This is a genomic window from Nonomuraea phyllanthi, from assembly GCF_006334985.2.
Classification (GTDB): Bacteria; Actinomycetota; Actinomycetes; order Streptosporangiales; family Streptosporangiaceae; genus Nonomuraea; species Nonomuraea phyllanthi.
The window spans coordinates 57,672-114,108 of sequence record NZ_VDLX02000001.1 but is presented as its reverse complement, the minus strand read 5'-3'; the positions used below and the strand labels follow the sequence as shown (position 1 = coordinate 114,108).

General features: G+C 69.7%; 57 protein-coding genes and 1 pseudogene (1 of these 58 running past the window's edge). 35 read left to right on the top strand and 23 right to left on the bottom strand.

Annotation, left to right across the window (positions count from 1 at the left end):
• Window positions 1-2: 2 nt before the first annotated feature.
• Window positions 3-1,025: a hypothetical protein gene (locus FH608_RS00515; protein WP_139627727.1), complete on the bottom strand. Its 1,023-nt coding sequence runs from the start codon at window positions 1,023-1,025 to the stop codon at window positions 3-5.
• A 36-nt stretch (window positions 1,026-1,061) separates the two neighbouring features.
• Window positions 1,062-1,511: a MarR family winged helix-turn-helix transcriptional regulator gene (locus FH608_RS00510; protein WP_139627726.1), complete on the bottom strand. Its 450-nt coding sequence runs from the start codon at window positions 1,509-1,511 to the stop codon at window positions 1,062-1,064.
• 121 nt (window positions 1,512-1,632) lie between these two features.
• Between FH608_RS00510 and FH608_RS00505 the strand changes: the two genes are divergently transcribed.
• Window positions 1,633-2,073: a MarR family winged helix-turn-helix transcriptional regulator gene (locus FH608_RS00505; RefSeq protein WP_139627725.1), complete on the top strand. Its 441-nt coding sequence runs from the start codon at window positions 1,633-1,635 to the stop codon at window positions 2,071-2,073.
• Window positions 2,074-2,126: 53 nt separating this feature from the next.
• Here the strand turns inward: FH608_RS00505 and FH608_RS00500 are convergent, their stop codons facing one another.
• The 5 genes from FH608_RS00500 to FH608_RS00480 all read right to left on the bottom strand — a co-directional run bounded on the left by FH608_RS00500 (window position 2,127) and on the right by FH608_RS00480 (window position 6,964).
• The gene (locus FH608_RS00500; RefSeq protein ID WP_317135538.1) at window positions 2,127-3,035 is read right to left on the bottom strand and encodes an alpha/beta fold hydrolase; all 909 of its coding nucleotides are present in this window, start codon (window positions 3,033-3,035) and stop codon (window positions 2,127-2,129) included.
• A gap of 503 nt (window positions 3,036-3,538) precedes the next feature.
• On the bottom strand, window positions 3,539-4,309 hold the full coding sequence (locus tag FH608_RS00495) for an ABC transporter ATP-binding protein (protein WP_193318167.1): 771 nt from the start codon (window positions 4,307-4,309) through the stop codon (window positions 3,539-3,541).
• 56 nt (window positions 4,310-4,365) lie between these two features.
• Window positions 4,366-5,157, bottom strand: coding sequence for an ABC transporter permease (locus FH608_RS00490; RefSeq protein WP_226898830.1), 792 nt, complete (start codon window positions 5,155-5,157; stop codon window positions 4,366-4,368).
• Window positions 5,154-5,969: an ABC transporter permease gene (locus FH608_RS00485; protein WP_226898829.1), complete on the bottom strand. Its 816-nt coding sequence runs from the start codon at window positions 5,967-5,969 to the stop codon at window positions 5,154-5,156. The genes FH608_RS00490 and FH608_RS00485 overlap by 4 nt, the downstream gene beginning before the upstream one ends.
• Complete coding sequence (locus tag FH608_RS00480; protein ID WP_193318166.1) at window positions 5,966-6,964, bottom strand: ABC transporter substrate-binding protein; 999 nt, start codon at window positions 6,962-6,964, stop codon at window positions 5,966-5,968. Before FH608_RS00480 ends, FH608_RS00485 begins: the two co-directional genes overlap by 4 nt.
• A gap of 620 nt (window positions 6,965-7,584) precedes the next feature.
• Between FH608_RS00480 and FH608_RS00475 the strand changes: the two genes are divergently transcribed.
• Genes FH608_RS00475 through FH608_RS00460 form a run of 4 tightly spaced genes read left to right on the top strand, consistent with a single transcriptional unit; the run spans window position 7,585 to window position 11,807 of the window.
• On the top strand, window positions 7,585-10,401 hold the full coding sequence (locus tag FH608_RS00475) for a sensor histidine kinase (RefSeq protein WP_139627723.1): 2,817 nt from the start codon (window positions 7,585-7,587) through the stop codon (window positions 10,399-10,401).
• Complete coding sequence (locus FH608_RS00470; RefSeq protein ID WP_020546542.1) at window positions 10,398-10,820, top strand: roadblock/LC7 domain-containing protein; 423 nt, start codon at window positions 10,398-10,400, stop codon at window positions 10,818-10,820. The genes FH608_RS00475 and FH608_RS00470 overlap by 4 nt, the downstream gene beginning before the upstream one ends.
• Before the next feature lie 50 nt (window positions 10,821-10,870).
• Window positions 10,871-11,239, top strand: coding sequence for a DUF742 domain-containing protein (locus FH608_RS00465; protein ID WP_139628859.1), 369 nt, complete (start codon window positions 10,871-10,873; stop codon window positions 11,237-11,239).
• Complete coding sequence (locus FH608_RS00460) at window positions 11,220-11,807, top strand: GTP-binding protein (RefSeq protein WP_139627722.1); 588 nt, start codon at window positions 11,220-11,222, stop codon at window positions 11,805-11,807. Before FH608_RS00465 ends, FH608_RS00460 begins: the two co-directional genes overlap by 20 nt.
• Before the next feature lie 26 nt (window positions 11,808-11,833).
• Here the strand turns inward: FH608_RS00460 and FH608_RS00455 are convergent, their stop codons facing one another.
• The 4 genes from FH608_RS00455 to FH608_RS00440 are packed head-to-tail and all read right to left on the bottom strand — an operon-like array spanning window position 11,834 to window position 15,403.
• Window positions 11,834-12,838, bottom strand: a complete 1,005-nt coding sequence (locus FH608_RS00455; protein WP_139627721.1) for a methyltransferase — start codon at window positions 12,836-12,838, stop codon at window positions 11,834-11,836.
• Window positions 12,839-12,855: 17 nt separating this feature from the next.
• Window positions 12,856-13,647 (bottom strand): ABC transporter permease, encoded by a 792-nt coding sequence (locus FH608_RS00450; RefSeq protein WP_226898828.1) that lies wholly within the window; start codon window positions 13,645-13,647, stop codon window positions 12,856-12,858.
• Window positions 13,644-14,420, bottom strand: a complete 777-nt coding sequence (locus tag FH608_RS00445) for an ABC transporter permease (protein ID WP_139627720.1) — start codon at window positions 14,418-14,420, stop codon at window positions 13,644-13,646. Before FH608_RS00445 ends, FH608_RS00450 begins: the two co-directional genes overlap by 4 nt.
• The gene (locus FH608_RS00440; protein ID WP_226898827.1) at window positions 14,417-15,403 is read right to left on the bottom strand and encodes an ABC transporter substrate-binding protein; all 987 of its coding nucleotides are present in this window, start codon (window positions 15,401-15,403) and stop codon (window positions 14,417-14,419) included. Before FH608_RS00440 ends, FH608_RS00445 begins: the two co-directional genes overlap by 4 nt.
• Before the next feature lie 426 nt (window positions 15,404-15,829).
• On the opposite strand from FH608_RS00440, the gene FH608_RS00435 reads away from it, so the two are divergent.
• From FH608_RS00435 to FH608_RS52370, 19 genes are all read left to right on the top strand, one after another.
• On the top strand, window positions 15,830-18,682 hold the full coding sequence (locus FH608_RS00435) for a sensor histidine kinase (RefSeq protein WP_139627719.1): 2,853 nt from the start codon (window positions 15,830-15,832) through the stop codon (window positions 18,680-18,682).
• Window positions 18,679-19,101 (top strand): roadblock/LC7 domain-containing protein, encoded by a 423-nt coding sequence (locus tag FH608_RS00430; RefSeq protein WP_103955821.1) that lies wholly within the window; start codon window positions 18,679-18,681, stop codon window positions 19,099-19,101. The genes FH608_RS00435 and FH608_RS00430 overlap by 4 nt, the downstream gene beginning before the upstream one ends.
• 146 nt (window positions 19,102-19,247) lie before the next feature.
• Window positions 19,248-19,556, top strand: a complete 309-nt coding sequence (locus tag FH608_RS00425) for a DUF742 domain-containing protein (RefSeq protein ID WP_090935922.1) — start codon at window positions 19,248-19,250, stop codon at window positions 19,554-19,556.
• A 7-nt stretch (window positions 19,557-19,563) separates the two neighbouring features.
• Entirely contained in the window at window positions 19,564-20,124 is a 561-nt protein-coding gene (locus FH608_RS00420; protein ID WP_139627718.1) for a GTP-binding protein, read from the top strand.
• A 57-nt stretch (window positions 20,125-20,181) separates the two neighbouring features.
• Entirely contained in the window at window positions 20,182-21,735 is a 1,554-nt protein-coding gene (gene ffh, locus FH608_RS00415; protein ID WP_139627717.1) for a signal recognition particle protein, read from the top strand.
• Between the two features lie 228 nt (window positions 21,736-21,963).
• Window positions 21,964-22,404 (top strand): 30S ribosomal protein S16, encoded by a 441-nt coding sequence (gene rpsP / locus FH608_RS00410; RefSeq protein ID WP_139627716.1) that lies wholly within the window; start codon window positions 21,964-21,966, stop codon window positions 22,402-22,404.
• A gap of 1 nt (window position 22,405) precedes the next feature.
• Window positions 22,406-22,651, top strand: a complete 246-nt coding sequence (locus FH608_RS00405; RefSeq protein ID WP_139627715.1) for an RNA-binding protein — start codon at window positions 22,406-22,408, stop codon at window positions 22,649-22,651.
• A 65-nt stretch (window positions 22,652-22,716) separates the two neighbouring features.
• A complete protein-coding gene (rimM, locus tag FH608_RS00400; protein ID WP_139628853.1) occupies window positions 22,717-23,217 on the top strand; it encodes a ribosome maturation factor RimM in 501 nt (166 codons plus the stop codon).
• Complete coding sequence (gene trmD / locus FH608_RS00395; protein WP_139627714.1) at window positions 23,217-23,996, top strand: tRNA (guanosine(37)-N1)-methyltransferase TrmD; 780 nt, start codon at window positions 23,217-23,219, stop codon at window positions 23,994-23,996. The genes rimM and trmD overlap by 1 nt, the downstream gene beginning before the upstream one ends.
• Window positions 23,997-24,133: 137 nt before the next feature.
• Complete coding sequence (gene rplS, locus FH608_RS00390) at window positions 24,134-24,496, top strand: 50S ribosomal protein L19 (RefSeq protein WP_139627713.1); 363 nt, start codon at window positions 24,134-24,136, stop codon at window positions 24,494-24,496.
• A gap of 141 nt (window positions 24,497-24,637) precedes the next feature.
• Window positions 24,638-25,498, top strand: coding sequence for a signal peptidase I (lepB, locus tag FH608_RS00385; RefSeq protein ID WP_139627712.1), 861 nt, complete (start codon window positions 24,638-24,640; stop codon window positions 25,496-25,498).
• Window positions 25,498-26,094 (top strand): signal peptidase I, encoded by a 597-nt coding sequence (gene lepB / locus FH608_RS00380; protein ID WP_139627711.1) that lies wholly within the window; start codon window positions 25,498-25,500, stop codon window positions 26,092-26,094. The genes lepB (FH608_RS00385) and lepB (FH608_RS00380) overlap by 1 nt, the downstream gene beginning before the upstream one ends.
• A 52-nt stretch (window positions 26,095-26,146) precedes the next feature.
• Window positions 26,147-26,815: a ribonuclease HII gene (locus FH608_RS00375; protein ID WP_139627710.1), complete on the top strand. Its 669-nt coding sequence runs from the start codon at window positions 26,147-26,149 to the stop codon at window positions 26,813-26,815.
• 39 nt (window positions 26,816-26,854) lie between these two features.
• Window positions 26,855-27,178: a DUF2469 domain-containing protein gene (locus FH608_RS00370; protein ID WP_026215037.1), complete on the top strand. Its 324-nt coding sequence runs from the start codon at window positions 26,855-26,857 to the stop codon at window positions 27,176-27,178.
• Between the two features lie 567 nt (window positions 27,179-27,745).
• Window positions 27,746-28,105 (top strand): YraN family protein, encoded by a 360-nt coding sequence (locus tag FH608_RS00365; protein ID WP_139627709.1) that lies wholly within the window; start codon window positions 27,746-27,748, stop codon window positions 28,103-28,105.
• Entirely contained in the window at window positions 28,106-29,647 is a 1,542-nt protein-coding gene (locus FH608_RS00360) for a YifB family Mg chelatase-like AAA ATPase (RefSeq protein WP_139627708.1), read from the top strand. It begins immediately after the preceding gene.
• Window positions 29,648-30,051: 404 nt separating this feature from the next.
• Window positions 30,052-31,455: a DNA-processing protein DprA gene (gene dprA, locus FH608_RS00355; protein ID WP_226898825.1), complete on the top strand. Its 1,404-nt coding sequence runs from the start codon at window positions 30,052-30,054 to the stop codon at window positions 31,453-31,455.
• An 878-nt stretch (window positions 31,456-32,333) separates the two neighbouring features.
• Window positions 32,334-33,251 (top strand): tyrosine recombinase XerC, encoded by a 918-nt coding sequence (locus FH608_RS00350; RefSeq protein ID WP_317135537.1) that lies wholly within the window; start codon window positions 32,334-32,336, stop codon window positions 33,249-33,251.
• A gap of 330 nt (window positions 33,252-33,581) precedes the next feature.
• Complete coding sequence (locus tag FH608_RS52370) at window positions 33,582-33,770, top strand: hypothetical protein (RefSeq protein WP_226899013.1); 189 nt, start codon at window positions 33,582-33,584, stop codon at window positions 33,768-33,770.
• A gap of 176 nt (window positions 33,771-33,946) precedes the next feature.
• On the opposite strand, the pseudogene FH608_RS52365 reads toward FH608_RS52370, so the two are convergent.
• Window positions 33,947-34,654, bottom strand: a pseudogene (locus FH608_RS52365) (murein hydrolase activator EnvC family protein); the annotation flags it as partial.
• Between the two features lie 430 nt (window positions 34,655-35,084).
• A complete protein-coding gene (locus FH608_RS00340) occupies window positions 35,085-36,434 on the bottom strand; it encodes an MFS transporter (protein WP_226898824.1) in 1,350 nt (449 codons plus the stop codon).
• 70 nt (window positions 36,435-36,504) lie between these two features.
• Here FH608_RS00340 and FH608_RS00335 point away from each other — a divergent pair, with 70 nt between their 5' ends.
• The 6 genes from FH608_RS00335 to FH608_RS00310 all read left to right on the top strand — a co-directional run bounded on the left by FH608_RS00335 (window position 36,505) and on the right by FH608_RS00310 (window position 42,887).
• Entirely contained in the window at window positions 36,505-37,140 is a 636-nt protein-coding gene (locus FH608_RS00335; protein ID WP_139627705.1) for a helix-turn-helix domain-containing protein, read from the top strand.
• 664 nt (window positions 37,141-37,804) lie between these two features.
• Complete coding sequence (gene rpsB, locus FH608_RS00330; protein WP_139627704.1) at window positions 37,805-38,734, top strand: 30S ribosomal protein S2; 930 nt, start codon at window positions 37,805-37,807, stop codon at window positions 38,732-38,734.
• A 922-nt stretch (window positions 38,735-39,656) separates the two neighbouring features.
• Window positions 39,657-40,490: a translation elongation factor Ts gene (tsf, locus tag FH608_RS00325; RefSeq protein ID WP_139627703.1), complete on the top strand. Its 834-nt coding sequence runs from the start codon at window positions 39,657-39,659 to the stop codon at window positions 40,488-40,490.
• A gap of 138 nt (window positions 40,491-40,628) precedes the next feature.
• On the top strand, window positions 40,629-41,327 hold the full coding sequence (pyrH, locus tag FH608_RS00320; RefSeq protein WP_226898823.1) for a UMP kinase: 699 nt from the start codon (window positions 40,629-40,631) through the stop codon (window positions 41,325-41,327).
• A gap of 43 nt (window positions 41,328-41,370) precedes the next feature.
• On the top strand, window positions 41,371-41,928 hold the full coding sequence (gene frr / locus FH608_RS00315) for a ribosome recycling factor (RefSeq protein WP_139627701.1): 558 nt from the start codon (window positions 41,371-41,373) through the stop codon (window positions 41,926-41,928).
• A gap of 119 nt (window positions 41,929-42,047) precedes the next feature.
• Window positions 42,048-42,887 (top strand): phosphatidate cytidylyltransferase, encoded by an 840-nt coding sequence (locus FH608_RS00310; RefSeq protein ID WP_193318165.1) that lies wholly within the window; start codon window positions 42,048-42,050, stop codon window positions 42,885-42,887.
• On the opposite strand, the gene FH608_RS00305 is transcribed toward FH608_RS00310, so the two are convergent.
• Window positions 42,884-43,906, bottom strand: coding sequence for a suppressor of fused domain protein (locus FH608_RS00305; RefSeq protein ID WP_139627700.1), 1,023 nt, complete (start codon window positions 43,904-43,906; stop codon window positions 42,884-42,886). The genes FH608_RS00310 and FH608_RS00305 overlap by 4 nt on opposite strands.
• Window positions 43,907-44,013: 107 nt before the next feature.
• On the opposite strand from FH608_RS00305, the gene rlmN reads away from it, so the two are divergent.
• A complete protein-coding gene (gene rlmN / locus FH608_RS00300) occupies window positions 44,014-45,114 on the top strand; it encodes a 23S rRNA (adenine(2503)-C(2))-methyltransferase RlmN (protein ID WP_139627699.1) in 1,101 nt (366 codons plus the stop codon).
• Between the two features lie 4 nt (window positions 45,115-45,118).
• Here rlmN and FH608_RS00295 read toward each other — a convergent pair whose 3' ends face one another.
• Window positions 45,119-45,793: a hypothetical protein gene (locus FH608_RS00295; protein ID WP_139627698.1), complete on the bottom strand. Its 675-nt coding sequence runs from the start codon at window positions 45,791-45,793 to the stop codon at window positions 45,119-45,121.
• A complete protein-coding gene (locus FH608_RS00290) occupies window positions 45,790-46,572 on the bottom strand; it encodes an ABC transporter ATP-binding protein (RefSeq protein ID WP_139627697.1) in 783 nt (260 codons plus the stop codon). Before FH608_RS00290 ends, FH608_RS00295 begins: the two co-directional genes overlap by 4 nt.
• 83 nt (window positions 46,573-46,655) lie before the next feature.
• On the opposite strand from FH608_RS00290, the gene FH608_RS00285 reads away from it, so the two are divergent.
• On the top strand, window positions 46,656-47,204 hold the full coding sequence (locus FH608_RS00285; RefSeq protein WP_139627696.1) for a DivIVA domain-containing protein: 549 nt from the start codon (window positions 46,656-46,658) through the stop codon (window positions 47,202-47,204).
• A 60-nt stretch (window positions 47,205-47,264) separates the two neighbouring features.
• Here FH608_RS00285 and FH608_RS00280 read toward each other — a convergent pair whose 3' ends face one another.
• Window positions 47,265-47,912: an HAD-IA family hydrolase gene (locus FH608_RS00280; RefSeq protein ID WP_139627695.1), complete on the bottom strand. Its 648-nt coding sequence runs from the start codon at window positions 47,910-47,912 to the stop codon at window positions 47,265-47,267.
• A gap of 19 nt (window positions 47,913-47,931) precedes the next feature.
• Here FH608_RS00280 and FH608_RS51180 point away from each other — a divergent pair, with 19 nt between their 5' ends.
• Window positions 47,932-48,102, top strand: a complete 171-nt coding sequence (locus FH608_RS51180; protein ID WP_193318164.1) for a hypothetical protein — start codon at window positions 47,932-47,934, stop codon at window positions 48,100-48,102.
• A 21-nt stretch (window positions 48,103-48,123) separates the two neighbouring features.
• Here the strand turns inward: FH608_RS51180 and FH608_RS00275 are convergent, their stop codons facing one another.
• Entirely contained in the window at window positions 48,124-49,665 is a 1,542-nt protein-coding gene (locus FH608_RS00275) for an FAD-dependent monooxygenase (protein ID WP_139627694.1), read from the bottom strand.
• Between the two features lie 65 nt (window positions 49,666-49,730).
• Here FH608_RS00275 and FH608_RS00270 point away from each other — a divergent pair, with 65 nt between their 5' ends.
• Window positions 49,731-50,336, top strand: coding sequence for a PadR family transcriptional regulator (locus FH608_RS00270; protein ID WP_226898822.1), 606 nt, complete (start codon window positions 49,731-49,733; stop codon window positions 50,334-50,336).
• Here FH608_RS00270 and FH608_RS00265 read toward each other — a convergent pair.
• Genes FH608_RS00265 through iolC form a run of 5 tightly spaced genes read right to left on the bottom strand, consistent with a single transcriptional unit; the run spans window position 50,278 to window position 55,969 of the window.
• Window positions 50,278-51,357, bottom strand: a complete 1,080-nt coding sequence (locus tag FH608_RS00265; RefSeq protein WP_226898821.1) for an AI-2E family transporter — start codon at window positions 51,355-51,357, stop codon at window positions 50,278-50,280. The genes FH608_RS00270 and FH608_RS00265 overlap by 59 nt on opposite strands.
• A gap of 31 nt (window positions 51,358-51,388) precedes the next feature.
• Window positions 51,389-53,239 (bottom strand): 3D-(3,5/4)-trihydroxycyclohexane-1,2-dione acylhydrolase (decyclizing), encoded by a 1,851-nt coding sequence (iolD, locus tag FH608_RS00260; protein WP_139627692.1) that lies wholly within the window; start codon window positions 53,237-53,239, stop codon window positions 51,389-51,391.
• Window positions 53,236-54,087 carry a 5-deoxy-glucuronate isomerase gene (gene iolB / locus FH608_RS00255; RefSeq protein WP_139627691.1) on the bottom strand — a complete coding sequence of 284 codons (852 nt, stop codon included), beginning with the start codon at window positions 54,085-54,087 and terminating at the stop codon, window positions 53,236-53,238. Before iolB ends, iolD begins: the two co-directional genes overlap by 4 nt.
• A complete protein-coding gene (locus FH608_RS00250; RefSeq protein WP_394367645.1) occupies window positions 54,084-54,989 on the bottom strand; it encodes a Cgl0159 family (beta/alpha)8-fold protein in 906 nt (301 codons plus the stop codon). Before FH608_RS00250 ends, iolB begins: the two co-directional genes overlap by 4 nt.
• Window positions 54,986-55,969, bottom strand: a complete 984-nt coding sequence (gene iolC, locus FH608_RS00245) for a 5-dehydro-2-deoxygluconokinase (protein ID WP_226898820.1) — start codon at window positions 55,967-55,969, stop codon at window positions 54,986-54,988. The genes FH608_RS00250 and iolC overlap by 4 nt, the downstream gene beginning before the upstream one ends.
• Before the next feature lie 267 nt (window positions 55,970-56,236).
• Between iolC and FH608_RS00240 the strand changes: the two genes are divergently transcribed.
• Window positions 56,237-56,437, top strand: partial view of an extracellular solute-binding protein gene (locus tag FH608_RS00240; protein WP_226898819.1) — the beginning only. 1,191 nt of this gene lie beyond the right edge of the window; the window shows 201 of its 1,392 coding nt (coding positions 1-201); it begins with the start codon at window positions 56,237-56,239; its stop codon lies off the right edge, out of view.

The following is a 56,437-nucleotide window of genomic DNA, read 5'->3' as shown; positions in this document are numbered from 1 at the left end:
CCCTAGTGTCCCGGCCGCGCCGACATCGTGGGGGTGGTGAACCGCTCCGGGTCGGTGGCGGATCTGGTCAGCGCGCCGACATACAGGAAGGTGTTGGTCGGGGGTTGGCCCGGTGCGGTGGTGGATCCGGCGAGGAAGCCGTTGATGTGCTGTCCGTCGTCGGTGACCAGCGCCCAGTAATACAGCGAACGGTCACCGTTCGCGGTGTGGCAGGTCTGCGTGTCGGGATCGAGTTCGGCGGTGTTGCCGCGCACGACGAGTGTCCAGTCACAGCCGTCCGGCGTGTGCGCGTTGATCTTGCCGCGATCATGGCGCGTGCCGCTGAATCGAACGGTGCCCTGCTCCGGGTAGACCGTGCCCTTGTCGGTGGAGACGACGTTGGTGAGGGTGCGGAAGTCCGCCGGGTCGTAGTCGTAGTCGCCGAGGAACCGCTGGACGAACCTGCCGTTGTGCCGGCCGCCGGTCACCTTGGTGCGGGAGCCGGAACTCATGGTGCCGATGAGATCCACCCCGTTGGGCTGATGGCTGACGGTCACGATCGACTCCGTCTCGTGGTCGCCCTTCACCTGGACGGACCACTTCGTGATGTTGCCGGGGGAGCCGACCGCCCGGTTGGTGCACTCCTGGGTCGTGGACGACAACTCCAGCCCGGTGCGCTGGACGCGGAAATTCCAGGTGCAGCCTCCATCGGTTTGTCCGTTGACCGTCCCGCCGGGGCCTGGGGAGAACACCACCCAGCCCACCTGGGGCACCTGCAGCGGCAGCGGTAGTTGCGGGTCGCACTGGCCGCCGCCGTCGGGGCAGGCCAGCACATCGATGTTGTTCAGGGTGGCGGCATCGGGCTGGTCGTAGTTCCACATGCCGTAGTACTTCGCCGCGTTCGTGCCAGTGGCCGCCGATGCGGTGGTCGATCCGTACGGCGCCGCCGTCGCGACGGCGAAGATCGCGGCAACGGCCGCCAGGAGGCCGAGCGAGGTTCGCGCAGCGATCGCGCAGGATCGTGCGAACCGAGAAAGAGGTGACATGAGCGTGTTTCCTCGTTGCGTTGGGTGGTCGCCTGGTCAGCCGAGTGCGGCGGCGGCGCGCTCTCCGGCCGCCAGCACCACCGTGAGAGCGGTGTCGAGCCCGGCTGGATCGATGCCCTCGAAGGCGGCATCCGTGACCTTGCGCGCGTGCGCGTACAGGGCCGTGAAGTGGTCCGTGCCGGCTTCGGTGAGTTCCGCCGGAGCGGCGGCGTCGTCGGGCTGGTACGTGATGTGACCAGCCGCGGCGGCGTGCTCGAGCACTCGTACGGTGTCGGGTTCGGCCAGGTCCAGGCGGCGGTTGAGCTCCTTCACCACCTCGTCGAGGGGCAGGGGAACGCCCGCCTCCCAGAGCAGGGTCAGGAGCATCCAGGTGGGGAAGTCCGAGTCGAAGTCCGCGAGGGCGCGACGGTGCAACTTGCCGATCAGGCGTGCGGTCTCGCCCAACGCGCGGCCGAGGCTGGGACGCGATTCGGGGTTCACGGTCATCCGGGTCTCCTTGTGACGGGGGTCTGGCAGCACGCCGAATTCTGTTGGTGCCACCAATGATGGTGCCACCAACCATACAGGAGATTGGTGGTGGCACCAACAATTGGCTAGCCTGAGCGAGGTGGACAGCACTACGCACCCGACACCCGCCCGGCTGCGCGCCCTGCCGAGCTGGGTGATCAATCAGACGGCGATCACGGCCAACCGGCTGACCGACCGAGCGCTGGCCGGCACGAGTTCCCGACGCCGGTTCGCGATGCTGTCGGCCCTCGACGAGTTCGGCCCATCCAGCCAGGCCGATCTGGGCAGATGCACCGGAATCGATCGCAGCGATGTGGTGACGGGGGTCAACGCGATGGTCGAGCAGGGATTCCTGCGGCAGCGTCCCGACCCGGCCGACGGCCGGCGCAACATCGTCACGCTCACCCCCGCGGGGAAAGAGCATCTGGAGAGACTCAGCGCTCTCATCGCCGACGCCCAGGAAGAGCTACTGCACGCCCTGTCCCCTTCGGAGTCGAAAATGCTCGTCGACCTGCTCACACGAGTCCTCGACAGTGGCTGACGATCCGTAGCCAGGTGTCAGCGGTCCGGCGGGGCTCCTCGGCGTCATCGTGTTCAGTGCGCCTCGGTGGCGTGATCCGCGGTGAAGGCCAGGAGAAGCGCGGCGGTCCGCTGCGGATCCTCCATGATGGGCGAGTGCCCGACACCGGGCAGCACCTCCACTTTCGCGCCGGGAACGGCGCGGTATGCGGCGGCGGAGGAGGATCGCCACCTCTGGTCGTCCTCACCGAAGATCACCAGCAACGGCTTGCCGAGTGGACTCAGCCGATCGGGGAGCGCGCGCCGCGTCACATAGTCGTCGCCCTCCTGCGATGTCGCGATGAAGGCGTGGTAGGTCATGGCGCGCGCGTCGTCCACGATCGCCTGCGGGATCTGGTAGCCGGGGCGGCTGAACGCGGTGCTCGCGGCCTGGCGGATCAGGCCGTCGGTCCGAAGCCGCCACAGCAACTGCCCGATGACGGGCTCGGTCAGCAGCCCGCCGACGAAGCCGCTTGAGACGGCGGCGTCCAGACTGGGTGCGGTGTCGATGAGCACGAGCGAGGTGACCAGGTCGGGGCGTTGCTCGGCGAGCGCGGTGGCGACCGCGCCACCCGTGGAATGGCCGACCACCACGGCGCGCTTGACCCCGAGCAGGTCCATGGCCTCACCGACCCGGCGTCCCTGCTCCGGCATCCCGTAGCCGCCGCCGGCCGGTTTGGCCGACCTGCCGTGCCCGAGCAGGTCGATGCGGATGACGCGATGCGACTCGGTCAGCAGCGGAACAAGCGCGTCCCACGAGCGGGTCGACGTGGCGAGCCCGTGGATCAGTACGAGGGCCGGGGCATCACGGGGCCCGTCCTGGCGCACGTAGATGTTCCCGCCCTTGAGGGGCAGCGTCGGACTCCCGCCGGCCTCGGCGCTCTGCCGCGTCACCACCTCCGCGTTCACGAGCAGCAACCCGGCCGCGACGGCAAGGACCGCCAAGGCGATCAGGAGGCGCCGCCGGCGCCGTGCCACCCTGTTCACATCAGCCTGCCCGTGCGGCAACGGCAGTCCGGCGTCGGCGAAGCAGCAGGGTCGAACCCCAGGAAAGTAGCGGCAGGGTCGAACCCCTGGAAAGAAGCGGCAGGGTCGAACCCCAGGAAAACAGTCATGGGGCCACAGTCGCCGCGGGTGCCCGCCGGCGTCTTGTACTAATGTCCTGGCCGTACGCCGACGCCGCCGTCGGCGGCCCGCCCGGCGTGCCGCGCACCATGCGAACGCCTCGGTACACCCCCCCCGCCCGGTTGTCACGGTGGCGAGGATGCCGTCACCCACGGCCCGCCTTCTGGCCGCCGACGTGGCAGGGCTGGTGGACCACGGAGGCGGTCAAGAGTGCGGCGTGACGGCGGCCGGCCACGTGCGGGTCAGCGGGCGTCACCCTGGAGGCGACGAGCCACGTGCGGTGGGTGGCGCCGGCCGTGCTCCGCCGTACCAGATGATGATTCTCAGACCGTGGCGTGGCCGCGGACCAGGCGGCCGACCTCCGCGCGCAGGTGGACGAAGTCGGGGTGCTCGCGGGTCGTGATCTGGTCGCGCGGCGCGGGCAGGTCGACCTTGAGGTCCCCGACCACGTGCGCGGGCGCCTTGGAGAGGATCACGACGCGGTCGCCGACGTAGACGCTCTCGTCGATGTCGTGCGTGATGAGCACGATCGTCATCTGGTGGTGGCTCCTGACCTTGAGGACGAGGTCCTCCAGGTCCTCGCGGGTCTGGGCGTCGACCGATCCGAACGGCTCGTCCATGAGCATCAGCGTCGGCCGGTACGCCAGCGCCCGCGCGATCGCCACCCGCTGCTGCATGCCCCCCGACAGCTGGAACGGGTATTTGCGCCCGGCGCCCGAGAGGCCGACCGACTCCAGGGCCTCGTGGGCGGCCTCGCGACGCTGCCGCTTGTCCATGTTCTTGCGGCGCAGCGGCAGTGCCACGTTGTCGGCGACCGACATCCACGGGAAGAGGGAGCGGCTGTAGTCCTGGAAGACGACGGCGAGGTTGTCGGGGGTCTGGCGTACGACCTGTCCCTCCACCTTGACCTGCCCGCCGGTCGGCGTGATGAGCCCGGCGATCGAGCGCAGCAGGGTGGATTTGCCGCATCCGGACGGCCCCACGATGCACAGCAGCTCGCCCTCGGCGACGCTGAGGTTGAGGGCTTCGATGGCGTGGTGCGCGTTGGGGCCGCCACCGCCGTACACGTGGGAGAGGTTGTCTATCTCGAGCAATGGATGTCCTCGGGGGGCGAGATCATGGACAACGGATCCGCGAAACACTTTAGACCCTAATGGGCGGCTTGGTGCCAGGCGAGCAGCCGGCGTTCGGCGATCAGGTACAGCTCGTTGAGCACGTAGCCGAGTACGCCGAGCAGCACGATCCCGCCCCACATGGCGGGCAGGTCGAAGCTCTGGTACGCGACCGTGAGCTGGAACCCGATGCCGTTCACGGTGCCGGGCAGCAGTTCGGAGAAGACCATGACGATCAGGGTGAGCGGTACGGCGAGCCGCAGCCCGGCGCACATCTTCGGCAGCGCGGAGGGCACGATCACCCGCAGCAGCCGTTCGGTTCTGGACAGGCGGAACACCTGGCTGGTCTGCAGGTGCAGCGGTTCGATGGAGCGGGCGCCGTCGGCGGTGTTGAGCAGCACCGGCCACAGGATGCTGAACATGATGAACGCCAGCTGCATCCGCAGCCCGAACCCGAACACCACCAGGAAGACGGTCACCAGGGCGGGCGGCGGGATGGCGCGCAGGAACTGCAGCACCCCGTCGAGATAGTCGTACACCCGCGCGGACAGCCCCACCGCCAGCCCCAGCACGACACCCGCGAAGGCGCCGCCCGCGAAGGAGACGGCCATCCTGCCGAGGCTCGGCAGGATGTTGGCGATGGCGTCCTCGGTCAGGAAGAGCGTGCTCGGCGGCCCGGAGAACCACATCGCGTGCATCCTGACCACGATGGTGCTGGGCGGCGGGAAGAACGTGTTGCCCGCCGCCCGTGCCGCCGCCTCCCAGGCGAGGACGAGCACGACCAGCACGAGCGTCCGGAACGCCGCCGCCCGCATGCGCCTGGTTCTCATGGCGTCTCTCCCATCCGGGCGTGGTGCCAGCGGAAGGCCCGCCGTTCGGCGGCCACGAGCACCGCGTTCACCAGCACGCCGAACAGCCCCACCCACAGCACCGCGGCGAGGATGTCGGTCATCCGCGCGGGTACGGCGATGCCGGCGTAGAACATGAACACGCCGATGCCCTCGCCCCGCCCGGCCACGATCTCGGTGCTGACGACGAGGATGAGCGCCACCGCGGCGGCCAGCCGGATCCCGGTGGTGATGAAGGGCGCCGACGAGGGGAACGACACGCGCCGCAGCATGGCGAGGGGTCCGAAGCCGTACGAGCGCAGCGACTCCTTGGCCAGCGGATCGACCAGGCGCAGGCCGTACATCGTGTTGTAGAGGATGGGCCAGAGGGAGGCGTAGACCGCGAGGGTGATGCGCACCTGCGTCCCGGTGCCGATCAGGAGCGACACCAGCGGGATCAGCGCCACGGACGGGATCGGCCGCAGGAACTCCACGACCGAGCGGGTGGCGGCGTCGACGATCGGCACGCTGCCGAGCAGGAGGCCGAGCGGTACGGCGATGACCACCGCGAGCCCGAGCCCGGCCGCCCAGGCGATCAGGCTCGTCAGGGCGTGCGCGAGGAACTCGGGGTCGGCCGTCAGCGCCGCGGCCCGCGCGAGGATCTCCGTCGCGGGCGGCAGGAACTGCGGGTCCACCAGTCCCGTCCGGCTGACCAGTTCGATGAGGGCGGCGAAGGCGAGGGCCCCGGCCGCCCGGCGTGACCAGCGGATGGCGGTGGACGCCGGGCGGGGACGGGCCAGGGTCTGCGCGCTCACCCTGAGGTGGTCGGCGACATCAGCGTCTTGACGTCGATCGCCTTGGAGAGCCACTTGGCCTCCAGCATCCAGTCGGCGACCCGCTGGAGCCGGACCGGGTTGTCGCTGCTGGAGAAGTACGGGAACGTGACGGTGGCCGCGGTGGCCGAGTTGATCTGCGTGAAGTTCGGCAGCACCTTGGCCACGACCTCGCGGTTGTTCTCCATGAGCTTGGCCGCGTTGTGGATGGCCCGCTGGAACGCCGCCGCGGTCCTGGGGTTCTTGTCGTACCACTCCTGCGTGCTGACGTACCCCGAGATGGGGAACTCGGCGGCGGGGCCGGACGCCGGGTCGAGGATCTTGCGGGCGCCCATCGACGAGGTGGCCGCCGTGACCATGGGCTCGCCCAGGTACGCGGCGTCGATCTGGCCGCCCTTCCACGAGGGCATGATGTTCTGGAACGTCACCTGGACGTACTTGATCTTGGCGGGGTCGACGTTGCTGGCCTTGAGCACCTGCGTCAGAGCCAGCTCCTGGAAGTTGTGCAGGACGTTCACGTTGATCGTCTTGCCTTCGAGGTCCTTCGGCGACTTGATGGGCGAGTTCGGCAGCGCCATGATGCTGAGCGAGTCGGGCGAGGCCCGCGTCCCCTCGGCCAGGATGCGCAGCTTCAGCGCCTGCTTGTCGTGCGCCTGGAACATCGACACGTAGTTGCCGAACATGGCGTCGATCTCGCCCTTGACCAGCATGGGGATGGCCTCCGGCGAGGCCTGGACGACCTGCGCGGTGACGTCCAGACCTTCCTTCTCGAAGAGCTTCTGGTCGATGGCGACGTAGATGGCGGCGCTGTCGATGGCGGGCAGGGTGGCGACCTTGAGCTTGGTCTTCTCAAGTCCGCCGGCGGCCGCGGACGGCGGCGCGCTGGCGCTCGTGGAGCCGCCCGAGCCGCACGCGACGGCGCCGAGTGTCAAAGCTAACCCGATGATGGCGGCCCTGGCGGGTCGGCCAAGCCTCATGTCAGGGACTCCCTTCGATGGAGCCAGGGGGGAACCGGGTGGCTTCTGCTCCCGGGGGCTGTGTGCCTGACGCACGACAGGGATCGACCGTAGCACCAAATTGGCGACCATTATCGCAAAACTAACACTTGTCGTTGCAATGTCCGATTGCAGCTCTATCGTGAAAAGTTGAAGGACGTACGAAACGGTTTGTCGCTTTTGGGGAAGGTGGTGACTGGCGAGACAACTGTTACTGATGGGGTGTGTCAGTCGAATTTACTCCACGAGTCCGCAGGTGGCGCGCGGAGCGGCTTTCCACTGCCTGTTTCAGCAGATAGAAGACGATGTTCAGTGATTCTCTCGAATTTTTGGACATCGGGGGATAAACGCCCCAACGGGGCACTAGTGGTGGTTGGCCCCTGCCAACCGCTGTGCTCAAATGGCGCTTATCTGGACGTACATATTGCCCCACCTGCATTTACCTGCTTGGTCACCGAGAATTCCCCTCCAGGGGCGAGAGGTTGCGAAGGCAAGTGAGAACGCAGAGCGCTGAAGCTTCCGCTGACCGCGAGCCGCACGGGCATCAGAAGCGACGGTTGGCCGGCCCTCCCTCCCGGAGGTTCGGGCTGGGCAACTGGCACGTGCGATCGCGCCTTGTCGCGCTGATCGTCGTCCCCACGGCCGTGGCCGTGGGCCTGGGCGGACTGAACGTGATCACCTCGCTCAGTGACGCCCACACCTACCAGACCCTCAGGGAGGTCGCCGAGCTCAGCGAGCAGGTCGGGGCCGTCTCCCACGAGCTGGGCTTCGAACGCGACGAGACCGCCCTCTACATCGCCCAGGGCCGGCCGGACACCCGCGAGGCGCAGCTCCGCACGACCTACAGCAGCGTGAACACCCTCATCGACGAGGCCAAGCGGCGCGCCCAGGTGATCGCGGACACCCACGGGGAGGCCGTACGGCCGGTGCTGCGGCGCCTGGAGGAGATCCCGACCCTGCGCGAGACGGCCGTCGAGGGGAAGATCCAGCCGCTCCCGGTGATCAGGAAGTACTCGGAGATCATCGCGGCCCTGCTGCAGTTCCACGACCAGGTCGGCCAGGTCGCGGTGGACGACGAGGTCTCGCACAGCGCAGGATCGATGGCGGCCATCGCCCGCGCCAAGGAGCAGGCCTCCAAGCAGCGCGGCATCCTGGCCAGCGCGCTGGACAGGAAGGGGTTCGACAGCGGCGAGCTCGACGCGCTCACCGACGCCAAGTCGCGTGAGGAGAGCGAGGAGACGCTGTACGCCACCCTGGCCAACCTCGAGCAGCTCGAGCTCTACCGCAACACGGTCGTGGGCCATGACGTCGACCAGACCGACCTGTTCAGGCTGCGGGCCATGGCACAGTCCTCCGAGGGCAAGCCGCTGAGCATCGGCGTGCAGCCGGACAAGGACGTGTCCACCTGGTTCGAGGTGAGCACCGGCAAGATCGACGCCCTGCGCAGCGTGGAGAAGGAGCTGTCCTCCTCGCTCATCCTGCGGGCCCGCGCCCTGGAGGAGGGCGCCAACCGCTCGGCGCTGATCTCCGGCGTGCTCATCCTGATCCTGCTCATCGTGGTGATCGCGATCATCTCGCTCATCGCCCGCTCGCTCATCAGGCCGCTGCGCAAGCTGCGCGGCGAGGCCCTGGACATCGCCGGCCAGCGCCTGCCCGAGACCGTGCAGCAGCTGCGGGAGAGCGGCGAGGGCGCGGCCGGGCCGGTCCTGCCCATCGGCGTGGACACGCACGACGAGATCGGCGAGGTGGCGCGGGCGTTCGACGAGGTGCACCGCGAGGCCGTACGGCTGGCCGGTGAGGAGGCGCGGCTGCGCAGCAACGTCAACGCGATGTTCGTGAACCTGTCGCGCCGCAGCCAGACGCTGGTGGAGCGGCAGATCACCCTGATCGACGGGCTGGAGCAGGGCGAGCAGGACGAGCAGCGGCTCGGGAACTTGTTCAAGCTGGACCACCTGGCCACCCGCATGCGCCGCAACAGCGAGAACCTGCTGGTGCTGGCCGGCCAGGACCCGCCGCGCCGCTGGAGCCAGCCGGTGAAGCTGGTCGACGTGGCCCGCGCCTCGCTGTCGGAGGTGGAGAACTACGAGCGCGTGGTGCTCCAGGTGCCCGACGGCGTGTCGGTGGCCGGTCAGGCGGTCAACGACGTCATCCACCTGCTCGCGGAGCTGGTCGAGAACGCGCTGTCGTTCTCCCCGCGCGAGACCAGGGTGACGGTGTCGGGCAGCAGGATCGACGGTGGCGGCGTGATGCTGTCGATCACCGACTCGGGCATCGGGATGACGCAGGAGGAGCTGGCCCAGGCCAACGACCGGCTCATCGAGGCTCCCACCGTGGACGTGTCGGTGTCGCGGCGCATGGGCCTGTTCGTGGTCGCGAGGCTGGCACACCGCCACGGCATCCGCGTGCAGCTGCGCCCGCACAGCTCCGGCGGGCTCACCGCGATGGTGCTCATCCCGGAGAACATGCTCGGCCCCCAGGCCGCGAACTTCGGGGCGAACCCGTCCTACTCCGGCAACCAGCCTCCCGCCTTCGCGGGCGCGGTGAGCGGCGGATCGGGCGACGAGCCGTACTCCGGGCCGCACCCCGCGCCTCCCGCCACGGACTGGCCGAAGCCCACGTACCAAATGGGCGCCGGTCAGTTGGGACCCAGCCAGATGGGACCCAGCCAGATGGGACCCAGCCAGATGGGGCCGGGGCAGATGGGGCCCGGACACCCGTCCTTCCCGTCCAACCCGGAGCTGGGCGGCAACTGGCCGCCCACGCAGCAGTGGCAGCCGGAGCCCGGCGGGTGGCCGGCGGAGCCCCGCGTCGGCGGCTACGACAGCTCCGACGTGTGGACCCCGCCCCGCGGCCCCGCCTGGAACGGCGAGCACCTGCCAAGACGGCCCGTGCCCGAGCCGCCGCCGGGTGGCTGGGGACGCGACACCATGCCGCCGCAGCGGCCGGGATTCGAGTTCTCCGAGAAGGAGTCCGGCGAGACCGGCCCCATCCCGGCCGTCCCGCCGGCCTCGGCGGGCGACGACTACCTGCCGATCTTCGCCGCGGTGGAGTCGGCCTGGTTCGGCCGCAACAACGGCGCGAGCTGGGGCTCTTCCAAGGCGGACGAGGGGTGGAGCGCGGCGGAGGCGGCGATGGAGCCGGCACGTGGTGGCCAGACACCGGCGGGCCTGCCCAAGCGGGTGCCGAAGGCGAATCTGGTGCCCGGCTCGGCCGATTCCTCGGCGGCGCCGAAGGGCGTGACACCGATGCCGTCGGTGTCTCCCGACCGGATCCGCAACCGGCTGTCGAGCTTCCAGCAGGGCTTCCGGGCGGCGCGCGACGACATCACCGAGGGCAGGGCGTTCCAACCCGGCGCCGGCCCCGCCGGCTCCTCTGGCTCCTCTGGCGCGCGGAACAACGAAAGGGAGGAGGGAGCATGAACGATTTGAGCCACGCGGCACGCGGCGTCGACTGGCTGATCACGGACTTTGTCAGCACCGTGCCGGGGGTTGCGCACGCGGTGGTGGTTTCGTCTGATGGGTTGCCGTTGGCGGCTTCGTCGGGGTTTCCGGCTGATCGGGCTGATCAGTTGGCGGCGATTGCGTCGGGTTTGGTGAGTCTGACGCAGGGTGCGGCGAGGGTGTTCGAGGGTGGTGCGGTCAATCAGACGATTGTGGAGATGCAGCGTGGGCTGATGCTGATCATGTCGATCAGTGATGGTTCGTGTCTGGCGGTGCTGGCGGCTCCGGATTGTGACATGGGGTTGGTGGCGTACCAGATGACGCTGATGGTCGATCGCGCCGGTCAGGTACTGACTCCGGCTGTGCGTGCCGAGTTGCGCGCCAGCCAGACCAGGTGATGTAGGTGACCGACCCCAGATGGAACAGCGGCGGTTGGGCGCCCCCGCCTGTGCCCCAGTCCCAGTCGCAGCTGAATCCCGACCCCGCCTCGCCCGTCCGCCCGTACGCGGTGACAGGTGGACGGACGGCGCCGCGGGTCAAGCTGGCGATGGAGGCCCTGGTGTCCTCGGCGACCGCCGAGAACCGGGAGTTCTCGCACATCACGCCGGAGTACCAGGCGATCAGCCAACTGTGCCGGCAGGTCAGGTCCGTGGCAGAGGTGTCGGCCCTGCTGCGGATCCCCCTCGGCGTGGTCAGGGTGCTGATCGCTGACATGGCCGCCGAGGGTCTGGTCCGCGTGCACCAGCCGCAACTCGACGCCGGCAGGCCGGACGTAAATCTGCTCGAAAGGGTGCTCAGTGGACTTCGCAGGCTCTAGCCCCGGCCTCACCTCGACGAAGATCGTGGTGGCTGGAGGTTTCGGGGTGGGCAAGACGACCTTCGTCGGCGCGGTGTCGGAGATCATGCCGCTGACCACGGAGGCCGTCATGACCGACGCTTCCGCGGGCATCGACGACCTGGGCATGACGCCGCTGAAGTCGACCACGACCGTGGCCATGGACTTCGGCCGGGTCTCCCTGGACCGTGACCTGATCCTGTACCTGTTCGGCACGCCCGGGCAGCACCGGTTCTGGTTCATGTGGGACGACCTCGTACGCGGCGCCATCGGGGCCGTCGTGCTCGTGGACACGCGCCGTCTGTCCGACAGCTTCCCGGCGATCGACTATTTCGAGGAGGCCCAGCTGCCGTTCGTGGTGGGCGTCAACGGCTGGGACGGCCAGTATCCCCACAGTGACGCCGAGGTGCGGGACGCGCTGACACTCGCCCCGCACATCCCGCTCGTACGGCTGGACGCCAGGTCGAAGGACTCCGTCAAGGCCGCGCTGATCAACCTGGTGGAACACGCGCTCTCGGTACGCATGGCCGTGCCCGGCTGGGGTGGGTGACCCCGGCGCGCCCGAGCCGCCGATCGTCAGCTCGGGACGGCCTCGATGAGACTGGCGCCGGAGCCCAGCTCGACGACCTCGCCGAGTGCCAGCCCGGCCTGGGCGAACAGGGCCGCGTACTCGTCGCGGCTGCGCTCGGCGCCGCCGTTGAAGATGGCCAGCATCCGCAGATCCAGATCCTTGCCCAGGTGCGGCACCGTGTCGTCGGGCAGCACCACCTCCAGCACCAGGACGCGGCCGCCGGGGTTCATGGCCTCGCGGACGTTGCGCAGGATCTTGACGGCGTCGTCGTCGTCCCAGTTGTGCAGGACGCTGGCCAGCAGATAGACGTCGCCGCCGCCCGGGACCCCGGCGAAGAAGTCGCCGGCGACGACCTCCGCCCTGTCGGACAGCCCCTCCGCGGCCAGCGTCGCGGTGGCGTGCGCGGTCACGTGCTCCAGATCGACCAGGATGCCGCGCATCTCCGGGTTGGCGTGCAGGACCGTGGCCAGGATGTGGCCCTTGCCGCCGGCCACGTCCACCATGGTCGCGGTGGGCGGGAAGGTGTAGCGCTGGACCAGGCCCTGCGTGAGCGGGATGGCGCGGCGCTTCATGTAGTCGTCGAACAGCCTGCTCGACGTGGGGTTCTTGGCCAGGTAGTCGTAGAGGTGGCCGTACCGCTTCGCGAAGGCGGACCCGCCGTCCCGCACCGTGGCGGGGAGCATGCCCAGGGCGTACCAGAAGCCCTCCTCGCCGAGCATCCGGATGGAGGCGCGGACCGAGTCGGTGGCGTCGGAGCGCAGGGCGCCGCCCTTCTCGGTGAGCTCGTGGACGTCGGGGGCCACGGGACGGAGCAGGTCCATGGCCGCCAGCTCGCGCAGCACCCGGCGCAGCGCCGGGGCGTGCGCGCCGGCTCGTTCGGCCAGCTCATCCGTGCTGAGCGGGCCGGACGCCAGGTGGTCGGCCAGGCCCAGCTCGGCCATGGTCAGCAGGGCGGCGAAGCGGGAGAGATCTCCTACGGCTCCCCAGAGGAGGTCGTCGGAATACGTCATATGTCCTTCCAGGGAAGTCACGCGTTGCGGGTGGCCTGCCGGTGCCAGACGAGCAGGCGCCGCTCGGCCAGGACGAAGAGGCCGTTCACGAGATAGCCGAGCACGCCCAGCAGGGCGATCGTGGCCCAGACCCCGGCGCCGTCGAAGCTGCGCTGCGCCTGCAGCAGCTGGTACCCGATGCCGTCGGTGCTGCCGAACAGCTCCGAGATCACCATGAGGATCAGCGCCAGCGACAGGCTCAGCCGCAGCCCGGCGAAGATCTTCGGCGAGGCGGCGGGAAGGAGGACGACGCGCAGGTACTGCCCCTTCGACAGGTTGAAGGCCGTCGCCGTGTCCGTGTACGTGCGATCCACCGCCCGCACGCCGTCGATCGAGTTGAGCAGCACGGGCCAGATCACGCCGAACGCGATCGTGGCCAGCTGCATGGCCAGCCCGGCCCGGAACAGCACGAGGAACAGGGGCAGCAGCAGCGGCGGGGGAACGGCCCGGCCGAACTCGATCAGCGGGTCCACGTAGTCGGTCGCCGTGCGCGAGCGCCCGAGCAGCACTCCCAGCACGACGCCGAGCACGGCGGCCAGGATCCACCCGCTGAACATGCGGCCGAGGCTCGGCAGCAGGTTCTCCACCGCGTCGTCGGTCAGGAAGACCCGCGAGAGCGGCCCCGAGAACCACAGCTCGTACATGCGGGCGACGATCGTCGTGGGCGGGGGGAAGTCGGTGTCCTCCACCCCGCGGGCGACGAACTCCCAGGCGACGAGCACCACCGGGATGATCCAGTATCGCGCGCCGACATTCATCAGGGCTTTCACGATTCCTGCGCCCCCGTCCGCATGCGGTGCCAGTGGAACATCCGGCGCTCGCCGGCCAGCAGGACCAGGTTCGCGATCACGCCCAGCATCCCGGCCCAGAACGTGGCCGCCATCATGAGGTCCATCCGGTTGCCGCTGCCGGCCTGGATCACGTACACGCCGATGCCGGCGGTGCCGCCGGCCAGCAGTTCGGCGCTGACGGCGAGGATCAGCCCGATCCCGGCGGCGATCCTGACGCCCGTCGCGACGAACGGGGCGGCGCTGGGCAGGCTCACCCTGACCAGCACGGCCAGGGGGCCGAACCCGAAGCTGCGCAGCGACTCCTTGGCCACCGGGTCCACGTCGTGCATGCCGTAGAGGGTGTTGAGCAGGATCGGCCACAGGGAGGCGTACACGATGACCGAGACCTTCATCAGCTCGTCCACCGGGATCAGGAGGATGGCGAGCGGGATGATGGCGACGGACGGGATCGGGCGCATGAACTCCAGCACGGGCCTGATGGCCCGTTCCACCGGCGGCAGCGCGCCCAGCAGCACGCCCAGGGGTACGGCGATCCCGATCGCGATCAGCATGCCGAGCGCCCAGTTGGCGAGGGTCGTGCCGAGTCCTTCCAGGAAGTCGGCGTCGACCAGCAGGAGCGCGGCCTCGTACAGGATGGTTGAAGGAGCGGGGAACACCACGTCGTCGCCGACGCCGAAGCGGAGTACCAGCTCACCGATGACCAGCAGCCCCGCGGCGCCGGCGGCGCCGCGGAGCAGTCGAGCACCGATCATCCGCTCAAGGGGGTGGCGATGACGGACTTCACGTCGATCGAGTTCTTGAGATACCCGTACTCGAGCATGAGGTCGGCCACCTTCTGCAGGCGGTTCGCGTTCAGCTCGCTGGGATAGGTGCCCAGCGTGATCACCGACGCGGTCTTGGCGTCGATCTTCGTGTACGTCGGCAGCATCTTCTCGATCTCCTTGCGGTCGCTCGAGGCGGCCTGCTGCGCCTTGGAGATCGCCCGGTTGAACGCGGCCAGCGTCTTCGGGTACTTCTTCGTCCACTCCTCGGTGGCCATCCAGCCGGCGATGGGCAGCTCCTCGGTCTGGCCGGTCATCGTGTCGGCCAGCGTGCGGAAGCCGAAGGCGCTCTGGTTGGCCGTGATGAAGGGCTCGGTGATCCAGCAGGCGTCGGCCTGGCCCGAGTTGACGGCGTTGCCCATCTCGGGGAACGGCTTCTCCGCGAACTTGACGTCGTCCGCGGTGAGACCGGCCACCTTGAGCTGCGTCTCCACGGCGAGCGTGGCGACGTTGTGGAGGTTGTTCACGAAGATGGTCTTGCCCTTCAGGTCCGCCACCGTCTTGATGGGCGAATCCTTAGGAACCATGATGTTGAACATGTTGGGGCCGGCCTGGTACATGTCGGCGACCAGCTTGATCTTCTTGCCCTGCTCGACGGCCGCGAACGTCGAGACGTAGTTGGTCATCGAGATGTCCAGCGCGCCGCTCTCGATCTGCGGCAACGCGGCGGCGCCACCGGTGATCTGCACCGGCTCGACCGTCAGGCCCTCTGCCTCGAAGTAGCCCTTGGCCTTGGCGATGTAGAGCGATACAGGGTCGGGGATGGGGAGCGCACCGACCTTGATCGTCGTCTTCTCCAAGCCGCTGCTGTTGGCCGGCGCTTCCGTGGAGCCGTCGGATCCACTGCAGCCGGTAAGCGCGAGAGCGACTGCGACGCCGAGAGCGGCGGCGCTGCAGCGCAGTTTGCGTGTCATGGGGGGTTCTCCTACCAGGGGGAAGCTTCTGGAGATATACCGGGCGTGAAGCGTACCGGAAGGGGAGATCCCCTCGGCAGCACTCTGCCGCGTATAGGGGTTTATCTGATAAATATGACAATAAAACGGCTATAGATGTAAATATGGTGATACGTGGGGTGTTGTGGTTATTTGTCCGGATTGAGATGGCAGTTGCGCTCCGTGTTCGAGAGCTTGCCGCCTGAACAACGTGTGACTTGGAACGTTTGAAAACTTCCGAGACGTTGGCCTAACTATGAGGTTTGTGCTCAAATTGGGCCTCGAACTTGCCTGCGATCACTCGTCCGCGTGACGAAGCTGCTGAACCCCCCTGAAGCAGGCCATGGCGAGAGGTTGCCACCAGTGAGGACAACAACGACCGACCCCGGTCGTGGTAGGGCTCCTGACGTGCCCGAACAGTCAATGGGCGGCGAGGTGCCGGAAGTGCAGCTGCCCAAGGCGGGCAGTCCCTTCGCGCTGCGCAACTGGCGAGTACGCACCCGCCTCATCGCCCTCATCGCCATTCCCACCATCGTGGCCGTCATCCTGGGCGCGCTGCGGGTCACCTCGTCGATCGCGAGCGCCGAGCAGTACCAGGTCATCGGCGCGGTCGGCCGCCTGGTCGCGGGCTTCGGCGAGCTCTCCCGGGACCTCGGTCTCGAGCGCGACCTGGCCGGCCGCTACGTCGCCTCCGGCCGGAAAGCGGCCGAGGCGCAGCGGCTCGCCGGCCAGCAGGAGATCGTCGACGTCAGCATCGGCCGCGTGCTGGCGACCGCCAAGGAGACCGAGTCGTCCCTGTCCGACATCGGCCGCAGGACCCTCGACCGCGTCAGGACCCGGCTGAGCCAGCTCGAGTCGCTGCGGGAGACGGTCACCAAGACGAAGATGCCGCCGCTGCCCGTGACGGAGAAGTACTCCGAGACCATCGCGGACATGCTGCAGCTCTACGACGAGCTCGCGCAGAGCGCGACGGACGAGACGCTGATCTCCACCAGCGCCGCCCTGCGCTCGATCGCCCGTGCCGAGGAAGAGGCCTCCAAACAGCGCGCGCTGCTGATGATGGCGCTCGTCAGGGGATCGTTCGACGAGACCGAGTTCAGCGCGTTCCTCGACGCGGGCTCCCGGCGTAACAGCGAGCGCGCCTCCTTCCGCGCCGCGGCCACCGTCGCCCAGCGGCAGGCCTTCAGCGACACCGTGGCCAGCCGCGAGATCGGCCGCGCCGAGTTCTACATCGACCGCGCGGTGCTGCTGCACAACATCTCCGTCTCGGCGACGAGCCCCGCCGCGAGATCGTCGTACCTGCGCCGGCTCGACACCTCCTCCACCAAGGACACCGACCTCTGGTTCAAGGCCATCAGCGAGACCGTCGACCGGTACCACGAGGTCCAGAAGTCGCTCGCGGACCAGGTGGCCACCCGGAGCGCCGACCTCGCCAGCGGCGCCCGCCAGCTCGCCGCGATCAACATCGCGATCGTCGTCGCCCTGCTGGTCCTGGTGCTCGCGATCACCGCCGTCATGGCCGGCTCGCTCGTACGGCCGCTGCGGCGCCTGCGCGGCGACGCCCTCAAGATCGCCGGCCAGACCCTGCCGGACCTGGTGCGCCAGCTACGCGAGACCGACGTCGATCCCGACCAGCTCCGCGTGCCGCCCATCGAGATCAACTCCAAGGACGAGGTCGGTGAAGTCGCGCGGGCCTTCGACGAGGTCCACCGCGAGGCGGTACGCCTGGCGGGCGAGGAGTCCAGACTCCGCAGCAACGTCAACGCGATGTTCGTGAACCTGTCGCGCCGCAGCCAGACGCTGGTGGAGCGGCAGATCACCCTGATCGACGGGCTGGAGCAGGGCGAGCAGGACGAGCAGCGGCTCGGGAACCTGTTCAAGCTGGACCACCTGGCCACCCGCATGCGCCGCAACAGCGAGAACCTGCTGGTCCTCGCGGGCCAGGAGCCACCCCGCCGCTGGAGCAAGCCCGTCAAGCTGGTCGACGTGGCCCGCGCCTCCCTCTCCGAGGTGGAGAACTACGAACGCGTGGTGCTCCAGGTGCCCGACGGCGTGTCCGTGGCCGGACAGGCCGTCAACGACGTCATCCACCTGATCGCCGAGCTCGTCGAGAACGCGCTGTCGTTCTCCCCGCGCGAGACCAGGGTCACCGTCTCCGGCAGCCGCATCGACGGCGGTGGCGTCATGCTCTCCATCAGCGACTCCGGCATCGGGATGACCCACGAGGAGCTGGCCCAGGCCAACGACCGCCTCATCGACGCCCCGACCGTGGACGTGTCGGTGTCGCGGCGCATGGGCCTGTTCGTGGTCGCGAGGCTGGCACACCGCCACGGCATCCGCGTGCAGCTGCGCCCCCACGGCACCGGCGGCCTGACCGCCATGGTCCTGATGCCGGAAGCGCTCCTGGGCTCGCAGTCCCCGGCGTACGCCACCCCCGCCAACGGCGGTGCCATGGGCCAGACGGACGCGCCGTCCTTCGACGACGGCTTCGCCGCCCGCCAGCCCATGCCGCCCATGTCCCAGCCCGTGCCCCACTGGGGTGCGGGAGGCTACCAACCCGGACCGGGGCACCCGTCGTTCCCCTCCGAGCCCTCCTTCTCCTCCCAGCCGTCGTACGCCTCCCAGCCGTCCTTCTCCGCCCAGCAGAGCGTGGACGTGGGCTGGCCGGCCGACCCGCGCAGCAGCAGCGGCGGGTACGACACGTCCGACGTGTGGGTGCCCGCGCGCAGCTCCAACAGCCCGCCGGGCGAATGGGGACGCGACCTGCCGAAGCGGCCGCTGGGCGGCGAGTCCATGGAAGCGCCCCAGCCGCGCTACGACTTCCCCGAGACGGAGGCGGCGGCGACCGGCCCGATCCCGGCCGTCAAGCCCGCCTCGTCGGGCGACGAATACCTGCCCATCTTCGCCTCGGTCGAGTCGGCGTGGTTTGACCACGGCGTCGAGGGCAGCGCCACCTGGGGTTCGTCCAAGGCGGACGAGGGGTGGAGCGCGGCCGAGGCCGTGGTGGAGCCCGTACGCGACGGCTCGACCGCGGCGGGCCTGCCCAAGCGGGTGCCGAAGGCGAACCTGGTGCCCGGCTCGGCCGACACCGTCTCGGCGCCGAAGGGCGTCGCGCCCATGCCGGCGGTCTCGCCCGACCGGGTACGCAGCCGGCTGTCGAGCTTCCAGCAGGGCTTCAGAGCTGCACGTGACGACATCAGCGAGGGCAGGACGTACCCCTCCGGCCCGAGAAGTGTTGAAAGCAGGGATGAGCGCGCATGAATGACCTGAGCCAGTCGGCACGAGGGGTGGACTGGTTAATCACGGACTTTGTCAGCACCGTGCCGGGGGTTGCGCACGCGGTGGTGGTTTCGTCTGATGGGTTGCCGTTGGCGGCTTCGTCGGGGTTTCCGGCTGATCGGGCTGATCAGTTGGCGGCGATTGCGTCGGGTTTGGTGAGTCTGACGCAGGGTGCGGCGAGGGTGTTCGAGGGTGGTGCGGTCAATCAGACGATTGTGGAGATGCAGCGTGGGCTGATGCTGATCATGTCGATCAGTGATGGTTCGTGTCTGGCGGTGCTGGCGGCTCCGGATTGTGACATGGGGTTGGTGGCGTACCAGATGACGCTGATGGTCGATCGCGCCGGTCAGGTGCTGACTCCGGCTGTGCGTGCCGAGTTGCGCGCCAGCCAGACCAGGTGATGTAGGTGACAGATCCCCGATGGAACAGCGGTGCCTGGGACGCGCATAACAGCGGCGCCTGGGACTCCCAGAACAGCGGGAGCTGGCAGCCCCCACCCTCGTCTCCCGCCCCGTCCGACCCGGCCTCCCCGGTACGGCCCTACGCCGTGACGGGCGGGCGGACCGCACCCAAGGTCAAGCTGGCCATGGAGGCGCTGGTCTCGTCGGCGACCGCCGAGCATCGGGAGTTCTCGCACATCACGCCCGAGTACAAGGCCATCAGCCAGCTGTGCCTGCAGGTCAGGTCGGTGGCCGAGGTCTCGGCGCTGCTGCGGATCCCGCTCGGCGTGGTGCGTGTTCTGATCGCGGATATGGCGGCGGAGGGCCTGGTTCGGGTGCATCAGCCGCAGCTGGATGCGGGTAGGCCGGACGTCAACCTGCTGGAAAGGGTGCTCAGTGGACTTCGCAGGCTCTAGCCCCGGTTTGACCTCGACGAAGATCGTCGTCGCCGGCGGATTCGGGGTGGGCAAGACGACGTTCGTCGGCGCGGTGTCGGAGATCATGCCGTTGACCACGGAGGCCGTCATGACCGACGCCTCCAAGGGCATCGACGACCTGGGCATGACGCCGCTGAAGTCGACCACGACCGTCGCCATGGACTTCGGCCGCGTCTCGCTCGACCGCGACCTGATCCTCTACCTGTTCGGCACGCCCGGGCAGCACCGGTTCTGGTTCATGTGGGACGACCTCGTACGCGGCGCCATCGGAGCGGTCGTGCTGGTCGACACCCGGCGCCTGGCCGACAGCTTCCCGGCGATCGACTACTTCGAGGAGGCCCAGCTGCCGTTCATCGTGGGGGTGAACGGATGGGACGGCGTCTACGCGCACAGCGACGCCGAGGTGCGCGACGCGCTCACCCTGGCGCCGCACATCCCGATGGTCCGCCTCGACGCCCGCTCCAAGGACTCCGTCAAGGCCGCGCTGATCAACCTGGTCGAGCACGCGCTGACGGTCCGCATGGCCGTGCCAGGCTGGAGCGGCTAGCGGAGCGGATAGGCTGGAGTCTTAGACGTTCATTCGCTTCGAGGACTGGCCAACCACGTGTTCGAGACGCTATCCGACCGGTTGACATCGGTCTTCTCCTCCCTCAGGTCCAAAGGCCGGCTGTCCGATGCCGACATCGACGCCACCACCCGCGAGATCCGCATCGCCCTGCTGGAGGCCGATGTCGCGCTGCCGGTGGTCAAGGCGTTCGTCGCCCAGGTCAAGGAGCGCGCCCGCGGCTCCGAGGTCTCCCAGGCGCTCAACCCGGCGCAGCAGGTCGTCAAGATCGTCAATGACGAGCTGATCGAGATCCTCGGCGGCGAGACCCGCAGGCTCCGCTTCGCCAAGACGCCGCCGACCGTCATCATGCTGGCTGGCCTCCAGGGCGCCGGCAAGACCACCCTGGCCGGAAAGCTGGCCCGGTGGCTGCGCGAGCAGGGCCACGCGCCCATGCTGGTCGCCGCCGACCTGCAGCGGCCCAACGCCGTCCAGCAGCTCCAGGTCGTGGGCGAGCGCGCCGAGGTCGCCGTCTACGCCCCCGAGCCGGGCAACGGCACGGGCGACCCGATCGCGGTGGCCCGCAGGTCGATCGACGAGGCCAGGCGCCTGCAGCACGACATCGTCATCATCGACACCGCCGGCCGCCTGGGCATCGACCAGGAGCTGATGAAGCAGGCCGCCGACATCCGCGACGCGGTCTCGCCCGACGAGGTCCTGTTCGTGGTCGACGCCATGATCGGCCAGGACGCCGTCACGACGGCGCAGGCGTTCATGGAGGGCGTCGGCTTCGACGGGGTCGTGCTGACCAAGCTCGACGGCGACGCCCGGGGCGGCGCCGCCCTCTCGGTCCGCCACATCACCGGCCGGCCCATCATGTTCGCCTCCACGGGCGAGAAGCTGGAAGACTTCGACGCCTTCCACCCCGACCGGATGGCCTCCCGCATCCTCGACATGGGTGACATCCTCACCCTGATCGAGCAGGCCCAGAAGACGTTCGACGAGGAGCAGGCCGCCAAGATGGCGGGCAAGCTCACGTCGGGCGAGAGCTTCACGCTCGAGGACTTCCTCGAGCAGATGATGATGGTCCAGAAGATGGGGCCGATCAAAAACCTGCTGGGCATGATGCCCGGCATGGGGCAGATGCGTGACCAGCTCAACTCCATCGACGATCGCGACCTCGACCGCATCGCCGCCATCATCCGCTCCATGACGCCCGCCGAGCGCCAGGACCCCAAGATCATCAACGGCTCGCGCCGCGCCCGCATCGCGGGCGGCTCCGGCGTCACGGTCAGCGCCGTGAGCAACCTCGTCACCCGCTTCTTCGAGGCCCAGAAGATGATGAAGCGGATGGCGGGCGGCATGGGGATCCCCGGCATGCCCGGCGGCGGCCGGGGCAAGGCGGCCAAGTCCCAGAAGAAGGCCAAGAAGGGGCGGCGCGTCAGCGGCGACCCGCGCAAGGCCGCGCTCGGCAAGGCCTCCGCCGAGCCGCCCGCCGCCGACGGACCCAAGAAGGGCGGCGTGCTGGGCAACCTCGGTGGCAAGCTGCCGCCCGGGGTGGAGCTCCCGCCCGGCTTCGACCCCTCCAAGCTCCGGCTGCCCGGCCAGCAGTAGCGCGCCACCGCCTCCCCGCACCGGCCCGGTGCGGGGGCGGCGCGCCACCTCGAGGGAAGGTCGATGGCAGTGCCGTCGATCTGGCACAATGGCATGTTGGAACATCGTGACCAGGCGGGTGCCCTCTCACCTCCCGCCGGACGCGCCTGTCCCTGGAGCGTCGTCCCGTCGTGCCCCACTCGGCGAGATGCCGTTCACCCACGTCCGAATGCAGGAGAGACCACACCCGTGGCAGTCAAGATCAAGCTCAAGCGGCTCGGCATGATCCGCAACGCTCAATACCGCATCGTCGTCGCCGACAGCCGCACCAAGCGTGACGGCCGGGCGATCGAGGAGATCGGCCTGTACCACCCGAAGGAAGACCCTTCGCGCATCGAGGTCAACGCCGAGCGCGCGGCCTACTGGCTGGGCGTCGGCGCGCAGCCGACCGAGCCCGTCCTCAAGCTGCTCAAGCTCACCGGCGACTGGCAGAAGTTCAAGGGCGAGCCCGCCCCTGCGCCGATGAAGGTCGCCGAGCCCGCGCCTGACCGTCACGCCCTCTACGAGGCCGCGGCCAAGGAGGCGCTGTCCGGTGGCGACACCGGCACGGCCGCCACCACGCCGAAGAAGGCCAAGAAGAAGGACGAGGCCGAGGCCTCCACCGAGACCCAGACCGAGGGCGAGGCCTGACGTGCTCGAGGAGGCTCTCGAGCACCTCGTGAGGGGCATCGTCGAACATCCCGACGATGTCCGGGTCCGCGCACGCCGCATCCGCAGCGGGCGCGTCCTGGAGGTCCGGGTGCACCCCGAGGACCTGGGCAAGGTCATCGGACGCGGCGGGCGCACCGCCAAGGCGCTGCGCACCGTGGTGAACGCCCTGGCCGACGGGAAGTACGTACGGGTCGATCTGCTCGATCTGCACGAAGCAGTCCGTTAGCGTCAGGTTTCCGCGCCCTCATCGGCTTCGACGGCCGATGGGGGCGCTTGCGTTAGGAGTTCATGTTGCAGCTGGTCGTCGGCCGGATCGGCCGTCCGCACGGGGTGCGCGGTGACGTGACCGTGGAGGTGCTCACCGACGATCCCGAGCTGCGCTTCGCCGTGGGCACGTCGATCGCGACGGACCCCGCCGGGCGCGGGCCGCTCGTCGTCTCCGGGAGCCGCTGGCACAAGGGGTTCCTGCTGCTGGCCTTCGAGGGCGTGCACGACCGCGACGCGGCGGAGGAGCTGCGGGGCACCATGCTGGTCATCGACTCGGCCGACGTGGCGCCGTCCGACGACCCCGACGAGTTCCGCGACCACGAGCTCATCGGCCTGGCGGTGGAGACCGTCTCGGGGCAGCCCGTGGGCGAGGTCGCCGACGTCCTGCACCACGGCCAGGATTTGCTGGTCGTACGCCGGAGCGGGGCCGAGGAGGCGCTCATCCCGTTCGTCAAGGCCCTGGTGCCCGAGGTCGATCTGAAGGCGGGCCGGCTGGTCGTCGACCCGCCGGAGGGCCTGCTGTGATGCGGCTCGACATCATCACGATCTTCCCCGAGTACTTCGCGCCGCTCGACGTCTCGCTGATCGGCAAGGCCCGCGAGCGCGGCACGCTCGACGTACGCGTGCACCAGCTCCGCGACTGGACCCACGACGTGCACAAGACCGTGGACGACACCCCCTACGGCGGGGGGCCCGGCATGGTCATGAAGCCCGAGGTGTGGGGCGAGGCCATCGACACCGTGATCGGCGACGGCGCACCGCGGATGATCGTGCCCACGCCGAGCGGGCGGCCGTTCACCCAGGAGCTGGCGCAGGAGCTGGCGGGGGAGCCGTGGCTGCTGTTCACGTGCGGGCGCTACGAGGGCATCGACTCGCGGGTCATCGCCGAGTACGGCTCCCGGCTCCGCGTGGACGAGGTCAGCATCGGCGACTACGTGCTGGCCGGCGGCGAGGTGGCGGTGCTGGTCATGGTGGAGGCCGTCGGGCGGCTGCTGCCCGGCGTGCTCGGCAACGCCCAGTCGGCCGTGGACGACTCCTTCGCACCCGGTTCGATGAAGAATCTGGTGGAAGGCCCTGTCTACACCAAGCCGCCCGTCTGGCGGGGGCATGAGGTACCACCTGTGCTGCTGTCCGGACATCACGGAAAAATCGCGAGATGGCGGCGGGATCAGGCGCTGCGCCGTACCGTGCTGAACAGGCCGGAGCTGGCCGCGGAGCTCGACCCCGAGACGCTCGACAAGCACGACCGGCGGCTCCTGGAGGAGCTGTCATTTCGCGTCGAGCCGGAAGATATGGCAAACTGAATCGCTGCCAACCGTCGTTCGGTTGGTCCGTCATGCCCGGGAGACGCTCCCGGGTTCACCACATCAGCAGGCGCGTCCGCCGCGAGCCACGGCCGGGTGGACCTCCGCGTGCTCACGAGAACTTGAGGACAGCTCTCATGCACACGAAGATCCAGGAGCTCGAGAAGGCGACGCTGCGCAGCGACGTGCCGAGCTTCCGCCCCGGCGACACGCTCGAGGTTCACGTGCGGGTCGTCGAAGGAAACCGCTCCCGCGTCCAGGTCTTCAAGGGCTTCGTGCTGCGCAGGCAGGGCAGCGGCGCCCGCGAGACCTTCACGGTCCGCAAGGTCAGCTACGGCGTCGGCGTCGAGCGCACCTTCCCCGTGCACAGCCCGGTCATCGAGAAGATCGTGCTCGTGACCCGCGGTGACGTGCGCCGCGCCAAGCTCTACTACATGCGTGATCTGCGCGGCAAGGCCGCCCGCATCCGCGAGAAGCGCGAGACCACGGCCGCCAAGTAGTCTGGACTTTTCGTATGGCCCGCGCATTGGCGCGGGCCATTCGGCTTTGCGGGGCCGTTTCCTTTACGTGGAGCGACCCGTGCATGGGTGTAACGTCGGTCGAGGCTTGTCGGGCCGAGGCATCATCTAGGCTCGTCAGCGATGACAAGCGAAAGCCAGGAGCACGGCGCTTCGCGCCGCCCTGTCGAGGACGAGGTGGACGTGGTCGCCGAAGAGACTCAGAAGCCGGCAAAAGGCGGAAAGAAGGAGAAGAAAGGGTCGTTCTGGAAAGAGCTTCCCGTTCTTGTCGTCGTAGCCCTGGTGCTCGCCCTGATCATCAGGACGTTCGTGGTCCAGGCCTTCTACATTCCGTCGGAGTCGATGGAGAACACCCTGCTCACCAACGACAGGGTCCTGGTCAACAAAATGGTCTACCACACCCGCGACATCGAGCGCGGCGACGTGGTGGTGTTCTCCGGAGTGGACTCCTGGGACGGCGAGTTCCCGGTCGAGGAGCCGTCCAACGCGGTCGCGGGCTTCTTCCGGTGGCTCGGTGCGGCGTTCGGCATCGTGCCCGGCGAGAAGGACTACATCAAGCGGGTCATCGGCGTCGAGGGCGACCACGTCAAGTGCTGCGACTCCAAGGGGCGCATCACGGTCAACGGCACGCCCCTCGACGAGGAGAGCTACCTCTACCCGGGCAACGTGCCGTCCGAGACGTTCTTCGACATCACCGTGCCGAAGGGCCGGCTGTGGGTCATGGGCGACCACCGGCTGGTCTCGCTCGACTCCCGCTCCCACACCGGTGACCCCGGTGGCGGCTCCATTCCCGTCAGCCAGGTCGTCGGGCGCGCCTTCGTGATCGTCTGGCCGTTCGACCGGATGACCTCCATCGACATCCCCGACACGTTCGCGCAGCCCGCGCTCCAGGCACTCGGCGGGTCGGTGCCGATGGTCGCCGGGTTCGGGCTGGCCGTACCCTTGGTTCTGCTTCGCCGGCGTCGGCGGGGCGGGAGGCGTTGATGGCCGTCACCAAGAAGGCGGAGGGCGTGGGGAAAGAGAAGAAGAAGGGCGGCTTCCGCGAGACGGTGCTGCTGCTCGTCCTGGGCGTGGGCATCGCGCTGCTGCTGCAGGCGTTCGTGATCGGCTCGTTCTACATCCCGTCGGAGTCGATGGAGAACACCCTGCTGATCAACGACCGGATCTTCGTCAACAAGCTCGCGGGCGCGCCCGAGCGCGGCGACATCGTGGTCTTCAAGGGCTGGGACACCGGCGAGGACACCATCAAGCGGGTCATCGGCGTCGGCGGCGACCACGTCAAGTGCTGCGACTCCAAGAAGCGCATCACCGTCAACGGCACGCCGCTCGACGAGACGTCCTACCTCTACCCGGGCGATTTCCCCTCCGGCGAGAAGTTCGACGTCACCGTGCCCCCCGGGAAGCTGTGGCTGATGGGCGACCACCGCAGCGCCTCGCGCGACGCGCGGGCCCACATGGAGGAGCCCGGAGGCGGGTTCATCTCGGAGGACGACGTGATCGGCAAGGCCGTGGTGCGCTACTGGCCGCTGTCACGGGGCTATCTCTTCTCCCACCCCGACACCTTCGCCAAGGTCAAATAGCGGGCGCTTCCGGTCGCGGTTCGCGGCGTATGGGGCGTACGCTGCCTCTGTCATGACAGTTGCGTTCCGCCCTCGACCGAGCGTCGTCCGGCGCGATTCCGGACTCTACGCCTACGAGCGGGCGCTCGCCCGCCGCGGCCTCACCCCCATCGCGGGCGTCGACGAGGCCGGCCGTGGCGCGTGCGCGGGGCCGCTCGTCGTCGCGGCCGTGATCCTGCGCCGTCAGATCGAGGGGCTCGGCGACTCCAAGCTGCTGGCCCCCGCGGTGCGCGAACGCCTCTACGACCAGATCGTGCGCTTCGCCCACGTTGGTGTCGTGATCATCCCACCGGGGGAGATCGACGCTAAAGGTCTGCACAAATGCAACGTCTCGGGAATGCGGCGGGCCGTCGCGCAGTTGCCCTGTGACCCGGAGTACATCCTGACGGACGGCTTCCCGGTCCCGGGGCTACCGGCGCCGTCGCTGGCCGTGTGGAAGGGGGACCAGGTGGCCGCCTGCGTGGCGGCGGCGTCGATCGTGGCCAAGGTGACGAGGGACCGCCTGATGGTCGCGCTCGACGAACGCTTCCCGCAGTACGGCTTCGCCGAGCACAAGGGGTATGTCACACCAGGACACAGGCTGGCGCTGGAAACGCACGGCCCGTGCCCTGATCACCGTTACTCCTTCGTCACGGTGGCGAGGGGGATGGGTGAAAATGAAATGGGGGCCGGGGTTGCCTGACCAGGCGAACCGGGGGACCGGTACGACAGGAGGACCGCGATGAGCGCAGAGGATCTCGAAAAGTACGAAACCGAGATGGAGCTGCAGCTTTACCGCGAATACCGGGATGTCGTCGGTTTGTTCACATACGTTGTGGAGACTGAACGGCGGTTCTATCTGACCAACTCGGTCGATCTCGACGTCCGTACCGCGGAAAACGGCGACGTCTTCTTCGACGTGAAGATGCAGGACGCCTGGGTGTGGGACATGTACCGGCCGGCGCGGTTCGTGAAGAACGTGCGGGTGGTCACGTTCAAGGATGTGAACGTGGAGGAGCTGGCCAAGGCCGACCTGGAGATGCCCAAGGAGGGGTTCTCGGGGTGACGGGCTGAGCGCTGCCGGAGCGCCGTCCCTCCTCCCCTGTTCCGGCTGAGGGGGCGTCGCCGCTCCACGGGCGGTGCGCGGCTCCCTGGCCGGCATCTGGCGCCCCCGGCCACGCCTGCCACCGCACAGCATTGGACGTCCGGTCCGGGCGCCTCGACACGTATGCCGTCGCACAGCACAGCGCGTCTTGTATCTACACGCTAGCTGTCGGACAACGCGGGGCATCCCTGGAACTGCGCGCCACGCCATCGCGGTGTGCGGCGCGCACCTGTGACTGCGGGCTCACCATCGCCGTGTGCGGCGCGCACCTGTGACTGCACACCGGCCCGCCGCTGACTGCACACCAGCCCGCCGCGGCACCGCCCAGCCCAGCCCCGCCCAATCCAGGCCCCGGCAGCGCGGCCTTCGGACCGTCCTCCAACTGGTGCCTTCCGCGGTCGTCCGTTATCCACAACCGAACAGCCGCGCAAGCCCTTCATCCCCAGAACCCCGCTCGGCCGCTTCCCCACCACCCCTCATCCGAGAAGGTCGGTGCCGCACCAGGACGCGGACCGACGGAGGTGGCAGATGGCCGCGAAGCAGGACCAAGAGCTCGGCCGGCAAGGCGAAGAGGTAGCCGTGACCTACCTGGAGGCCAAGGGGATGAAGATAATCGACCGCAACTGGCGCTGCCGCCACGGCGAGATCGACATCATCGCCGAAGACGGCCCCAGCCTGGTGGTCGTCGAGGTCAAGACCCGATCCGGCAGGTCCCACGGCACGGCCCTGGAGTCCGTGAGCCGGGCCAAGCTGGCCAGGCTCAGGATGCTCGCGGCCAAGTGGCTGGCGACGCAGCCCCGTACGTACGAATCCGTGCGGGTGGACGTGATCGCGCTCGAGCGCTTCGCCGGCGACTTCGCCCTCAACCACGTACGGGGGGCGATCTAGATGGCGGTGGCGCGCACGCGCAGCGTGGCCGTGATCGGTGTGACGGGCCGCACCGTGGAGGTCGAGGCCGACGTGGGCAGCGGCCTGGCGGGCATCCACCTCATCGGCCTCCCCGACACGGCGCTCAGCGAGGCACGCGACCGGGTCAGGTCCGCCATGGTCAACAGCAGCTATCCCTGGCCCGACGCCCGCATCATCGTCAGCCTCTTCCCAGCGAGCCTGCCCAAGCGAGGTTCACAGTTCGATCTGGCGATCGCGGTCGCGATACTGAGCGCCGCCGGGGTGATCCCCGCCGAGCGCATCGCGGAGCCGTTCTTCCTGGGCGAGCTCGGCCTCGACGGCCGCATCAGGCCCGTACGCGGGGTGCTGCCCTCCATCCTCGGCGCGGCCAAGCACGGACACGGCGACGTCACGGTGGTGGTCCCTTCGGGGAACTCGGCCGAGGCCGCCCTGGTGCCCAGCGTGAAGGTGGTGCCGGTGTCGCACCTGCGCCAGCTCGTGGAGTGGCTGCGCAAGGGCGAGGAGGCGCCGGAGCCGAGGGCCGAGGAGTTCGCGGAGCCGCCCAGGTCCGCCGCCGACCCGACCCTGGACCTGGCCGACGTGGTGGGCCAGCCGGTGGCGCGCCGCGCCCTCGAGGTGTGCGCGGCGGGCGGCCACAACCTCTGGATGCTCGGCCCGCCGGGCACGGGCAAGACCATGCTGGCCGAACGCCTGCCCACCCTCCTGCCTGACCTGGAGCTCGACCACGCCCTGGAGGTCACGGCCATCCACTCGGTCGCGGGCGCTCTCCCGGCCAACGCGCCCATGGTGAGCAGGCCACCGTTCGTCGCCCCGCATCACACGGCGACGACGGCCGCCATCGTCGGAGGCGGCAGCTCCGTCGTGCGTCCCGGGGCGGTCTCCCTCGCCCACAGGGGCGTGCTCTTCCTGGACGAGGCGCCGGAGTTCCCCCGCCACGTGCTCGACTCGCTGCGGCAGCCGTTGGAGTCCGGCCGCGTGACGGTCTCCAGGTCGGCGGGCTCGGTCACGTTCCCGGCGAGGTTCGTGCTGGTGCTGGCCGCCAACCCGTGCCCCTGCGCCCAGGCGGAGGACAAGGGGGAGACCTGCACGTGCACCCCCACGATCAGGCGTCGCTACCTCGGCAGGCTCTCCGGCCCACTCCTCGACCGCATCGACATGAAGGTCACCGTGGTCCGCTCGTCCAGACGCGAGCTGCTGGCCGACCGCCAGTTCGTGGAGAGCAGCAAGACGGTGGCCGAGCGCGTGCTCGCCGCCCGCGAACGAGCCGCCAAACGCCTGACCGGCACACCGTGGCGTACGAACGCCGAGATCCCCGCGTCCCTCCTCCACTCGGACTATCGCCCGTCCGAGGACGCCATGAAGCCCATGACGTCATGCCTGGACTCCGGCACCCTCACCGCCCGCGGCCTGGATCGCGTCGTACGCGTCGCCTGGACCCTCGCCGACCTGGCCGACAAGGACACGCCAGGCCAAGACGAGACCAACGCCGCCCTGAGCTTCTGGCTCGGCATCAACTCCTGACGTAACCGCCTTCCTCTCCCGATCGCACTCCAGCACCAGCCGCTCATTTGCGGCAGCAACCGTTCACTCCTGTCCGCCGTCACTCACCCCCGGCACCACAACCACCCCCCTTGCGTCACCTCTCGATGCACCGGCATCCCCCTAGGAGCCCCATGCCCATCCCGTCCCCAGAAGCCTCCGGGCGCCGCCATGAGCCTCCAACAGCCACTGGCACCACTGCCCCGACCGGCGCCGGCACCGCCGTCCCCCAGCCACCAAGCGCCACCGGCACGACCACCGATCCGGTGACGACCGGCACCGTGACGACCGTCGATATCGCGACGACCACCGTCAATACTGCGACGACCACCCTCAATACCGCGACAAAACCTCGGAACGAAGAAGCCGAGGCCAGAGCCGCGCTCATGAGAGCGGCCGACGTCGGCGATCCCGTCATGGGCCGTCTGGTGTCGCAGTACGGCGCTCAAGCGGCGGTGGAGGCGATCCGCGAGCGTGCCCTGCCGCAGGAGTTCGTGGCCAAGGAAGCCCAGCGAGGGGAAGACGCTCTTCGGCGAGGTCAGGAGCCGGCAAAGCCCTCCATGCCTCAGACAGGGCACCAGTACGACCAGCAACCCCAAGCAGCCCGCCAGACACCTCAGGCACACGAGGGCCGGCAGATCACGCAGGACCGCCAGTACCAACGCCCTCGCCCCGACCTGACCGCCCGGCTGAACGCCTGGCATGCCCGCTTGGCGGCCGCAAACCCGGCGGCGGACCTCGAAGCAGGGGAGAAGGCCGGAGCCAGGCTGATCATCCCCGGCAGCCCGGAATGGCCCACCCAACTTGACCAACTGGGCCCGGGCCGTCCCCTGGGCCTATGGCTCCACGGCTCGGCCGACCTGCGCTTCTCCTGCCTCAAGTCGGTGGCGGTGGTGGGGGCGAGAGCCGCCACCTCGTACGGCAACCACATCGCAGCCGAGTTCGGCGTGGGCCTGAGCGAAGCAGGCTGGACTGTGGTGTCCGGAGGCGCGTACGGCGTGGACGGCGCGGCCCATCGAGGGGCGCTGGCGGCCGACTCGCCGACGGTGGCCGTCCTGGCCTGCGGCGCGGACGTCTGCTACCCGGCGGGCCACGACACTCTGTTCGCCGCCGTCAGAGACCAGGGCGTCGTGGTCAGCGAGTGCCCGCCCGGCGTCCACCCCACCCGCGCCCGTTTCCTCATCAGAAACCGCCTGATCGCCGCCCTGTCCAGAGGCACGGTGGTGGTGGAGGCGGCCCTACGCAGCGGCGCGCTCAACACCGCCACCCACGCCCTCTCCCTCAACAGACACCTGGCCGCCGTCCCCGGCCCGATCACCTCCGGCATGTCCGCGGGCTGCCACAGACTCCTCCGCGAACGCAAAGCCATATGCGTCACGTCGCCGGAGGAGATGATCGACCTCGTAGGAGTGATCGGCGACGACCTCGCACGCCAGGCCCGAGCCCCGGCGGTCCCCAGAGACAAGCTCAACGAGCCCACCCGCAAGGTCCTGGACGCCATCCCTACCCGAGGCGGGGCGGGCCCGGCCTCCATCGCGGTCGCCGCAGGCGTCTCCCTGGACGCCGCCCTGAGCGCCTTGGGAGGGCTGGCGGCCGCGGGCTACATCGAACGAGCCACGAACGGCTGGCGCCTCCGCAAGGAGTCCGCGTCCTACCGCAAAGCTCCAGATTCCGCCTTCCTCGAGCCACCATCCACCCCAGAACCTGCCCCGCTGGACGACCCTCCATCGCCGGAAGATGCCGACCCACCCCATGAGATGGCCCCTGCCACCTGGGAGGACTACCGTTGATCCCAGCCCGGCTGAGCCCGCCTGCAGGGCCGTCGGGTCGGTCCGGCTGAGGTCGGGTGAAGGATCGCGGTCGAGCATCAGCTTGGCTGGGGTCGGGTGGCAGACTCCGTGGAGCGTCGGCTTGGCTGTGGTCGAGCCGGAGACTGCCGTCGAGCCCCGGCCGAGAGCTCCTGGGAGGAACACCGTCGAGTCAGCACGGCGGAGGTCGACTGGAGGATTGCCGTTGGCCATCCTGGCTGAGGACGGCTGGGAGGATCATCGCTGGGTCAGCCCAGCTGAGGTCGAGCCAAGCGCCTGCCCGGGCGGAACCAGCATGGTCGGAAGCCAGCATGGCCGGAAGCAGAGCGGCCGCAAGGAGGACGCCCCTGGAAGCAAGAGGGACGCCCTTGCAAGGCGGGTGACATAGATGGATGTCGGCGGACATCGACAGGGTGGACGCTTATCTCCCCTGGTCAGAGCCTGGAAGGCGGTCGCAACAAAGTCGGGGTCACCGGTTACCCATCCCCTTCGCTAACCATCGCCCGGACGGCACACTGTTGCCTGCGGCCATCGTTCTGCTCTCCTTCGGTCTCGACTTAGGCCCTCGAAGGATCAGGCGATGGCCGTCACCATTTATCGGCTCTCTTCGTCTTCCGCCATGCATTTCACGCCCGGGTCTGCGCATGCGCCCGGGTCTGCGACCGGCTCCCGGGTCTGCGACCGCGCTCGTGTCCGCGTCTGCCTCTGCCTCTGCGCCCGTGTCGGCGCCCGTGTCGGCTTCTGCGTCCGCGTTTCGCGTCCGGAGGTCCGCGTCATGCCTCACTCCTATGAGAAGACTGTGAGGGGATGTTCGGATTCTCCGGAGCAGTGGAAGAGAAGGGCGTGAGCGGGGTGACGATGTGGAACAGGACGATGGTCTGCGGATGAGCGGTGGCGTCGATCGGGATGAGGTGGTGGCGGAGTTCGGGCGGCACCTACGGACAGAGCGGGACCTGTCGCCGCATACGGTGAGGGCTTATCTGACGGACGTGAATTCGCTGCTCGATCACGTCGATGGGCGGCTGCAGGTGATTGATGTGGGAGTGCTGCGAGCCTGGTTGGCCGGGCAGCATCAGGCCGGGAAGGCGCGCGCTACGTTGGCGCGGCGGACAGCCTGCGCCCGTACCTTCACCGCCTACTGCCATCGCCGTGGCTGGCTGGCGGCGGACCCCGGGTTGTTGCTCGGAAGTGCCAGGGCGGCGCGGCCGTTGCCCTCCGTGCTCGATCAGGACCAGGCTCAGGCCGTTCTTGAGGTGCCCGTGGCCGGCGAGCCCAAGGAGCTGCGGGATCAGGCCATTCTGGAGCTGCTTTACGCCACCGGCGTGCGGGTGAGCGAGTTGTGTTCGCTCGATGTCGATGACGTGGATCGGGACCGGCATGTGATCAGGGTGTTGGGCAAGGGGCGAAAAGAGCGGTCTGTGCCGTTTGGGTTGCCGGCTCTGCGGGCCGTCGACAGATGGTGCATTCATGGGCGGCCGTTGTGGATGCGGGTTCGGTCGGGCGCCGCGCTCTTCCTCGGCGTACGGGGCGGGCGCATCGATGCGGGGACCGTTCGGCGAGTGGTGCATGCGCGGCTGGCGAAGGTGGAGGGGGTGCCGGACATGGGGCCGCACGGGCTGCGGCACAGCGCGGCGACCCACCTGCTTGAGGGCGGTGCGGATCTGCGGAGTGTGCAGGAGGTGCTCGGGCATGCGTCGCTGAACACCACCCAGATCTACACGCATGTGTCGATCGAGCGGCTGAGGGCGGCGTATCGGCAGGCGCATCCCAGAGCCTGACGGCTGGAGGGGGCAAGTGCGGTGGCTGCTCGGGCGATCTTGCGGTCATTGAGTGCCGATGTCTGCCGCTGGGCTCTGGTTGGGCGAGGTCATTCCAGGTCTGGGTGATCTTCTCGAACGGGCCGTGGCATTGGTGCCTACGCATGTATGGCTCCGGTTTCGATGCTGGGGCTTCGCGTTCGGCGGAGGGTCGTGGGTCGTTATGGCCATGACGAGGCCCGATGCTTCCGGGCTCTTCTGATGCGGTGGAGTTTGCGGTGTTGGCCTCTTCTCCGGACGAGGCGGGGCGTGCGTGTGCGTGTGTGCGTGCGCCGGTGGAGGCGTAGGGCGATGATCAAGAGGGCCGCCGCGAGTAGTACGGCGATGCTGATGGCGGGCGTCGAGGGCGTCGAGGCGGTCGAGGCGATCGGGAGTGTCGAAAGGGTCGAAAGGGTCGAGGAGGAGCGGAGCAGGAAATTGGGGGTGGTGTTGGTAGTTGCGGGGAATGCGGCAGCGATTTGGGGGAGTGGGGGCGGTTGAGGTTGCGGAGTGGTCGGGGGCGGTGCTTGCTGCTTGTCGAGGGGTGACGTGGATGGTTCTCTGGTCTGTTCGCCTGGGGTGTTCTCCTCTGCTGGGGCGGGGGCTTGCTCGTTCACGGGCCAGAAGGGGAGCAGGCGGATGGGGGCCTGGCCCAGGAGCAGCAGGGGATCGAGATAGCGGGTGCCGCGCCGGAGGCCCCAGTGCAGGCAGGACTCGGGGCAGTGGCCGGTCGATGCTTCGATGATGCCCAGCCGGGATCCCGAGGTCACGGGCTGGCCCTTGCGTACTGACGCCTCGACGGGAAGGTACGTGGTGCGCAGGCCGCCTTCGTGCTCGACCGTGATCACGCCTCGGCCTCCCACCGGGCCGGCGAAGCGGACCTTGCCTGGGCCGGCTGCCAGGACCGGGGTGGACGGTGGGGCGGCCAGGTCGACGCCGCGGTGTCCGGCCAGCCAGGGCTCGGGTGGTGGGGCGAAGGGGCGCAGCACGCGGGGATGCCCGTCCAGAGGCCAGCGCCAGGTGGGTGGCGACGCCCGTGCCTGGGTGGCCGGGACGAGCAGCGCCGTCGCGGTGGCGGCGGTGAGGAGGAGCGCCGCCAGGGTCGCTCCGAGCAGCTTGAGGAGACGGCGGATGAGCGGTGGCAGCTTCTGTTTCGTCCAGCCGAAGGGGTGCGGGTGGCCGATCCGAGAGGGTGCGTCGCGTGTGGCGGAGTTGCGGGGCCCACCGGGGAGTTGGGGCAAGGCGGGAATGCAGGACCCATGGTGGAGCTGGGAGTGTGCGGGGAAGTGGGGCCGGCCATGGTCGGCAAAGGTGCGGAGCTCGGCGTGGGCCGGGGGGCCTGCGGGAGGGTGGGGCTCCCCGTGGAGATGGGTGAGCGTGGACATGCGGGGGGACGGGCGGGCTGGTGATGGGGTCGGCCGGGGGTTTGGGTGGGAGTTCATGGCGCGAGTGTTGTTGATCGCGCTGGGGCGGCGAGGAGGCGAACGGGATTCTGTGGATGAGATGGCGATGCGGGGGATGGCTTGTGGACAGCCGGACGGACGGCGCGGCTGGGGTCGGGCGCCAGGATGGGGATGGTTGGACGCCGGAGTTGGATGATGGTGGCTGCAGCAGGCCGATCCGCCGATGCTGCAATGCGTCACCCCGTGGCGCTGTAGCGCGCCGCCCTGTGGCGGTGTAGTGCGCCGCCTTGTGCGCGGTGTAGCGCGTCGCGCCGTGGCGTTGCAGGGCATCGGTCCGTGGCGTTGCAGTGTGTGGAGAGGACGTTCGACACGTGCGTGGAATTGGATGTGGCCGGGGGTACGGCGCCTGAGATCAGTTGAGGCCCGAATAGCGCTTGGACGGGATGGCGGAATCCAGGCTCTGATGCAAGGTCGGGGTGAAGTCGGGCGTGGGCGTGGGCGCGGGGCGTGGACGGCGCGGGCGTAGGGGAGAGGCCCAGATCCAGACGGTGCTCAGGGCTATGCCGGCCGCGCAGATGAGGATCACCGGGCGCAGGCCGACGATTTCGGCCAAGGCGCCTCCGCATATGCCGCCGAGGGCAAGGACGCCCTGTACGGCGAAGGTCATGGTGGCGTTCACGCGGCCGCGGAGCTCCGGGGTGGTTTCGCGGAGGGTGATGGCGCCCATGCACGTGGCGAAGGCGACGACGATGCCACCGGTGATCATTCCGGTCAGCGAGAGCAGCGAGAGTTTCCACCACAGAGGGCCGTTCAGCAGGCCCACCGCGAGGATCTCGATCGGGAAGAAGATCACCGACGCGAGCAGGATGCGGTTCTCGCCGTAGCGTCTGGACAGGCGGGTCGTGGCCCAGGCGCCCAGGAGTCCGCCGATGCCGCTCAGAGCGATGAGCAGGCCGATCAGCGCCTTGGGGATGTTCAGCGTGTTGACCATGTAGAGCATGTAGACGGCCGTGTACGCCATGGCGAAGAAGTTGATCGTCACACCCGCACCCAGGAGCGTGCGCAGTACGGGATTGGTGATGCTGGCCCGCAGCCCCTCCCTGACGTCGCGCCACATGCCCCGGGAGACCGCCGGTTCGTTCTTCTCCGGGGTACGGATGGCACGGAGCAGCAGCGCCGACGTGAGGAAGGACAGCGCCTCGGCGAGTACGGCCAGCGGCGCTGTGAGGACCTGCACCAACAGGCCCGCCAGGCTGGGGCCGCCGACCGAGGCCACCGAGTAGCAGGCTTGGAACCCGGCCATCGCGTCGGTGCGCTGGGAGGGCGGGACGACTGCCGCGATGTGGGGGAAGTTCGCCGCTTTGAACAGCACTCCGGCTGAACCGATGACGAGGGCCACCGTGATCAGCCAGGTGACGTTGAGGAGGCCGAGGAACCAGGCCACGGGGACGGTCGCGGCGGCCGCACACGACACCAGCTCACAAGCGATCATCAACGGGCGGTGCCGGGAGAGCCGGTCCGCGATGGCGCCCGACTGCAGGCCGAACAGGAGCGCGGGCACCGAGGCGGCCGCCGTCAACAGCCCCATCTGGGAGGGGGAGGCGGTCAGCAGGGTGACCGCGGTGAGGGGGATGGCCAGCTTGGACACCTCCGAGCCGGTGACCGAGATGGTGCGTGCCGTCCAGAGGAGGCGATAGTCGCGCTGCCTTCTGAGCGGGAGCGGTTCGGAGAGCGGGAGGGAGTTCTGAAAGGAAGCCTTCACAACTATGAAGGTATCCCTTCATAGTTGTGAAGGCAATGCTTCATATCTTCGGAGGGGTACCCTTGGCCGCATGAGTGAGGGGCTCAGTGATCCCAAGGCGATGCGCGCGCTGGCCCACCCGGCCCGCCTGTCGATCCTCAACCGGCTGGGTGTCGAGGGGAGTGCCACTGCCACCGAGGTCGCGGAGATCGCTGGGATCACGCCCAGTGCCGCCAGTTATCACCTTCGGATGCTCGCCAAGTACGGGTTCGTGGAGGACGCGCCGCCGCGGGGAGACGGCAGGGAGCGGCTGTGGCGGGCCGTGGACATGACACTCGGCGTCGAGGTTCTCCCTGGCGATCAGCCGGAGGTACGGGACGCCAAGGTGTCGTTGATGCTGGCCTTCCGCAGGGAGGCCAACGAAGAGGCGGACCGGGCGTTGGCTCAGGTCGAACGGGAGCCCGCCGAGTGGAGGGACGCCACCCGGTTCGGCCGGACGCGGATCAAGGTCGACGCGGAGGAGTTGGCTCGGCTGGGTCAGTCGATCGAGAAGCTGATCGAGCCGTACGTCGCTCGCCGCCGCGACGAGAAGTCCACGCCTGAGGGGGCGAGGATGGCCGAGGTGCAGGTCAACCTCTTCCCGACCGCGAAGCGGACGGCGCCGGGACTGCCGACCGAGGATCATGGAGCTGTACTGCCCACCGAGGATCATGGTGCCGCGGGTTGAGGCGGTGTGGGGACAGAGGCGCCGCGTGCGGGGCGTGGTGCTGGGGCGCGGCGGAAGCGCAGCGGGAGCGCGGTGGAGGTGCGGTGGAGGTGCGGCGGGTTGACTGGCTGGGATGGGGGCGTGGGGAGCGGCCGGCGTTGAGCGGCGGTATGGCGGCTGGCCGCGGCCGGTACGGCGGCTGATCGGGGGGATGTGGGCGGCCGGTATGGCGGCGTGGCCGCGTGAGGCGGGAAGCGCGAGGGCTGAGGAGCGGACGCGACGGAGTTGAGCGGTGTGGGTGGTTGATCCCTGAGAGATCTGGTCGTTGAGGGGCGCCTGTCCAAAAGGCGCCGAGCGTGGCCATGGCGGCTCACCAGGAGGTGGCAGGTAGAGGGGCGCGGTGGGTTGGTGGGGTGAAATGCCTGGATGGTGGCGTTGGATGGTAGAGGGATGGGATGTCTGTTTGACGGCGGACGGTCAGGCTGGGCCGGTCTGCGAGGTAGACTTTTCGGTGGCCTGTGACCACAGGCCGACTTCGCATGCCCCATTGCGGACCGCGTCATCGGTCCGGGCCACGTGCCCGGCTGGCGGGGTGTCGGGGCATCAGGGCGGCAGCCACGCGCTGTCGCGGCACAACCGAGAACCGCGCCCATCCGCAGGGCGCCCAGACCTGGAGGACCAGCACATGGCCCCCGTCGTCACCATGCGACAGCTGCTCGAGAGCGGCGTTCACTTCGGTCACCAGACCCGGCGCTGGAACCCGAAGATGAAGCGCTTCATCTTCACCGAGCGCAACGGCATCTACATCATCGACCTGCAGAAGTCGCTCTCCTACATCGACCGTGCCTACGACTTCGTCAAGGAGACGGTCGCCCACGGCGGCACCATCCTGTTCATCGGCACCAAGAAGCAGGCGCAGGAGGCCATCTCCGAGCAGGCCGCTCGGGTCGGCATGCCGTACGTGAACCAGCGCTGGCTGGGCGGCATGCTCACCAACTTCTCCACCGTGCACAAGAGGCTTCAGCGGCTGAAGGAGCTCGAGGAGCTCGACTTCGACAACGTCGCCGCCTCGGGGCTCACCAAGAAGGAGCTCCTCATGCGCCGTCGCGAGAAGGACAAGCTCGAGCGCACGCTCGGCGGCATCCGCGACATGGGCCGCGTGCCCAGCGCGGTGTGGGTCGTCGACACCAAGAAGGAGCACATCGCGATCAGCGAGGCCAAGAAGCTCGGCATCCCTGTCGTCGCGATCCTCGACACCAACTGCGACCCTGACGAGGTCGACTACCCGATCCCGGGCAACGACGACGCCATCCGCGCCGTCGGCCTGCTGACCAGGGTGGTCGCCGACGGTGTCGCGGCCGGTCTGATGGCCCGCTCCGGTGCTGCCCGCGGTGACGAGAAGCCGGCCGCCGCCGAGCCGCTGGCCGAGTGGGAGCGCGAGCTCATCGAGCAGGGCACCGGCGAGGCCGGGGCCGAGGCGTCCGCTGCTGAGGCGGCCCCCGCCGCTGAGGCGCCGGCTGCCGCTGAGGCGCCGGCCGCCGCTGCTGACGCCACGGCCGCCCCCGAGGGCGAGGCCGCTCCCGAGGGCGAGGGCAGCACCGAGCAGCAGGCCTGACACCGGGTCGGGTTCCGGTTCGCCGCAGGGCGCCCAGGCGCGCGTCTGCCGACCTCTGCCTGGTGGGGGAGTGCTCCACCACCAGGCAGAGGCGGTAGGTCGGTTGGTTCGGGCCGTGCCTGCGGGATCGGCACTCGTACAGGGCCCTCCTGACGCGGCGGATGCCGGGCGAGGCGCGGCTCTGCTGGCGGGTGAACGGTCGGGCAAGGGCCGTGGTTCGGCCAGCCAGGTGAACGGTCGCGCAAGGGCCGTGGTTCGGCCGGCCGGATGGACGGTCGGGCAAGGCTGTGGTTCCGTCGGCCGGGTGGATGGTCGCTTGGCTGGGCGCGGCTCCGCAGGGCTTGCGCCGGCCGGGCGCGGCGGTTCGGGCCGTGAAGGTCCGGCCCGCAGAAGTCCGAGCGGGCCACGGTTCGGACCCGGTTCAGGCGTTGTGAGCCGGGTCGGCGCTGGTGGTCCGCCCGATCGACCAGCTGGTGGTCCGAGCGGTCGACCAGGGCCGGTGGTCCTGAGCGACCGGGACCGGAGCCAGGCGTAGTGGTTCAGGTCCGGTCGGGCTGCCGGGTCCTGGCCGGGCGTGGTGGTCCGGGCTCGATCGGGTCGCCGCACGTGGCCGGTGTCCGGGCTCGATCCGGCCGCCGCACGTGGCCGGTGGCCGGGTTCGGCCGGGCTGCTGGAGCTGGAACGGTGCCTGTGCCGGACCGGCCGGTGTTGGTGTTAGGTGGTGTCGGTCCGGGATGGTAAGCCAGGGCGAGGCTGGGCAGTATGCCAGGCGAGCCGGGGCCCCGATGCAGGACGAAGGCTGACGCAAGACAGAGGCTTCCGTACGGCACGCGCCTGCCGTACCGAGAAACGAAGGTGAGTGACCGGACTCCGGCGCCCGCCTGATCCACGACGACGACGAAATCCCACAAGGAAAAAAGCAATGGCTTCCGTGAACATGGCCGATGTCAAGCGGCTTCGCGAGATCACCGCCGCCGGCATGATGGACTGCAAGAAGGCGCTTGAAGAGGCCGAGGGCGACTTCGACCGCGCGATCGAGCTGCTGCGCCTCAAGGGCGCCAAGGACGTGGGCAAGCGCGAGGCGCGCACCGCCTCCAACGGCCTGGTGGCGCTCAAGCAGGACGGCGACTCCGCGGCCGCGCTGCTGGAGCTCAACTGCGAGACCGACTTCGTGGCCAAGGGCGAGCGGTTCCAGGAGCTGGCCGGCCAGGTCGTGGCGCACATCCTCGAGACCAAGCCCGCCGACGTGCCGGCGCTGCTCGAGTCGTCCTTCGGTGGCCAGACGGTCAAGGAGCACCTCGACACCGCCAACGCCGCGCTCGGCGAGAAGATCGAGATCCGCCGGTTCGCGGTGCTCGAGGGCGGCTACATCGGCTCCTACATGCACAGGACCGACCCGGCGCTGCCTCCGGCGGTCGGCGTGCTGGTCCAGCTGGACAAGCCGAACGCCGAGGTCGCCAAGGACATCGCGCAGCACGCCGCCGCGATGGCCCCGCAGTACCTCAAGGCCGCGTCCGTTCCCGCCGAGGTCGTCGAGAAGGAGCGCAAGCTCTTCGAGGAGATGACCCGCGAGGAGGGCAAGCCCGAGGCCGCCATCGGCAAGATCGTCGAGGGTCGCGTGAACGGCTGGTACAAGGACTTCACGCTCCTCCAGCAGGCGTTCGTCAAGGACAACAAGAAGAGCGTGGGCAAGTACGCCGAGGAGAACGGCGTCGAGGTGCAGGCCTTTGTCCGATTCAAGGTGGGGCAGGCTTAGGCTTAGGCAAGCCCACCGACCCACCGAACGAAGGAGGCCGCCGCCGTGCAGGACCACCGGGAGTCAGCCCACGAATCCACACGGACGGCGGCTTCCCCATCCCCATATCCGCACAACCCGCTCAGGTGGAAGCGGGTGATGCTGAAGCTGTCAGGCGAGGCGTTCGCCGGGAGCGAGCCGCTGGGCATCGATCCGGTCGTCGTCGATCACCTGGCCGACTCGATCGCCGAGGCGGTCAAGGAAGGCGTGCAGGTCGCCGTCGTCGTCGGCGGCGGCAACATGTTCCGGGGCGCCGCTCTGTCGCAGGGGGGCATCGACCGCGCCAGGGCCGACTACATGGGCATGCTGGGCACGGTCATCAACTGCCTCGCCCTGCAGGACTTCCTGGAGCGGCGGGGCGTCGAGACCCGCGTGCAGACGGCCATCACCATGCAGCAGGTGGCCGAGCCGTTCCTGCCGCGCCGCGCGATCAGGCACCTCGAGAAGGGCCGCGTGGTGATCTTCGGCGCTGGGCTCGGCTCACCGTACTTCTCCACCGACACCGCGGCGTCCCAGCGGGCCCTGGAGATCGGCGCGGAGGCGCTGCTCAAGGGGACACAGGTGGACGGCATCTACGACTCCGATCCTCGGAAAAATCCGGATGCGGTCAGGTTCGACCATCTCGACTACGGCGAGGTGCTGCTCCGCGACCTCGCGGTCATGGACGCCACTGCGATCAGTCTGTGCAAGGACAACGACCTGCCGATCGTCGTCTTCGACCTCATGGGCGAGGGCAACATCCTGCGAGCGGTACGCGGTGAGAAAATCGGCACGCTGGTGAGTCCCACAGGCAAATGAGGGAGCGAGCCCGACACCGCCAGCTACAAGACAGGGAGCCGCTGTGATCGACGAAACCCTCCTCGAAGCCGAGGAAAAAATGGACAAGGCCGTCTCGGTCGCGAAGGAGGACTTCGCGACCATCCGGACGGGCCGCGTCACCCCCTCGATGTTCAACAAGATCAACGCCGAGTACTACGGCACGCCGACGCCGATCCAGCAGCTGGCGTCGTTCCACGTGCCGGAGGCCCGCATGGTCCTCATCCAGCCCTACGACAAGAGCTCCATGGGCGCCATCGAGAAGGCCATCCGTGACTCCGATCTCGGCGTCAACCCCACCGACGACGGTCAGGTGATCCGCGTGACGTTCCCGGAGCTGTCCGAGGAACGGCGCAAGGAGTACATCAAGGTCGCCAGGAACAAGGGCGAGCACGCCAAGGTGTCGGTGCGCAACATCCGCCGCTCCGCCAAGGAGATCCTCGACAAGATGATCAAGGACGGCGAGGCGGGGGAGGACGAGGTCAGGCGGGCCGAGAAGGAGCTCGACGATCTCACCCAGAAGCACGTCGCGAAGATCGACGAGCTGCTCAAGCACAAGGAATCCGAGCTGCTCGAAGTCTGAGCGGCACCCGCACGCCGTTCTACGGCCCTCGCCCCCGAGGGCGGGGGCCGTGGCTTCTGGTGAACCCTAGTTCGTGGTGAACCGTGGCTGTCGACGAACCCGTGCATTTGGAGAACACAGTGGAAGAACGTACGGCTGGCACCAGCTCGAGCGGCGGCAGCCGTACCGGAAGGAACCTGCCCGCCGCGATCGCGGTCGGCGTGGTGCTGGGCGCGCTGGTCCTGGTAACCCTCTACACGATCAAAGAGCTGTTCCTGCTGGTGGTGGTCGGCGCGGTGAGCGTCGGCGTGCTGGAGCTGGTCAAGGCGTTCGCGACCCGCGACATCAGGGTGCCCGCCGTGCCCGTCCTCGCGGGCGTGGTGGTGATGCAGGGGGCGGCGTACTGGGGCGGGCCGGTGTGGTTGCTGGCCTCGTTCGCGGTTTTCGCGCTGGTGCTGCTGGTCTGGCGCATGTTCACCGCGGGGACCGACGGTTACGTACGCGACGCGTCGGCCTCGGTGCTGACGCTGTTCTATCCCGCCCTGCTCGCCGGGTTCGCGGCGCTGCTGCTGCAGGAGGGCGACGGCGACAACCGGGTGCTGATCTTCATCGCGGTGACCGTGGCCAGCGACATCGGGGGTTACGCGGCGGGGGTGCTGTTCGGGCGGCACAAGATGACGTCGATCAGCCCGAAGAAGACCTGGGAGGGGCTCGCCGGGTCGGTGATCGCGTGCACGGTGGTCGGCGCCTGGCTGGTGGTCTGGCTCCTGGGCGGCGAGATCTGGCAGGGCGCGCTGATCGGCATCCTGGCGGCGCTGCTGGCGACCGTGGGCGACCTGATCGAGTCGATGATCAAGCGGGACCTCGGGATCAAGGACCTGGGCAGCATCCTGCCCGGTCACGGCGGCCTGATGGACCGGCTCGACTCGCTGGTGACGACGCTGGTGCCGGTCTGGCTGCTGATGACGCTGTTCTTCTAGCGGTGCTGCGCGTCCAGCGCGTCGATGGTGACCGGTGACAGCCAGAGCCACCGTACGGTCTCCCCGCCGAACGCAAATCCCGACATGTCAGGCATGTGGGGTGCGTTGGCCAGCATCAGCACCCCCGAATACCGCGACCCCAACGGGAAGGTCGACGGCTCGTGATACCACTTCGCCGTGTGCCCGTGGCCCAGCCACGTGACCGAGTGCCACGGATACTGCGACAGCCACACCAGCAGCAGCGCCGCGTCCCGCGGGTCCTCGCGGGTCGCCACGGCCAGCTCGATCCTGGCGTACGCCCCGGGCTTGTCGATCCACTGCTCGACGGTCGGCATCCGCTGGCAGCTCATCCCGACCGTGGACAGCACGGTGAAGTCGCGGCCCTGGTGGGGCGGGCGCTCGGTGATGCCGACGGTGGGCAGCCGGTCACCGCTGGCGTCCCAGTAGCGTCCGGCGGGCCCGAGCACGCGGTCGAGGTGGCCCATCACGAACTGCTGGAACGACGGCCACGACCCCTCGCCGTGCCGCCAGCGCCAGTAGGACCTGGCGTTGGAGATGCGGGGGCCCAGCCCTTCGAGCGCCTCCGACAGCGCCCAGGCGAAGGGCGACTCGCCCACCGCGTCGCGGGCGTAGCCGGGCATGCCCCTGCTCATGTCGGCCCAGCCGGGGATCACCGCGAGCAGGTCGTCGTCCTCGTACAGGGCGACCCCGTCACCCTCCTCGAACCACAGCGCGCTGAGCTGCCCGAGCGGCCTGCGGCCCTCGGGGTGGAGCGTGCCCGACCTCGGCATCAGCGGCGGCAGGCCGGCGTTGACGCGGGCCAGGTCCACGACGGCGGGGGCGGGGCGGTGGTTGGCCAGCCAGACGGCGCCGTGGACCGTGCCGTCGGGCGAGCACAGGTAAGCTACCGAGGAGTCCTCGTCCCGCTCGACCACGAGCGTCCGGCTCCCGTACGGGTTGCCGGTGGCGAGCACGACCTCGGCGCCACCCTCGCCAGATGCCGACCGGAAAATCGCCATACGAGATGACTGTAGATCGGGCGGTGACCATGACGCGAGCCGTACCGTGACCAGGAATGCCACCTCCGATCCAATCGTTGTTTACCCTGATCAGAAAGAGCAGGAACGTGTCCCAGCCTCCAGGTCAGCTCACCTTCGTCGCGCCGCGGCGGGCCAAGCCCGCACGGCACCTGGCCGACCTGTCGATGGCCGACCGGCGGGCCGCGGTCACGGAGCTGGGTGAGAAGGCGTTCCGCGCCGACCAACTCTCACGCCACTACTTCGAGCGCCTCACCACCGACGTCGGCGCGATGACCGACCTGCCGGCGGCCTCCCGCGACAGGCTCGCCACGCTGCTGCCCGACCTGCTCACGCCGGTCAGGGAGCTGGCCACCGACCGGGGCACCACCCGCAAGACGCTGTGGCGGCTGTTCGACGGGGCGCTGGTCGAGTCGGTGCTCATGCGCTATCCCGACCGGGTCACGATGTGCGTGTCGTCGCAGGCCGGTTGCGGCATGAACTGCCCGTTCTGCGCCACCGGGCAGGCGGGCCTGACCCGCAACATGTCGACCGCCGAGATCGTCGAGCAGGTCGTCGCCGGCGCAAGGGCGCTGGCGGCCGGCGAGGTGCCCGGAGGTCCCGGGCGGGTCAGCAATGTCGTGTTCATGGGCATGGGCGAGCCGCTGGCCAACTACAAGGCGGTCATCGGGGCGGTGCGCCGCCTGGTGGAGCCCGCGCCGCACGGGCTCGGCATCTCGGCCCGCGGCGTCACCGTCTCCACGGTCGGGCTGGTGCCCGCGATCGGCAAGCTCGCCGACGAGGGGCTGCCCGTCACGCTGGCGCTGTCGCTGCACGCGCCCGACGACGAGCTGCGTGACACGCTGGTGCCGATCAATACGCGCTGGAAGGTGTCCGAGGTCCTCGACGCCGCCTGGGCGTACGCGGCCAGGACCAAGCGGCGGGTCTCCATCGAATACGCGCTGATCAAGGACATCAACGACCAGGAGTGGCGGGCCGACCTGCTGGGCAAGCTGGTCAGGGGCAAGCTCGTGCACGTCAACCTGATCCCGCTCAACCCGACGCCCGGCTCCAAGTGGACGGCCTCCCGCCCGGAGGACGAGCGGGCGTTCGTGCGGCGGCTGGAGTTCCACGGTGTGCCGGTGACGGTGCGTGACACGCGCGGGCGCGAGATCGACGGCGCCTGCGGCCAGCTCGCCGCCGCAGAATAGCCTCTCAGAGGCTCCTTCCGCGCCGGATCACCACGTACGCACCGAGGCCGATCAGGCACCACACCAGCGAGACGGCGGCGAGCTGGGGGAGCTCGGCGAGCAGGTGGCCGGTGTTCGCCGCCTTCATCCAGGCGATGAGCGGGACGGTGAGCCAGCGCAGGGGCGAGGCGCTGAGCAGCAGCATCGCCAGAAACCCGAGCAGCAGCGCCATGATCGAGACGGCCGGTGAGGTGATGACCGCGCGGCTGGTGAGCGCGCCCAGCGCGGTCCCGGTCAGCGCGGCCAGGGCGTAGAGGACCAGGGCGGCGGCCAGCACGCCGGTCGGCGGAGACTGGCTGATGCCGAGCGCGAGCGCCCAGCCCAGGGCCAGTGCCGCGAGCACCGCGCACGCGGCGAGCGCCGCCACCAGCCCCGCCGCCACCTCCCTGCCCCGGCCGCCCGCCTGGATCGCGGACATCTCGCGCTGCCGGTCCGGCTCGGTGTCGAGCAGGCTCCTGGCGGCCCAGGCCAGGACGGGGATGATCAGTACGGCGCCGTCCGTGAGCACGGACGCCTCCTCGCCCCGCGGCGCCCGGCTGCCGTAGAGGATCGCCAGCATGGCCAGGGCCAGCAGGAACGCCTGGTACACGCGGTGCGAGCGGACATAGGCGGCCATCCGGAACGCGGCCAGGGCGATCATCCGGTCTCCTCGATCTCGCGAGCGTGGTAGCCCTCGCCGCGCATCCTGGCGAGGAAGGCGGGCAGCTCGGCCGCGGGCACGGTGACGGCCACGGTGGCGGAGCCTGCCTCAGCAGCGGGTGCGGGTGGCTGGGCGGCCGCCGCTGCGGACACCGCCGGCTGGGCGGGTGCCGGTGCGAATGCGGTGGTGCTCTCCTTGAGGTGGCCGTCCACCAGCGACCACTGGCGTACGGCGGGAAGCGAGCGCAGGCCGCCCTGGTGGTCGCTGGCGATGACCATGCCGCCCCGGGCGGCCACCTCGGCGGCGATCGACGGGAGCGCCGCACGGGTGTCGACGTCGAGCCCGGCGAACGGCTCGTCCAGGAGCAGCAGCCCCGGCTCGGCCATGAGCGCCTGGACCAGCCCGACCTTGTGCGCGCTGCCTTTCGACAGCTCGCCGAGCGGCACGGAGAGCAGATGGCCCATCATGAGCCGCTCGGCCCACGGCTCCCATCGGGCGCCGCCCCGTACCCGGGACATGTGACGCAAATAGGCGGTCACCGTGAACGGCTGCCCGGTCGGGAACCGGTCGGGGGCGAAGCCGACGACCTGGGGGCGGCCGGCGATCGAGCCCGTGCTCGGCCGGGTCAGCCCCGCGAGGAGGCGGAGCAGGGTCGACTTGCCCGCCCCGTTCACGCCGGTCAGCTCGATCACGTCGCCGGGTTCGAGCTGAGCGTCGGCGTCTTCGATGACGAAAGGATCACGTCGTCGGTAGCGGAATGACACCTTGGACAGACGCATGATCCTGTAACGGTATATGTCGGGTCGCATCGTCGTGATAAAGAGCCCCAGAATGAAGTCACCCCCAGCACGAAGGAGTGGGCTTGAATCGCTTTCCGCGCGTCATGGGCATGCGGTCAGGCTATGACCCGGCGGAGGTCGACGCCCTGATCGCACGGATCGAGTCGACGCTGGGCCGGGGCTCGCGCGCCGTGGAGCCCGTCACCGCCGACGACGTGCGCCGCGCCACGTTCCACGCCCGGCGCGGCGGCTACCAGGAGACGGCGGTCGACTTCGCCCTGGAAGCGTTCGTGGTGGCGCTGGAGACCCAGGCCAAGCGGCCGGTACGGCCGGCGCCGGCCCAGCCCACCGGCGAGATGTTACGCGAGGAGTGGTTCGAGACCCAGGCGGCCCGCGTCGAGCGGGTGGCCTTCCGCCCGGGCCGCATGGGCACCGGCTACAACGAGGACGAGATCGACGCCTTCCTCGACCGCATCGTGGCCACCCTGCGCGGCACGACGGACTTCCCGGTGACGGCGAAGGAGGTGCGGGAGGCGAGGTTCGCGACCGTGGTGTTCAGGTCCGGCTATCTGATCTCCGACGTGGACACCTTCCTCGCGGGCATCGCCGACGTCCTCGATCAGCGCCTCTAGGCTTTGGAGACGTCCTGGGGCAGCGGGTCCGAACTCTCGCGACGTCCTGGGGCAGCGCGTCTAGGCCCTCTCGACGGCCGCGAGCAGCCCGCCGAGGTCGCGCTGGACCTGCTGGACGACCTTCTCGTCCCCGGGCGGGTCACCCTGGCGGTTGATCCACACGCGCGGGATGTCGAGCCGGTGCGCGGGGACCATGTCGTGGAAGTAGCTCTGCGCCACGTGCACCCAGGTCGTCGGCTCGTACGTGCACCGGAACGCCTCGAAGTGCGCGTCGGACGGCTTGTAGGCGCCCACGTCCTCGGACGTCACCACCGCGTCGAACGGCACGGGCAGCCGCCGCCGCGTCTCCGCGATGAGGTCGCGGTCGCAGTTGGTGAGCAGCGCCAGGCGCCAGCCCGCCGCGCGCAGCGCCGACAGCTCGGCGCCGACGTCGGGGAAGACCGGCCAGTACGGGAGCGTGGTGGCCAGCACCGAGGCGTCGTCCGCGCCCAGCGCCACCTCCTCGTCGGCGCAGGCCCGGCGCAGCGCCTCGGCCAGCACGTGGCGGTAGCGCGGGGCCGGCGTCTCGGCCTGCACGGCGGCCTCGTGCCGGTTGTACGCCGCCAGCAGCCGCTCCCCGCGGCCGGGAGCGATCAGGTCGGCGCCGGTGCGGATGCCGTGCCGCCAGTCCACCAGGGTCCCGAAACAGTCGAATGTCGCCCATCGCATGTCTCTCATCATGAGGCCCATGGCGATATCCGTGCGTGCGATCGGACCGCGGGATCTCCCGGCGGTGACCCGGGTGCTGACCGGCAGCCGGGGCGGCTCCACCGTGGTGGCGCTGGGCCGGGGAGCCGGCACGGCGCTGCTCGGCGCGGTGCGGGCCGCCGGGGTCGCGAGCGGGGAGCTGCTCCTCTGACGCCGCCGGCGGCCACTCCGGTCAGTGGAGGATCCGGTGGAGCGCGCTCTCCAGGCGGGCGGCGGGCGTGCCCTCCGCGTCAACGGTGTCCGAGCGCCAGGCCACGTATCCGTCCGGCCGCACCAGCACCGCCTCGCACCCGTACCGGGCCTCCCACCACCCCTCCACGTCGGTCGCATCCGTCCCGATCCGGTACGCCCGCACGCCCTCGACCCCGGCGCGCGCCCACTCCTCCCCGTCCGGCCCGCACAGGAGCACGAAAGAGTCGTGGAACAGGTCGTGCACCCCGATCCGCCGGCCGTCCAGGTCGAGCCAGAGGTGCGGCGCCCGGGTGCCGGGCACGGCGCGCGCCGACACCCCGTCGCCGAACACCGGCCCGCCCGCGGCCCCCACCATCGCCGTGGACGTGTACCGCTGGCCGAGGATGGACGTGATCGGGTCCATCGGGTCGTCCTCGGGAGTGGCGCTGAAGCGGGCGTTCTGGCTGCGCACGGTCAGGTCGGACAGCTCCAGCGCCACCGGCCGGCGCTCGGCCTCGTAGGTGTCGAGCAGCGCGTCCGAGGCCCGACCGGCGAGCACGGCCGCGAGCTTCCAGGCCAGGTTGTGCGCGTCCTGCACCGCCGAGTTGGCGCCCAGCGCCTGGGCGGGCGGCCACACGTGGGCGGCGTCCCCGGCGAGGAAGACGCGGCCGGAGCGGTAGCGGTCGGCCACCGCGACCGCCTCCGTCCACGCCGCCTTGCTGACCAGCTCGACCGGGACGTCGCGGCCGATGATCGCCTTGGCGGCAGCGACGCAGCGCTCGTCGGTGAAGTCGCCGGGCGATTCCTTGTCCGGGTCGTACATGAGAGACAGGCCCCAGTGGTCGCGCAGCGCGTGCGTGGTGAACCCGCCGGAGGCGGCGCTGCCGGGCTCGCCGACGATCCAGAACAGGGCCCGCTTGGTGATGATCTCCGACAGGTCGGCCTTGAAGACGAACGTGACGAAGTGGCGGATGGGGCCGGGGCCGGTGCGGGAGATGCCGAGCCGCTCCCTGGTGGCGCCGCCGTAGCCGTCGGCGCCGATCACGTACCGGGCCCTGATGGTGTGCTGCTCGCCGGTGGCGCAGTCCTCCACCACCGCCGTCACGCCGTCGTCGCCGGGCTCGACGGACCGGCACTCCGTGTCGAACCAGAGCTCAGCGCCCCTGGCTCGGGCGGCGTCGATGAGGATCGGCTCCACGGCGCTCTGGTCGGCCAGGCAGAACTCGCCGGCGGTCAGCTCGGGCAGCGTCCGCGGGGAGCCGTCGCCGCCGAACACCCAGTGCCACTCGCCGGTGAGCGTCGCGCAGCGGACCAGGCCGTCCTCCTCCTCGAAGGGGCGGCCGGCCTCGATGACGGCCTGCTCCAGGCCGAGCGGCCGGTAGATCTCCGTGGTGCGCGGGTTGATGCCCCTGGCGCGGCCGAGGACCGAGGCGGCGGGGTGGCGGTCGACCAGCAGGCACGGCACGCCCTGGTGGGAGAGGAAGAGAGCTGAGGCGAGGCCGGCGTAACCGCCGCCGACGATCAGTACGGGGGTTTCCTTCATGACGAGATAGTTGCATTGAGACTAGTTGCTCGTCAACTAGTAGCATCGAAGCTACTATGGGGCGCATGGCTCTCGACCGCGGCTCGCCGCTCGCCCTCACCGTGCTGGCCCTGCTGCGCCACCAGCCGCTGCATCCGTACGGCATCCAGCGCCTGCTCAAGCAGTGGGGCAAGGACCAGGTGGTCAACGTGGGCCAGCGGGCCGGCGTCTACCGCACCATCGAGCGGCTGCTGGAGGGCGGGCTGATCAGCGTCCGCGAGACGGGCCGCGACCAGCAATATCCCGAGCGCACGGTCTACGGGATCACCGCTGAGGGGGAGGCGGCGCTGTACAGGTGGCTGGACGAGATGCTCAGCACGCCCAGGCAGGAGTTCCCGCAGTTCCCCGCCGCGCTGGCGAGCGCGCTCATGCTCGCACCCGACGATCTCGCCGAGGCCCTGGAGCGGCGCGAGCGGGCGGTCGCCAAGACGCTGGGCCACCTGGAGGCAGGGCTGGCCGCCGAGGCCGGGCTGCCGCGCGTCAGCATGCTGGAGATCGAGTACCTCCGCGAGGTGACGGCCGCGGAGCACCGGTGGCTGCGCGCCGTGGTCGACGACCTGCGGTCGGGGCGGCTCACCTGGTCGCTGGAGTCGCTGGAGGAGGCTGCGGCCGCTTGGGAGGCGTCTTCTTGACCTCGTGGTGGCCGGGGCCCTCGTGCCGGTGCAGCAGCGCCACGATCACCGCCGTGACCGGGGCGGCCAGAAACGCGCCCGTGATGCCCGCGATCAGGCCGCCCACCGCCAGCGCCACCAGGATGACCGGTCCGGGCAGCTCAAGGGCGCGGCCGTAGATCTGCGGCGCCAGCACGTGTCCCTCGATCTGCTGCACCGCCACGGTCACCCCGACCACGATCAGCGCCACCAGCCAGCCCTTGGCCACCAGCGCCACCACCGCGGCCAGCAGCCCCGCGATGAACGCGCCGACCACCGGCAGGTACGCCCCCACGAACGTCAGCACCGCCAGCGGCAGCGCGATCGGCACGCCCAGCAGCCACAGCGACAGCCCGATGAAGAACGCGTCCACCAGGCCGACCAGCGCGATCCCCCGGATGTAGCGGCCGACCACGCCGATGATCAGGTCGCCGGTCTCGACGAGGCGCGCCCTGGTCCGTTCGGGCGCGAAGTTCACCAGCCAGCGGAAGAGCCGGTCGCCGCCGTGCACGAAGTAGATGGACAGGATGAACGCGAGCACCGCCCCGACGACGATCTCGCCCACCGTCCTGACACCGGCCAGCGCGCCGGTCGTGATGTCGCGGCCCTGCGTGGCGAAGTACTCCTTCGCCTGCGCGGCGAGATGCCGCGGATCGAGCCCGAACCGGCCGGTCAGGCCGTACAGGTCGTCCAGCACCTTGCCGACGCTGGTGCGCAGCTGGGTCACGCTGTCGATGGTGGGCGGTACCAGCAGCGCGAACAGGCCGGCCGCCAGCAGCAGCCCGCCCACGAACACGATCGCGGTGGACAGGGCGCGGTTGAGCCCGCGGGCCCTGAGCCAGTGGGCGGGCGGCAGCAGCAGCGCCGTGATGAAGACGCCGATGACGATCGAGACCGCCACCGTGCGCACGTGGTAGAGGCAGAAGGCGGCCACCGCGATCACCGCGATCCAACCGAGCAGCCGCCACGGCCCCATCCCCAGCCCCCCGTCGTGCCTGGTCACAGGCCTTCCCCAGGGGGCTGGGCGGCAACCCTCAGGCGGGTGGCGCCAGGTGCGGGTGCTGGGAGCGCTTGCTCTCCTCGTACGCCTCCCGCGCCTGCCGCGTGGCCTCCGTCGTGCCGGTCGCCGAGACGGGCACGTCCCACCACGCCTCGGAGGACGGCGCGTCGTCCGCCAGCGGGTCGGTGCGGACGTAGATCACCGTCGTCTCGGTGGCCGAGCGGGCGGCGTCGAGCGCCTTGCGCAGGTCGCTGACCGACTCGGGACGCAGCACCGACGCGCCCAGGCTCGCCGCGTTGGCGGCCAGGTCGACCGGCAGCGGGCCGCCGTCGCGATCACGGTAGGAGGTGCCGAGCCGCTCCGCGCCGACGCTCTCCGACAGCCGGCCGATGGAGGCGAAGCCGGAGTTGTCCACCAGGACGACGACCAGCTTGACGCCCTCGGAGATCGCCGTGACGAGCTCCTGGGCCATCATCAGGTACGAGCCGTCGCCCACCAGCACGAACACCTCGCGCTCCGGGGCCGCCAGCTTGACGCCCAATCCGCCGGCGATCTCGTAGCCCATGCAGGAGTAGCCGTACTCGACGTGGTAGCTGCCCGGGCCGCTCGGCCGCCAGAGCTTGTGCAGGTCGCCCGGCATCGACCCGGCCGCGCACACCACCACGCCGTCGTCGCCGGCCGCCGCGTTGACCGCGCCGATCACGGCCGACTGCGGCAGCGGCGAGCCCTCCAGCGCGTACGCGGCGTCCACGGCCGTGTCCCAGGCCCGGGTCAGCTCGGCGGCCCGCTCGCGGTAGGCGGCCGGCGTGCCGCCCCAGCCGGCGAACGCCTCGGCCAGGTCGGCCAGGCCCTCGCGGGCGTCGCCCACCAGTTGCAGACCGGACAGCTTGGCGGCGTCGAAGGCGGTGATGTTGAGGTTGATGAAGCGGGCCTCGGGGGCGAAGATCGTGCGGGAGGCCGTGGTGAAGTCGCTGTAGCGGGTGCCGACGCCGATGATCAGGTCGGCCTCGCGGGCCAGCGCGTTGGCCGCCGTGGTGCCGGTGGCGCCGATCGCGCCCACGGCCAGCGGGTGCCCGTACGCCAGCGCGCCCTTGCCCGCCTGCGTCTCGGCGACGGGGATGCCGTACCTCTCGGCGAAGCGCCGCAGCTCCTCGGTGGCCTCGCTGTAGATGACCCCACCGCCCGCCACGATCAGCGGCCGCTCGGCCGACCTGGCCAGCTGGGCCGCCCTGGACACGGCGGCCCGCTCGGGGACGGGCCGCGGGACGTGCCAGACGCGGCGCGCGAACAGCTCGTCCGGCCAGTCGTACGCCTCCGCCTGCACGTCCTGCGGCAGCGCCAGCGTCACCGCGCCGGTCTCGGCCGGGTCGGTGAGCACGCGCATGGCGGCCAGCAGCGCGGACGGAAGTTGTTCCGGGCGGTTGATCCGGTCCCAGTAGCGCGAGACCGGCTTGAAGCAGTCGTTGACGGAGATGTCGTACGAGCGCTGGTCCTCCAGCTCCTGCAGCACCGGGCTCGCGACGCGGGTGGAGAAGATGTCGCCGGGCAGCAGCAGCACCGGCAGCCGGTTGATCGTCGCGGCGGCCGCGCCCGTGACCATGTTGGTGGCGCCGGGGCCGATGGAGGTGGTGCAGGCCAGGGTGGACAGGCGGTTGCCTGCCCGTGCGTACGCGGCGGCCGTGTGGACCATGGCCTGCTCGTTGCGGCTCAGGTGGTAGGGCAGGTCGTCGGCGGAGGTGGCCAGCGCCTGGCCGATCCCGGCGACGTTGCCGTGGCCGAAGATGCCGCAGCAACCGCCGAAGAACCTGCGCTCCACGCCGTCGCGCTCGCTCCACTGGTGGGCCAGGAAGCGCACGACGGCCTGCGCGACGGTCGATCGCGTCATGAGGTCCTCCCGAACGGCAGTCTGGGGTCGATGGGCTGGTCGTTCCAGGACGAGCGGATCCAGGCGTGGCGCGGGTCGTCGCAGAAGGCCATCGAGCGCTGCGCGGCCGGGCCCGCCAGGACGTTCAGGTAGTAGAGGTCGTAGCCGGGCGCGGCCATCGACGGGCCGTGGTAGCCGTACGGGACCAGCACGACGTCGCCGGAGGAGACCTCGGCCAGGGTGTCGATGTGGCCGTGCTCGGAGGAGTAGACGCGCTGGTAGCCGAGGCCCTCGTCGCGCACCTCGAAGTAGTAGATCTCCTCGAGGACCGCCTCGCCCGGGTTGTCGGTGTCGTGCTTGTGCGGCGGGTACGACGACCAGTTGCCGCCCGGCGTGATCACCTCCACGGCCATCAGCTTGTCGCAGTCGAAGACGTCGGGGGCGCAGAAGTTGTTGACCTGGCGGCTGGCCTGACCCGCGCCGCGCAGCTCGACCGGGACCTCGGACGCGGGCACGTAGCGGGCGTCGAGCGCCCGGGTGGCGCGGGCGGACGGCACCGCGATCCGCCCCGTCCCCTGCAGGGTCACGTGCGTAGAAATCGGGATATAGGCGAAATCGGAGGGGCCGTCGAACACCGAGGCGCGCCCGGCCAGCTCGAAGGTGTCCCCCGGGACCGTCCCGGAGATCGTCACCGTGCAGGACCCCGCCAGCGGCAGGACCAGCACCTCCTCGTCGCCCGTGTCGAACGAGACCGGGGCGTCCGCCAGGTCCACGATCCGCAGCCCGGAGTACGTCCACCCCGCCGCCGGCGGGGTGATCTCGACCGACCAGGGACCGCTGGCCGACTTGCCGTAGGGAACGTAGGTCATGAGCGAGCCTCCCGCACCAGAGCCGCGGCGCCGTCCACCGCGGTAGCCACGTCGTCGTCCGGGGGATAGAGCAGGGCGCGGCCCACGACGAGGCCCCGGACCCCGGGCAGGCCGAGAGCGCGGTGCCAGTCGGCGTAGGCGGCGTCGATGTCCGGAGGGTCGCCGCCGAGCAGCAGCGCCGGCAGCGTGGTCGCGGCCATCACCCGTTCCATCTCCGCGATGGCCGGGATCTTGAGCCACGTGTACGCCGAGGTCACGCCGAGCGCCTGGGCGATGCTGATGGCCCGGATCACGGCCTCGGGCGAGAGGTCGTTGCGGACCGCGCCCGACTCCGTGCGCACCGACCAGAACGGCTCCACCATGGCCATCAGGCGGTGGCGGGCCAGGTCGGTGACCGCGTGGGCGCACGACTCCAGCGTGGTGACGGTGGCGTGGTCGCCCGGGTCGATCCGGCAGAGCATCTTGCCGCCGTCGAGGCGCATCGCGTCGATCGAGGCCGCGTCGAAGCCGGTGAATCGGTCGTCCAGCTCGAAGACCGAGCCCTGCAGGCCGCCCCTGTTCATGGAGCCGAAGGCCAGCTTGCCCTCCAGCGCGCCCAGCAGGAGCAGGTCCTCCAGCACGTCGGGCGCGGCCAGGATGCCGTCGACGCCGGGCCGCGCCAGCGCGGTCTGGAGCCGGTCGAGCAGGTCCGTGCGGCTGGCCATGGCCAGCGGCCGGTCGCGCACGGCCAGGGCGCCGCGGGCGGGGTGGTCGGCGGCGATGATGAGCAGCCGCTCGCCCTCGCCGGGCAGGCCGCGCCGCTGCCGGCGAGCCGCCGCCTCGGCGATCTCCTCCGGGCGCGTCGCCCTGATGTGGGTCAGCCGCTCGTAGCCGGCGCTCCTGGGCAGGGTGATGTCGCTCAAGATCCTGCCCCGTTCAGCAGCTCGTCGACCTCCGCCGTGGTCGGCATCGCGTCGGCGCAGGCCAGCCGGGCGGCCACGAACGCCCCCGCCGCGTTGGCGAAGCGCAGGGTGCGCTCCAGCGGCCAGCCGCGCAGCAGCCCGAGACACAGGGCGCCGCCGAACGCGTCGCCCGCCCCGATGCCGTTGACCACCTTCACCTCCACGGGCTCCACCACGACACTCTCCTCGGAGGTGCGCGCGAGCACCCCCTCAGGGCCCATTTTCACGATCGCCACCTTCACGCCCGCGTCCAGGAGGGCCTGGGCGGCGGCCTCCGGGTCGCGTACGCCGACCGCGGTCTCCACCTCGTCCAGATTGCCGACGGCGACGTTCGCGTGCGGGAGCGCGCGCCGCACCGCTTCATGCGCGGCCTCGCGCGACTCCCACAGTGACGGCCGCCAGTCGAGGTCGAACACCGTCCAGCCCGCCTCGCGCACCGACAGGGCGGCGGCGTGGGCGGCGGCGCTGGGCTCCTTGCTCAGCCCGGTCAGCGAGAACCAGAACAGGTCCGTGGCCGCGATGGCGTCGAGGTCGAGGTGGGCAGGGGAGATGCGCAGGTCGGGCGGGTGCTCACCGCGGTAGAAGTAGATCGGGAAATCGTCGGGAGGGAAGATCTCGCAGAACGTCACGGGTGTCGGCGGGCCCTCGATGGTGCTCACGAAGGCGTCGTCCACGCCGAAGCCGCGGATCGCCCGCCGGACGAACTCCCCGAAGGGATCAGCCCCCACGCCGGTGATCACGGCGGGACGCAGGCCGTGCCGGGCCGCGGCGACGGCCACGTTGGTCGGGCTGCCGCCGAGGAACTTGCCGAAGGTCTCGACGTCGGCCAGGCCGACGCCGGTCTGCAGCGGGTAGACGTCGACGCCGGAGCGGCCGATCGTGATCAGGTCGTACACGGCCGGCCGCTCGGCGGGGCCTTCCGCGGTCAGCGGGCTCTGCACCAACGCACCTCCAGGGACGGAAGTTTACCTTCGACACTATGGCATATTGTCATGACATCTGGATGTCCGCTATGTTACCTAATGTGCCCCTACTGAAACCTGTGCGACGCTCATCGCATAGTGTCGGACCGTCTACCCCCGTGATCCGGGCAAAAGTGCAGCATGAGGGCACATCCTCGAAATAACGGGCAGGACTTTACGTCATATGGATGTCATGACATATTGGCCCATGGCTTTCCTCCCCCAAGGAGATGTCGGAGGGTTTGCATGGTAGTGCGGAAGCGGTCTACAGGTGTGGTCGCGGTGCTGGCCGTGGCCGGGCTGGCGCTGGCCGCCTGCGGCCAGTCGTCCGGCGGTGAAAGCGGCGGCACCATCGAGTTGACGATCACCCAGAACGCCATCGCCGGCGGAAAGAACGCCGCAGGCGCGGACTTCATCGCCAACTGGGTGATCCCGAAGTTCGAGGCG

Coding starts and splice junctions, on each gene's coding strand:
- FH608_RS00515 (WP_139627727.1), bottom strand. CDS start 1,025: ATGTCACCTCTTTCTCGGTTCGCACGATCCTGCGCGATCGCTGCGCGA.
- FH608_RS00510 (WP_139627726.1), bottom strand. CDS start 1,511: ATGACCGTGAACCCCGAATCGCGTCCCAGCCTCGGCCGCGCGTTGGGC.
- FH608_RS00490 (WP_226898830.1), bottom strand. CDS start 5,157: ATGAGAACCAGGCGCATGCGGGCGGCGGCGTTCCGGACGCTCGTGCTG.
- FH608_RS00480 (WP_193318166.1), bottom strand. CDS start 6,964: ATGAGGCTTGGCCGACCCGCCAGGGCCGCCATCATCGGGTTAGCTTTG.
- FH608_RS00470 (WP_020546542.1), top strand. CDS start 10,398: ATGAACGATTTGAGCCACGCGGCACGCGGCGTCGACTGGCTGATCACG.
- FH608_RS00455 (WP_139627721.1), bottom strand. CDS start 12,838: ATGACGTATTCCGACGACCTCCTCTGGGGAGCCGTAGGAGATCTCTCC.
- FH608_RS00445 (WP_139627720.1), bottom strand. CDS start 14,420: ATGATCGGTGCTCGACTGCTCCGCGGCGCCGCCGGCGCCGCGGGGCTG.
- FH608_RS00440 (WP_226898827.1), bottom strand. CDS start 15,403: ATGACACGCAAACTGCGCTGCAGCGCCGCCGCTCTCGGCGTCGCAGTC.
- FH608_RS00430 (WP_103955821.1), top strand. CDS start 18,679: ATGAATGACCTGAGCCAGTCGGCACGAGGGGTGGACTGGTTAATCACG.
- trmD (WP_139627714.1), top strand. CDS start 23,217: ATGCGGCTCGACATCATCACGATCTTCCCCGAGTACTTCGCGCCGCTC.
- rplS (WP_139627713.1), top strand. CDS start 24,134: ATGCACACGAAGATCCAGGAGCTCGAGAAGGCGACGCTGCGCAGCGAC.
- lepB (WP_139627712.1), top strand. CDS start 24,638: ATGACAAGCGAAAGCCAGGAGCACGGCGCTTCGCGCCGCCCTGTCGAG.
- lepB (WP_139627711.1), top strand. CDS start 25,498: ATGGCCGTCACCAAGAAGGCGGAGGGCGTGGGGAAAGAGAAGAAGAAG.
- FH608_RS00375 (WP_139627710.1), top strand. CDS start 26,147: ATGACAGTTGCGTTCCGCCCTCGACCGAGCGTCGTCCGGCGCGATTCC.
- FH608_RS00370 (WP_026215037.1), top strand. CDS start 26,855: ATGAGCGCAGAGGATCTCGAAAAGTACGAAACCGAGATGGAGCTGCAG.
- FH608_RS00365 (WP_139627709.1), top strand. CDS start 27,746: ATGGCCGCGAAGCAGGACCAAGAGCTCGGCCGGCAAGGCGAAGAGGTA.
- FH608_RS00360 (WP_139627708.1), top strand. CDS start 28,106: ATGGCGGTGGCGCGCACGCGCAGCGTGGCCGTGATCGGTGTGACGGGC.
- dprA (WP_226898825.1), top strand. CDS start 30,052: ATGAGAGCGGCCGACGTCGGCGATCCCGTCATGGGCCGTCTGGTGTCG.
- FH608_RS52370 (WP_226899013.1), top strand. CDS start 33,582: ATGATCAAGAGGGCCGCCGCGAGTAGTACGGCGATGCTGATGGCGGGC.
- FH608_RS00335 (WP_139627705.1), top strand. CDS start 36,505: ATGAGTGAGGGGCTCAGTGATCCCAAGGCGATGCGCGCGCTGGCCCAC.
- rpsB (WP_139627704.1), top strand. CDS start 37,805: ATGGCCCCCGTCGTCACCATGCGACAGCTGCTCGAGAGCGGCGTTCAC.
- tsf (WP_139627703.1), top strand. CDS start 39,657: ATGGCTTCCGTGAACATGGCCGATGTCAAGCGGCTTCGCGAGATCACC.
- pyrH (WP_226898823.1), top strand. CDS start 40,629: ATGCTGAAGCTGTCAGGCGAGGCGTTCGCCGGGAGCGAGCCGCTGGGC.
- FH608_RS00305 (WP_139627700.1), bottom strand. CDS start 43,906: ATGGCGATTTTCCGGTCGGCATCTGGCGAGGGTGGCGCCGAGGTCGTG.
- FH608_RS00295 (WP_139627698.1), bottom strand. CDS start 45,793: ATGATCGCCCTGGCCGCGTTCCGGATGGCCGCCTATGTCCGCTCGCAC.
- FH608_RS00290 (WP_139627697.1), bottom strand. CDS start 46,572: ATGCGTCTGTCCAAGGTGTCATTCCGCTACCGACGACGTGATCCTTTC.
- FH608_RS00280 (WP_139627695.1), bottom strand. CDS start 47,912: ATGCGATGGGCGACATTCGACTGTTTCGGGACCCTGGTGGACTGGCGG.
- FH608_RS51180 (WP_193318164.1), top strand. CDS start 47,932: ATGGCGATATCCGTGCGTGCGATCGGACCGCGGGATCTCCCGGCGGTG.
- FH608_RS00275 (WP_139627694.1), bottom strand. CDS start 49,665: ATGAAGGAAACCCCCGTACTGATCGTCGGCGGCGGTTACGCCGGCCTC.
- FH608_RS00270 (WP_226898822.1), top strand. CDS start 49,731: ATGGCTCTCGACCGCGGCTCGCCGCTCGCCCTCACCGTGCTGGCCCTG.
- iolD (WP_139627692.1), bottom strand. CDS start 53,239: ATGACGCGATCGACCGTCGCGCAGGCCGTCGTGCGCTTCCTGGCCCAC.
- iolB (WP_139627691.1), bottom strand. CDS start 54,087: ATGACCTACGTTCCCTACGGCAAGTCGGCCAGCGGTCCCTGGTCGGTC.